The organism is Chitinophagales bacterium, assembly GCA_016787225.1.
Classification (GTDB): domain Bacteria; phylum Bacteroidota; class Bacteroidia; order Chitinophagales; family JADJOU01; genus CHPMRC01.
On the sequence record JAEUUY010000029.1, the window covers coordinates 57,672 to 115,342 of the forward strand.

49 protein-coding genes and 1 tRNA gene (2 of these 50 cut by a window edge) are annotated in these 57,671 nt (G+C 34.6%); 17 read left to right on the forward strand and 33 right to left on the reverse strand.

Going from position 1 to position 57,671, the window contains the following annotated elements; all coding sequences use genetic code 11:
- Window positions 1-154, forward strand: partial view of a hypothetical protein gene (locus JNL75_11125; GenBank protein MBL7790370.1) — the 3' portion only. The gene continues 716 nt to the left of window position 1, outside the view; 154 of the gene's 870 nt are visible here — the last part of the coding sequence; the start codon falls outside the window, past its left edge; its stop codon occupies window positions 152-154.
- Between the two features lie 14 nt (window positions 155-168).
- Entirely contained in the window at window positions 169-672 is a 504-nt protein-coding gene (locus tag JNL75_11130) for a GNAT family N-acetyltransferase (protein ID MBL7790371.1), read from the forward strand.
- A 36-nt stretch (window positions 673-708) separates the two neighbouring features.
- Here the strand turns inward: JNL75_11130 and JNL75_11135 are convergent, their stop codons facing one another.
- The 14 genes from JNL75_11135 to JNL75_11200 all read right to left on the reverse strand — a co-directional run bounded on the left by JNL75_11135 (window position 709) and on the right by JNL75_11200 (window position 8,573).
- Complete coding sequence (locus JNL75_11135) at window positions 709-1,131, reverse strand: hypothetical protein (protein MBL7790372.1); 423 nt, start codon at window positions 1,129-1,131, stop codon at window positions 709-711.
- A gap of 42 nt (window positions 1,132-1,173) precedes the next feature.
- Window positions 1,174-1,509 (reverse strand): hypothetical protein, encoded by a 336-nt coding sequence (locus JNL75_11140; protein MBL7790373.1) that lies wholly within the window; start codon window positions 1,507-1,509, stop codon window positions 1,174-1,176.
- Window positions 1,499-1,918: a hypothetical protein gene (locus tag JNL75_11145; protein ID MBL7790374.1), complete on the reverse strand. Its 420-nt coding sequence runs from the start codon at window positions 1,916-1,918 to the stop codon at window positions 1,499-1,501. Before JNL75_11145 ends, JNL75_11140 begins: the two co-directional genes overlap by 11 nt.
- A complete protein-coding gene (locus tag JNL75_11150; GenBank protein ID MBL7790375.1) occupies window positions 1,902-2,474 on the reverse strand; it encodes a hypothetical protein in 573 nt (190 codons plus the stop codon). Before JNL75_11150 ends, JNL75_11145 begins: the two co-directional genes overlap by 17 nt.
- 202 nt (window positions 2,475-2,676) lie before the next feature.
- Complete coding sequence (locus tag JNL75_11155) at window positions 2,677-2,862, reverse strand: hypothetical protein (GenBank protein ID MBL7790376.1); 186 nt, start codon at window positions 2,860-2,862, stop codon at window positions 2,677-2,679.
- A gap of 10 nt (window positions 2,863-2,872) precedes the next feature.
- Window positions 2,873-3,019, reverse strand: a complete 147-nt coding sequence (locus JNL75_11160; GenBank protein ID MBL7790377.1) for a hypothetical protein — start codon at window positions 3,017-3,019, stop codon at window positions 2,873-2,875.
- A gap of 11 nt (window positions 3,020-3,030) precedes the next feature.
- Complete coding sequence (locus JNL75_11165; GenBank protein ID MBL7790378.1) at window positions 3,031-3,267, reverse strand: hypothetical protein; 237 nt, start codon at window positions 3,265-3,267, stop codon at window positions 3,031-3,033.
- 202 nt (window positions 3,268-3,469) lie between these two features.
- The gene (locus JNL75_11170; protein MBL7790379.1) at window positions 3,470-3,907 is read right to left on the reverse strand and encodes a hypothetical protein; all 438 of its coding nucleotides are present in this window, start codon (window positions 3,905-3,907) and stop codon (window positions 3,470-3,472) included.
- A complete protein-coding gene (locus tag JNL75_11175) occupies window positions 3,907-4,617 on the reverse strand; it encodes a hypothetical protein (GenBank protein ID MBL7790380.1) in 711 nt (236 codons plus the stop codon). The genes JNL75_11170 and JNL75_11175 overlap by 1 nt, the downstream gene beginning before the upstream one ends.
- Before the next feature lie 21 nt (window positions 4,618-4,638).
- Window positions 4,639-5,454, reverse strand: a complete 816-nt coding sequence (locus JNL75_11180; GenBank protein MBL7790381.1) for a hypothetical protein — start codon at window positions 5,452-5,454, stop codon at window positions 4,639-4,641.
- Window positions 5,455-5,493: 39 nt separating this feature from the next.
- Window positions 5,494-6,942: a hypothetical protein gene (locus JNL75_11185; protein ID MBL7790382.1), complete on the reverse strand. Its 1,449-nt coding sequence runs from the start codon at window positions 6,940-6,942 to the stop codon at window positions 5,494-5,496.
- Between the two features lie 537 nt (window positions 6,943-7,479).
- Complete coding sequence (locus JNL75_11190; GenBank protein MBL7790383.1) at window positions 7,480-8,022, reverse strand: DNA cytosine methyltransferase; 543 nt, start codon at window positions 8,020-8,022, stop codon at window positions 7,480-7,482.
- On the reverse strand, window positions 8,019-8,318 hold the full coding sequence (locus tag JNL75_11195; GenBank protein MBL7790384.1) for a hypothetical protein: 300 nt from the start codon (window positions 8,316-8,318) through the stop codon (window positions 8,019-8,021). The genes JNL75_11190 and JNL75_11195 overlap by 4 nt, the downstream gene beginning before the upstream one ends.
- Window positions 8,319-8,330: 12 nt before the next feature.
- Window positions 8,331-8,573 carry a hypothetical protein gene (locus JNL75_11200; GenBank protein MBL7790385.1) on the reverse strand — a complete coding sequence of 81 codons (243 nt, stop codon included), beginning with the start codon at window positions 8,571-8,573 and terminating at the stop codon, window positions 8,331-8,333.
- 569 nt (window positions 8,574-9,142) lie between these two features.
- Here JNL75_11200 and JNL75_11205 point away from each other — a divergent pair.
- Window positions 9,143-10,135 carry a hypothetical protein gene (locus tag JNL75_11205; protein MBL7790386.1) on the forward strand — a complete coding sequence of 331 codons (993 nt, stop codon included), beginning with the start codon at window positions 9,143-9,145 and terminating at the stop codon, window positions 10,133-10,135.
- Window positions 10,136-10,141: 6 nt separating this feature from the next.
- Here JNL75_11205 and JNL75_11210 read toward each other — a convergent pair whose 3' ends face one another.
- From JNL75_11210 to JNL75_11235, 6 genes are all read right to left on the reverse strand, one after another.
- Complete coding sequence (locus JNL75_11210) at window positions 10,142-10,600, reverse strand: tryptophan-rich sensory protein (GenBank protein MBL7790387.1); 459 nt, start codon at window positions 10,598-10,600, stop codon at window positions 10,142-10,144.
- Window positions 10,601-10,623: 23 nt separating this feature from the next.
- A complete protein-coding gene (locus tag JNL75_11215) occupies window positions 10,624-11,925 on the reverse strand; it encodes a glycosyltransferase family 1 protein (GenBank protein MBL7790388.1) in 1,302 nt (433 codons plus the stop codon).
- Between the two features lie 256 nt (window positions 11,926-12,181).
- On the reverse strand, window positions 12,182-13,573 hold the full coding sequence (locus JNL75_11220; GenBank protein MBL7790389.1) for a hypothetical protein: 1,392 nt from the start codon (window positions 13,571-13,573) through the stop codon (window positions 12,182-12,184).
- On the reverse strand, window positions 13,566-14,735 hold the full coding sequence (locus JNL75_11225; protein MBL7790390.1) for a hypothetical protein: 1,170 nt from the start codon (window positions 14,733-14,735) through the stop codon (window positions 13,566-13,568). The genes JNL75_11220 and JNL75_11225 overlap by 8 nt, the downstream gene beginning before the upstream one ends.
- Window positions 14,711-16,018: a DNA (cytosine-5-)-methyltransferase gene (gene dcm / locus JNL75_11230; GenBank protein ID MBL7790391.1), complete on the reverse strand. Its 1,308-nt coding sequence runs from the start codon at window positions 16,016-16,018 to the stop codon at window positions 14,711-14,713. The genes JNL75_11225 and dcm overlap by 25 nt, the downstream gene beginning before the upstream one ends.
- Entirely contained in the window at window positions 16,008-16,334 is a 327-nt protein-coding gene (locus tag JNL75_11235) for a helix-turn-helix domain-containing protein (protein ID MBL7790392.1), read from the reverse strand. Before JNL75_11235 ends, dcm begins: the two co-directional genes overlap by 11 nt.
- Window positions 16,335-16,843: 509 nt before the next feature.
- Between JNL75_11235 and purS the strand changes: the two genes are divergently transcribed.
- The 4 genes from purS (at window position 16,844) to JNL75_11255 (ending at window position 19,293) form a co-directional block, all read left to right on the forward strand.
- Window positions 16,844-17,101, forward strand: a complete 258-nt coding sequence (gene purS / locus JNL75_11240) for a phosphoribosylformylglycinamidine synthase subunit PurS (protein MBL7790393.1) — start codon at window positions 16,844-16,846, stop codon at window positions 17,099-17,101.
- The gene (rsmI, locus tag JNL75_11245; GenBank protein ID MBL7790394.1) at window positions 17,091-17,762 is read left to right on the forward strand and encodes a 16S rRNA (cytidine(1402)-2'-O)-methyltransferase; all 672 of its coding nucleotides are present in this window, start codon (window positions 17,091-17,093) and stop codon (window positions 17,760-17,762) included. The genes purS and rsmI overlap by 11 nt, the downstream gene beginning before the upstream one ends.
- Window positions 17,763-17,948: 186 nt before the next feature.
- Window positions 17,949-18,668 carry an SDR family NAD(P)-dependent oxidoreductase gene (locus tag JNL75_11250; GenBank protein MBL7790395.1) on the forward strand — a complete coding sequence of 240 codons (720 nt, stop codon included), beginning with the start codon at window positions 17,949-17,951 and terminating at the stop codon, window positions 18,666-18,668.
- Between the two features lie 49 nt (window positions 18,669-18,717).
- Window positions 18,718-19,293 carry a YigZ family protein gene (locus JNL75_11255; GenBank protein ID MBL7790396.1) on the forward strand — a complete coding sequence of 192 codons (576 nt, stop codon included), beginning with the start codon at window positions 18,718-18,720 and terminating at the stop codon, window positions 19,291-19,293.
- On the opposite strand, the gene menD is transcribed toward JNL75_11255, so the two are convergent.
- From menD to JNL75_11270, 3 genes are all read right to left on the reverse strand, one after another.
- Window positions 19,284-20,933 (reverse strand): 2-succinyl-5-enolpyruvyl-6-hydroxy-3-cyclohexene-1-carboxylic-acid synthase, encoded by a 1,650-nt coding sequence (gene menD / locus JNL75_11260; protein MBL7790397.1) that lies wholly within the window; start codon window positions 20,931-20,933, stop codon window positions 19,284-19,286. The genes JNL75_11255 and menD overlap by 10 nt on opposite strands.
- Window positions 20,934-21,041: 108 nt before the next feature.
- Complete coding sequence (locus tag JNL75_11265; protein ID MBL7790398.1) at window positions 21,042-22,040, reverse strand: glycosyltransferase family 9 protein; 999 nt, start codon at window positions 22,038-22,040, stop codon at window positions 21,042-21,044.
- Window positions 22,037-22,642 carry a DUF4254 domain-containing protein gene (locus tag JNL75_11270; GenBank protein MBL7790399.1) on the reverse strand — a complete coding sequence of 202 codons (606 nt, stop codon included), beginning with the start codon at window positions 22,640-22,642 and terminating at the stop codon, window positions 22,037-22,039. The genes JNL75_11265 and JNL75_11270 overlap by 4 nt, the downstream gene beginning before the upstream one ends.
- 154 nt (window positions 22,643-22,796) lie before the next feature.
- Between JNL75_11270 and JNL75_11275 the strand changes: the two genes are divergently transcribed.
- A complete protein-coding gene (locus JNL75_11275; GenBank protein ID MBL7790400.1) occupies window positions 22,797-23,285 on the forward strand; it encodes a DUF1761 domain-containing protein in 489 nt (162 codons plus the stop codon).
- A 63-nt stretch (window positions 23,286-23,348) separates the two neighbouring features.
- Here the strand turns inward: JNL75_11275 and JNL75_11280 are convergent, their stop codons facing one another.
- The 5 genes from JNL75_11280 to JNL75_11300 form a co-directional block, all read right to left on the reverse strand.
- Complete coding sequence (locus JNL75_11280; GenBank protein ID MBL7790401.1) at window positions 23,349-25,673, reverse strand: hypothetical protein; 2,325 nt, start codon at window positions 25,671-25,673, stop codon at window positions 23,349-23,351.
- Between the two features lie 69 nt (window positions 25,674-25,742).
- Window positions 25,743-25,816 (reverse strand) — tRNA-Met (locus JNL75_11285).
- Window positions 25,817-26,130: 314 nt separating this feature from the next.
- Window positions 26,131-27,261 (reverse strand): hypothetical protein, encoded by a 1,131-nt coding sequence (locus JNL75_11290; GenBank protein MBL7790402.1) that lies wholly within the window; start codon window positions 27,259-27,261, stop codon window positions 26,131-26,133.
- 36 nt (window positions 27,262-27,297) lie between these two features.
- Window positions 27,298-27,498 (reverse strand): hypothetical protein, encoded by a 201-nt coding sequence (locus JNL75_11295; protein MBL7790403.1) that lies wholly within the window; start codon window positions 27,496-27,498, stop codon window positions 27,298-27,300.
- A gap of 123 nt (window positions 27,499-27,621) precedes the next feature.
- Window positions 27,622-31,551, reverse strand: coding sequence for a PKD domain-containing protein (locus JNL75_11300; protein MBL7790404.1), 3,930 nt, complete (start codon window positions 31,549-31,551; stop codon window positions 27,622-27,624).
- A gap of 183 nt (window positions 31,552-31,734) precedes the next feature.
- On the opposite strand from JNL75_11300, the gene JNL75_11305 reads away from it, so the two are divergent.
- The 4 genes from JNL75_11305 (at window position 31,735) to JNL75_11320 (ending at window position 36,074) form a co-directional block, all read left to right on the forward strand.
- The gene (locus JNL75_11305) at window positions 31,735-32,676 is read left to right on the forward strand and encodes a hypothetical protein (GenBank protein ID MBL7790405.1); all 942 of its coding nucleotides are present in this window, start codon (window positions 31,735-31,737) and stop codon (window positions 32,674-32,676) included.
- 22 nt (window positions 32,677-32,698) lie between these two features.
- The gene (locus JNL75_11310; GenBank protein ID MBL7790406.1) at window positions 32,699-33,610 is read left to right on the forward strand and encodes an ATP-binding cassette domain-containing protein; all 912 of its coding nucleotides are present in this window, start codon (window positions 32,699-32,701) and stop codon (window positions 33,608-33,610) included.
- A gap of 99 nt (window positions 33,611-33,709) precedes the next feature.
- Window positions 33,710-35,026 (forward strand): ABC transporter permease, encoded by a 1,317-nt coding sequence (locus JNL75_11315; protein ID MBL7790407.1) that lies wholly within the window; start codon window positions 33,710-33,712, stop codon window positions 35,024-35,026.
- Window positions 35,027-35,075: 49 nt separating this feature from the next.
- Window positions 35,076-36,074 carry a hypothetical protein gene (locus JNL75_11320; GenBank protein MBL7790408.1) on the forward strand — a complete coding sequence of 333 codons (999 nt, stop codon included), beginning with the start codon at window positions 35,076-35,078 and terminating at the stop codon, window positions 36,072-36,074.
- Here the strand turns inward: JNL75_11320 and JNL75_11325 are convergent.
- A complete protein-coding gene (locus tag JNL75_11325; GenBank protein MBL7790409.1) occupies window positions 36,051-36,350 on the reverse strand; it encodes a hypothetical protein in 300 nt (99 codons plus the stop codon). The genes JNL75_11320 and JNL75_11325 overlap by 24 nt on opposite strands.
- Before the next feature lie 572 nt (window positions 36,351-36,922).
- Between JNL75_11325 and JNL75_11330 the strand changes: the two genes are divergently transcribed.
- A complete protein-coding gene (locus tag JNL75_11330; GenBank protein MBL7790410.1) occupies window positions 36,923-39,328 on the forward strand; it encodes a TonB-dependent receptor in 2,406 nt (801 codons plus the stop codon).
- Between the two features lie 13 nt (window positions 39,329-39,341).
- On the opposite strand, the gene JNL75_11335 is transcribed toward JNL75_11330, so the two are convergent.
- Window positions 39,342-40,082, reverse strand: a complete 741-nt coding sequence (locus JNL75_11335; protein ID MBL7790411.1) for a response regulator transcription factor — start codon at window positions 40,080-40,082, stop codon at window positions 39,342-39,344.
- A gap of 2 nt (window positions 40,083-40,084) precedes the next feature.
- Entirely contained in the window at window positions 40,085-43,153 is a 3,069-nt protein-coding gene (locus tag JNL75_11340; protein ID MBL7790412.1) for a histidine kinase, read from the reverse strand.
- Between the two features lie 324 nt (window positions 43,154-43,477).
- Here JNL75_11340 and JNL75_11345 point away from each other — a divergent pair, with 324 nt between their 5' ends.
- Genes JNL75_11345 through JNL75_11360 form a run of 4 tightly spaced genes read left to right on the forward strand, consistent with a single transcriptional unit; the run spans window position 43,478 to window position 54,263 of the window.
- Window positions 43,478-45,226, forward strand: a complete 1,749-nt coding sequence (locus JNL75_11345; GenBank protein ID MBL7790413.1) for a hypothetical protein — start codon at window positions 43,478-43,480, stop codon at window positions 45,224-45,226.
- A gap of 6 nt (window positions 45,227-45,232) precedes the next feature.
- A complete protein-coding gene (locus JNL75_11350; GenBank protein MBL7790414.1) occupies window positions 45,233-46,162 on the forward strand; it encodes a hypothetical protein in 930 nt (309 codons plus the stop codon).
- A 9-nt stretch (window positions 46,163-46,171) separates the two neighbouring features.
- Complete coding sequence (locus JNL75_11355; protein MBL7790415.1) at window positions 46,172-52,195, forward strand: hypothetical protein; 6,024 nt, start codon at window positions 46,172-46,174, stop codon at window positions 52,193-52,195.
- 16 nt (window positions 52,196-52,211) lie between these two features.
- Window positions 52,212-54,263: a hypothetical protein gene (locus JNL75_11360; GenBank protein ID MBL7790416.1), complete on the forward strand. Its 2,052-nt coding sequence runs from the start codon at window positions 52,212-52,214 to the stop codon at window positions 54,261-54,263.
- A 105-nt stretch (window positions 54,264-54,368) separates the two neighbouring features.
- Here the strand turns inward: JNL75_11360 and JNL75_11365 are convergent, their stop codons facing one another.
- Both JNL75_11365 and JNL75_11370 read right to left on the reverse strand, forming a co-directional pair.
- The gene (locus tag JNL75_11365) at window positions 54,369-55,283 is read right to left on the reverse strand and encodes an AraC family transcriptional regulator (protein MBL7790417.1); all 915 of its coding nucleotides are present in this window, start codon (window positions 55,281-55,283) and stop codon (window positions 54,369-54,371) included.
- A 6-nt stretch (window positions 55,284-55,289) separates the two neighbouring features.
- Window positions 55,290-57,671, reverse strand: partial view of a TonB-dependent receptor family protein gene (locus JNL75_11370; GenBank protein MBL7790418.1) — the 3' portion only. It continues 12 nt past the right edge of the window; only the last 2,382 of its 2,394 coding nucleotides appear in the window; its start codon lies off the right edge, out of view; it ends in the stop codon at window positions 55,290-55,292.

A 57,671-nucleotide genomic window follows, 5' to 3' on the forward strand; every position in this document is an offset into this window, starting at 1 on the left:
TAGTTCGTCTCTTTTTATGATAAATAATTTAGCTATTGTGGTATTAAGTGTTGCTATTGGCTTGTTTCTTTTCAAGGAAAAACTGAACAAATACAAGATTTTCGGACTGATTTTAGCTTTATTAGCACTTTATTTAATTAATTTTAAAATTTAGATAACCAGATATTTATGATTAAGCTACGTCCAATTTTAGAATCGGACCTTGATAGAATCGTTCAACTTTGTCAGGATCCTGAAATAAGTCAAATGACTCTCAATGTGCCTTATCCATATAACATGGAGCATGCTCGTTTTTTTTATGATCGTATTGTACAAGGAGGCAAATCACATACCTTAGGTATTCATTTATCAGATAATTTTGATTTAATTGGTGTAATTGGTGCTAATTTCAACCCAACCAAGTCCTGGGCAGCAGAAATTGGATACTGGATGGGAAAAGAATATAGAAATAAAGGTTATATGACGGAAGCCTTAAAGCAAATAATTCAAATTTGTTTTCAAGAATTAAAACTTGTGCGCGTATGCGCCTGTCACGATCCCATAAACCCAGCTTCGGGAAAAGTGATGCTCAATGCCGGAATGGAACTAGAAGGAATATTTAAATCCTACGTTATGAAAGACTCCGTTTATAGAGATTCTATCTATTATTCCATTATAAATCCGAATATTTAGAATTGTCTTATAATTTACAGTATGTTATTTTGTGAATTAAAATTCACATTCACTAACGGTTAATTTAAATTTGTATAATGAAGGATAATCATATGCAATCATGTAATTTAAATCTATTGCAATATAACCATTTTCAATTGAATTTGAAAAAAACAATTTATTTGTGTCTGTTTTTACAATAGGTATGGCACTCACTGAATTTTCTCCTATTTGTTGAATTTTTGCTTTATTATTATTTACCCAAATAATGTAAGATGAAGTAGTATATTTTTGGGCTATAATAGATTCAACAAAGTGTCTATTTGAAGAAGCTAAAAAAGAAGAAGCCATATTTGATATAACTTTATTAGATTCTTTTTTTATTTCTTCATATTCGGAAGTAAGTATATATTTTTTGCAATTTTGAGCATTTAAATTAAATGCAGCTAATAAAAAAAAGCCTAAAATTTTTGCGTGCATGGTATTAAATTTTAGGCAAAGTTAATTAATTTAATTAACTTGTCAAGTATTTTTTTTGCAAACCACTAAATAATTTTGGTTTGCTTGATATCCTACTACAACAGAAGCAGTTTTTATAAAATCTTGATTATCGAATAAATCCCAATTCATAAAGAAAAAATCCTTATACCTTTCGTATTGCGGAAATATTTCCGTAGGGAAGCCAGGTTGATCCTTTATGTATTCGTTAACTAAATCTTTTGTTTGATCTACAGGAATAATTGAAGGAAGTGGGACCAATCCTTGAGGATTGATAAAACTAGAGGTAATTTTTAAATTACCTTGAGAATCAGTTGCAAATACTCTAAATTCGAAATTACTGCTCATATTAGTATCCAAAATATTTTTTTTGCAATGGTTTAAGCATATCTATTTCTCTGCTATCCTCAGGACGTGCAAGAGTTTTTCTTATATCTGTTTTGAGAACCCGATTTGTTTGGTCATAGTAGTACTCATTTAAAAGATTTAGTAATTTTTCGTTTGGTATTTCATTGAGGGCATTAACTATTATAATTTCGTCGCTATTGTGCCATGTATCGGTAATCTTTTGTGATTGAATCATATCAAAAACACGCTTGACAAGCTTAATTTCGCTTGAAGTTACTTTATATGCGCTCGCGTCAATATCGTCGCTTAGATTTTCAGCTGGTTTTTTTGCTATAGATAACAAAGAGAAAATTATATCCTTGAATATCAAGAATATAATTACTAAAAATATAAGTCCTTTGTATTTAGAAAGAAATTGCATTTTTTATAGTTTTATAATTTAATGCTGCTACTATTCCTAAAGGAATCAGCCAATTTGCAGAGATTATAGAATTGTCTTTAGTAGGCAATAAATGGTCAGCTTTTAAAAATTCTAATAGTGTAGATAGCTTTTTGGCTGGTTGTGGAGTTCCACCAAAAATGTGATACTCTTTACCATTATAATTGTAATATGAAGTATCATTTTGAAAAGGTAAAGAAGCCCATTCTCTAGAGCATTTTTTAATGGCTTCAATCCAATTTCCGTTTAATACGTCGTTTTCTGCACCTCGTAATTTTATAAGATATAATGCAGCAGAATCCTGAGAACTAGGTGAAAAATCTTTTAGTCCAAGTGCTTTAACGCACATTTCCCATGTGCCTTTAACAATTTGATAAGCACCTTGAGCGGTAATATCTTTACCATTAAATGGTACGGCTGGAGCTCTTTTAAGAAAGTTCGTTATATGCGGTTCGGTATAGTTAAAACGAACAGCATAGGGTAAAACTCCTTGTTTTACCCTTAAGTCCGTTCCTTCGGCGAACATTATTAATCTCAAAAACTTAGACTGGTTTTTAGTCACAACTTACTTTTTTTCTTTACGCAAAAAGTTTAAGAATTTTGGAAGTTTCTCGGTGTCCAACATGGTGTCTATGAAACCATTAGAACGAGCTTTTAAGGTAATAAAAACTCCTAAAACGCATAGAATTAGGATTATCCATGAAAATAATTTAGATTTGAACATATGATTTAATTTTTAGTTAATGATTTTTTGTGATTTCTTTATACTTTATAATTCTGTCGAATAGTAATACTACAGTTGATACAACAAAATAGCCGACCATGGCATAAAATTTAATATCTTCTTGTGCAGTAGAATTAGCTATTAATTGCGTTGTGGCAACACCACCAACAGTATAACCACCTGTAAATAGAGTATCTCGCATTGAATCAAGATTAAACATTTTCTTGGTTTATGGGTTGATCAAATGGAGTTTCTATTGGTGTTTCCATTTCTTGCAATTTCTGCAACAAATAGGTGAGAGCAGCTATAGTTATAGTGCGAACTAATTGATTTTTAAAATATTTTTCTAATCCGAACATAATAAATTATTTTAGTAACGTCTACGACGTGATGATTTACGCATTTCTTTTCCAATAGTTCTGCCTAAAGTTTTTGCCATGTTATATGCAGTCTTTTTGGCTGCTCTTCTTTTTGCTACAGCTTTATTATGATTAGATAAGTCTTTTTTTTCGGAATCCGAAAGTTTATCATAGACAGCCTTAGGCAATTTGACTATTCCTTTTCCAAAGTTAATTTTTTTAGAATCTCCTAGTAATTGTTCTAACATGATTATGAATTTAATTTGTTAATGAATTTTTTATATAAGTAATAAGCTAGCAAGTTACCAATAATTAATATTATTACGAGCTTCCAATTTTTCTTTAACAAGTCAGTGAATAAAGAAAAAATTCTAGATAAAAAGCTAGGTTTTTTTAATTCCGTAGCTTGTAGGTCTAAATATTCTATTTCATTGGTTATTACAGCTGCACTCACTTTATTATGAATTTTTTTAATGCAAAAACTAAACCAAGAATAAAGACAGGAAGCCAATATTTTTGGTTTTGGTTAACTGCTTCTGTTTTTACTGCGCTAAGAGCACCACGAATTGCAGAATCTAATACGGTGTTTCCAGAAGTACCACCGCCAGCAACAATCTTTACAATATCTAATCTATCTCGTAAGAATTTAGCAACTAAATCCTCAGTAGTTTTTTCAAGTTGGTCTAAAACAGGGTTTTCTCCCATTTTTAGATTAACAGATTCAACAGGCTTTGCCTTGATTAAATCATTTTGGACCATGTCAGATTTTTTTATTTCAACAGGTCCTGTAGGAACTTGTTTCAAAATGTCGATTTGTCGCTGAGACATTCCGCCCATTGGATCACCAAATGAAACAATATCTTTAAATAAAGAATTTAAAACGGCCATTATTTTTTAATTATGAAGAATGAAATGATTCCAACAATGACCCACATAAACATGTTGTTTGATTCTGTGGTTTGTTTGGTATTAGTCGTATTCGTTCCTGTATAACCAGAACTTGGTACGCCTGTTTGGTTACCTGTATAACCTACGGTAGTAGTTATAGGTTTGTTATTGACACTTATATCAATATCTTCTTTTGCAGGGTCGGTTGTTGGTTTAAAAGAGATATTTGAAGGATTTTTATAAGCTGGTGTTAAAGATACCTTAACGCTGCTTATTCTGTCGTTCCAATAGGGCCAATCTTGATACAAGTTTACAAAATTTAGTGTGCCTTTCCTAGTTCCATAACTGCCTTGCATTGTGCCTCCTGTAATAGAATCTTTTAAGCCTCCGAAATTGGGGTGTTCAAAAAATTCTACTTTAACGCCTGTATCAACTTCTATTGAGCTAATGGTGTCATGCCAATTTGTACCATGGATAAAAAAATCGCTTAGATTAGTTGGCTCGGTGAACACTATAGCACCTCCATTTTTTTCGGGGTGATTGTAAAGAATGGCTATAGGATATTTACCTTTGCCAATTATTACATTGTTTCTATCCTGTAGTACATGATCTCTCCTTGCTATGTCAGCAGCAGAATCACCACCGAAAAGGTCACCTATTAAACCTACTCCGACTTTAGCAAGACCTAGACCTACTCCTATAATACTCATATTGTATTTATTTAGATTTGTTTAAACAAATTGTTCTTCAATAATTGAGTAGTAGAATTGAGTGTCCTCGGCATGCTTCAATTTGATCATTGTTAGCATGGAACTTCTAGACCAGCCTGTCAAATCAATGGCAATAGAGCCTGAATAATTTGAACATAAGTGGTTTTTTGCAACAACTCCTATAGATTGAGTAGAATTATTTAGAAAATCTAGCTCTCTAGCTATTAAGGTGTTAGTGACTCCGTTTGAAAAATTCAGGTCAATTTCTCTTAAAGAGTCCAAAATAACATACTTCTGTCCAATATATTTAATTGGGGTAAATTGTCCGGCGTGAGCGGTATCTCTATAAAGACAATTCAAAGACAATGAGCGGTCGGCAGTTGTAGAAATTGCGTATAGTTGGCATTTAACATCTGCGTTGTTTGAAGTTATTGAAACATTCAACCAACCTTTATTGGAAAATGGAACTTGTCCTGTAGAAATGAGATAAGGTACAGTGATAATAACCTTATCATTTTCTGTAGCTTTGAGTAAAATAGGAAGATTTGCAGTTTGTGCAGCTAGGGCAATTTCATGCAAAGTAAGATTTGAAATAAGATTTTTTGACTTAATTAGTGGTGTATCCAAAGAAACCTCTACTTTTTTGAGAACGTTCTCTATAATAGGGGAAAATTCAGAATCTTCTTTGCGAAGTAAATTATTTACTTCGTCTAAGTCATTGCCTTGTCCATAGCTTAAATTAGATTCTACCTCAAAAAAAAGTAAATTGCAAGGCTCTGTAATTTTTTCGTTTCTTAATTGTAACACGTTGGTTACTTGGTGCGCTATAATTGACATGTGATTTAATTTTTTAATTACAACGCAAAAATATAAAGCCTAGGAATGAGTGAAATATCTTATTCGCTTTTTTTCGCTCATTAGCTTAGGGATAAGGCTTGTACCGTTTTGCTCGTTTAATTTATGCATTAATTCCATTAAAAAGTCGTGTATTTCTATGATTTTCTGCCTTTTAGTCTTTCTAATTTCATTGATTTTTAAGGTTATGTCTCTTTCGTCATGTTTTAAAGGCTTAATTTTTTTTGATTTGAAATAAAAAGAGGGTACAATTTCAACAAATTTTCGCTCAAGATAGTACCAATTATATGGATGCCATTGAACAACTGCATTTGCAAAGTATTGATAGTTGTAATTATCCAAAATTTCATTGTCCAGATATTGGTAAATATAGTAGGTGTAAATTTGTTTTTCAAATCTATAGTTTGCTTCCTTGGTCCATTTATGTTTTTCGATTTTAAAGTTTTGGTTAAATATAAATTCTATAGGTTTTTCATTGTCAGTTCGAGGTAAATAAAGGAATTTCAAATCTTCATTTATTATTTGAAAATATAGAAGTTTGCAATAGTTTAGAAAGTCTGGTGAAAGTAAATGGTTTGAAATTTCTATAATTTCACCTGTATCTTTTGAGTAGGTATTTCTTTCCGAGTTAAAAGGTTTTCTATGGTAAATAGTGTTGCCTTGCAAATCTGTTTCAGTGAATTGGACGTATTCAGTAGAATTATTTAGAAAATATTGCTTGAGTTTGTCTTTGGTTAGACGTATTTCAAAGCGATAGACTTTTTCAAACAATATTTTATTTATTTCAAAATATTCCAGGATATAGTCCTTGTTTTTTTTGATTTTCAGTTCCTGCATTTTTTCGTAGAAAGAAAACCTAAGTCCTGTAGATTCAGAGCCAATTGCATAACTTTCAAAACCTTCCGTTTCGTAATTGTAGACATAAGAATTAAACTTGCGACCGACGCCTTTATGATATTGAAATTGGAATCCATATTTATTAGTATAAATTCCTTCTAAGACTTGTTTTAGTTCTATAAAGTTATCACCGCATATATCAATCCTTGAAAGCTTGTAAGATTGAATATTCAAATGAGCTAAAATTAATCTGATATAGTTTCTTAAACCTTTGTTATAAAACCAAAAGTTATTCATTTTTACGCGGCAATGATTTTGAGAAAATGCCGCGTTTCCGTTGTGCTCCACTTCAATATCTGCAAGCTTGACAGAATCAAACTCAATTGAGTAGATACGGCGAAAATGTTTTGAGTTTCCTTTGGTTTCTACAAAAACCAACTTGGTTTGTTCGACTAGTTCGGTTCTTGGATTGAAAACAGTTCTAGTGGTTTCAAATGTACCTGTAGTATTATAAAATGGTGATTTTTCCCAATCATAAAGACAGGAAAATGAGAGCCAGTCAATATTGACGAGCAACCTTGAAGGGTAAACCTCAATTCTATCTTCGAACTCTTGATAATTTATAAATGTCATTTAGTTAATTTTAGCTGTTTTTTGGCATTCCGTTTGCCGAAAAAATGTCCCCCCTTTGGAATTAGGGGACTGCGGTATTACTTAACCGCAGTCTAAGCGATTAAATCGTGCAATTCCTTTTTTAAATTTCTGTAATACTCTAATTCTCTAGGAGTTATGTTAGAGATTCGAAGCAGACGTATATATTTGTCATTAACTAATTTTAAGAGTGTTTTTATCCTATGTTTTTTAGTAATATAACAAACTTTGTTAGAAGATTTTTTTAGTTGTTTTTCTTCTTTATCGGTGTCTAGAATGTAATTTAGTATAACGCTCATAATACAAGATTTTTGAGTTTTTGTAACTTATATTGATTGTATATGTGTTCTAGAGTAGTAGAAGTCATGAAGATTGATTTTATTTTTTTAGTTTAACATGTTGTATCACAATAATGTTAGTTTTATTTTCATAGTTAGAGGACTAGGCTAGTCAAAAAAAGGGTTCCCCGCTCGCCTAGTCCTCTTTATTCGGGTCTATCTGATTAATAGAATAAATTTTTTAAACATTGTCTACAAAATTTGAGTGATAAATAGAGTCAACTAAGCCAATAGGAGTTTTAGAACGGTTAGAAGTTGACATGTTTTGGAAAACAGTTTTTGAAACGTTAGGTAGGTCATAAGTACCTGGATTGATATTTTTGAAGTCACCCCATAAACCAGTAGGTTTAGGAGTAGGAAAACCGTACTCACCTAAATTAATAGACTGTTTAGGCGGACCTATATAATTTCTAATTCTTGAGTGAAAAGGATTCTCAATAATGAAAACCTTTGGATTGTAAAGGTACTTCATTCTAAAACATAGATCTAAAGTTGAAAGACCATAATCGAGGTCAAACTCACCCGGTCGAGTACGGGCTCTAGAGAAATAGGTACAAGGCGGATAACATATAAGACCGTCTAACTTTAAATCCGGTACATAAGGAAATGTAATTAAATTATCACCGCACAGCTTAGAATCATTTTGAATAACTAAATAACCCTTATCTCTAAAATAATTTGAGGTAACGCCAGAAGCGTCGAATAAAACCATTAGAATTTTCATTTGTTTATAGTAAAATATGATTGAGAATAAGTGGATTGAAATTCTAGTAGAGTAATTTTTTTAAGGTTTAAAATAGAAACTCCGTTTATTTTACGGTCAACTAAGCCTTGTTGGTAACTAAATGTCATTGAGGTGCCCAAAAGGGTGACTGTAAAACCTTGACTCAAATAGGAAGCAGCTTGAATTGCTGATAAAACTACTAAAGTTTGATTATTCTTTTTTTCTTTATTTTTAGATAAAAAAGCAAAGACAGAAGGAATAATTTGTGTAACAAAATCTAAAATGGTTTTTAACATGATTATTTATTTTTAGGGGTTAAAAGTTGGGTTTATTAATTGGTCTGAAATTGTAATGCAATACATATAGTCTAAAACCTCAATAGAGACATTATTTTTAGCTGGTATGGTTATTTGTTTACCATTTATTTTTAATTCCCATGAGGAAGGAATTTTAAATGAATTTTCGCTTATTTGGTTGTCTTTTGCGAAAAGTAAAATGGACTTAAGATAATTCCATTTTCTATAATACATTCTAGGAGATTCGTATGACATAGTTTAATTTGTGGGGATATCGAAATTTTCAGATAAAAACATGATAAAATTTTCGATCTTGGTAATGGTTGTTTCTAGATTTTCCCATTTTATTTGATAAATAAATAAATCACCTTTTTGAATAAAAATCAAAGTCAAATAATCAGTCTTATAAGTAAAAGTTAGAGAGCGAAAAGAAAACCACGTTTGAGTACGAGAACATGGAATCTTAAATCCTTGAGAACGGAAATATTTTCTAATTAATTTTAGTCTGGAATGCATAGAATAATCTTAATTTTTAAAATAAATTGTTCATTAATATTTATAAGTTCCTTAGGAACTTGACCTTCCTTTAATTGAAATTCAATAAGATTAACTAGATTTCTTTGATATTGTTCTTGTTCAGAGTATTCGTAAATATTTGGAAAATCGATTTCAAGCTGCTTACTTAACATATAAATGAAATTTGTCTTATAATTTACATTATGTTAAGTTGAACTGAACCGCTATAGTCTAGGCTCATTATATTTAATCGAATTTAATTCTTAACTTTGCGAATAATGATATTCTTCTACATTTAAAACATTAATATGAATATTAAATTGAACTTGTTAGGATTTATCCTACTCACTCTATTCGGTTGTGAAGTTAAAGCCTCAGATACTGCACCGGACACGGTGACTACGGGTATTTATGTTACCAGTATTCATAATATAGACTTTCGTCTTCAGGAGTATGATATTCATTTTTGGGTTTGGTTTAGGTATAAGAACAGAGAATTAAATTTTCCCGCCAATATTGAAATACCTACAGCAAAAAATGCTAATAGATTGTATCTGTATATAGATACATCTAATAAAGATCAAACCTATGTTCTAATGAAATATGAATGCAAAATGAATGATATATGGAAAGTGGATAACTATCCATTTGATAACCAGACTTTAAGATTTAGAATCGAAAATTCACAATTTGACAATAAGGCTATGATTTATAAGATAGATCAAACAGGTTCAAAATTTGATTTAGAGGGCTATAAACGCGGTAGATTAATCAGCGAGTGGAAAATTGATAGCTTTGATGTCAATGTATTCAATAAGTCTTATTTTACCAGTTTTGGCGCAGATACGATACAGTCTCCAGAACAAATTTTCCATGCTTATAGAGTCATGATTAATATCTCAAGACCAGTATTTGGTCTTTTTTTAAAGACCTTTCTCGGCATGTATATTGCTTTTCTTATGGCTTTTGTATGTTTTTTCATTCATTCGAATGGTATTGATACTCGTTTTGGTATCAGTGTAGGTTCACTATTCGCAGTAATTGGAAATAAATATATAATTGACTCTCACCTACCAGATTCCAATGTATTTTCCTTAGTCGATAGCTTACACGGATTGACTTTAGCTGTCATTTTTATTGTTGTAGCCTCTACAGCCTATTGTCTTATGTTGATAAATAAAGAAAAGTATGCAACAGTTAAGCGTTTCGATATGATAATGGCCTGGTTAGTAGGTTTAACCTATTTAATAGCAAACATTATTTTAATTTATAAGGCTAACATAATAGTTCCAGTTAAATGATCATATTTAATTGTAACAAAATAGATAGATATTCAAAGAACTCGCAATCAGAAGCCAAATAAAATAAGGCATTATCCATACCGACCAGAGTTTGGTAGAAGGCAAAAATCGAAACAAAAAATAACCTACAAGAATAGTTAATGCTATGATGACAAGCAAACCTATACCTATTTTTTGAAAATAGAAAAATATGGGATTCCAACTGACATTTAAAATCCATTGAAAGCTATACAACAATATGAGTTCTCGTTTAATTTGGTCATGAGACCATAATCTCGTCATGTAAATACTAAAACATAGCATAATACTGGTCCAAGCGAATCCAAATACCCAGCCTGGAGGTGTCCAAGGAGCTTTGTTTAAGCTATAATACCAATCTGAGTTTACGCCACTCCCTGTGAAATAACTTCCAAGTGCTAAAGCACCGAAATTGAGAATAAGAAAAATGAAAAAACGAAGTATCATACAACAAATCTAAGTCTAAATTTTTAAACCTTATTATGAGTTTTCAGCAGCTTTTGCATATAATCTTCAATAATCACGATACTCTCCTCTACCCCATTTTCATGTTTCATTTTCTCACCTATTTTTCGTGCATTCGATTGAAAGGGTTCTTTTTCTAGTGTTTCAATGCCTCGAAGGACTTTCTCAAAACTTAATTTATTAAATGGAATATGTAGACCCAGACCTGTCTTTTCAATCAAATCTCCATTATTAGGCTGATCAGCGAGTATGGATGCAATTATCATAGGTATCTGACCATGCAATACTGCGCCAATAGTGCCAATACCTCCATGTATGATAGCTAGTTTGCATTTGGGCATGAGCCACTCATGATTTATGCGATCTAGTTCGAACAAATTTTTGTGCTGGATATTCAGAAACGGCTTGGTCCAGCCACGACAGTAAATAATGCGGTATTGGGTTTCTTCAAGCAATCGCACAATTACAGCTTTCAATAAATCCGGATAAGGCACAGGAATACTTCCAAAACCTATATAGATGGGCTTCTTCCCTTCTTCGAGCCAATCTTGCAGCGCTTGGGGTATTTCTTCATTTTTCATAGAGCTCCGCAATGTCGAAGGAAGATTTAAAAATCCCGTGACCACAGAGTTAGAAGGCCAGTCTGGAGGCTGATGGAGTAATTGACTACTCATAGGATGAATAATCAATCGATTGTGAAGTAGAAATTCATGTCGAACTTGAGACAGAGACCATTTAGGCAAATGAAGTAAGCGCGCAGATTGATTCACCTCCCGCAGAAGAAACACTAGACAAGCAGCATAGGAAAATATGGTATAAGAAAGTTTATTGATCCAACCTATATTCTGAAAGCCAAAACCTACCACCGGAAATTCTTTTGTAATCGAATATGGCATGCTAAAATTGAGAATGGCATAGGGTATGTTTCTTTCTTCAGCTATCGGTAAAATATTGGGTAAGACAAGCCCACTCACTATCATAAAGTCAAATTTATCGGCGGCATCTGCTATGACAGAAATTGTTTTTGCTAGATACTTATCTGAATGTTTGCGGAGTAGTAGCGCAAAGGTCAATAAATTACCTTTACGAGTGACATTCATGACTTCGTCATCATAGACTTCTTTTTCCATATCGAGATCAAGAGGAATAAAGTCGATTCCATAATCTTTGATGAGTGGTTCAAAGTTTTTAAAGGTCACTATACTTACCAGATGTCCACGATTCTTAAGCCTTATTGCTAATGCTATAAAGGGTTGAATATCTCCTCTGGAGCCTTTTGTGATTAAACCAAATCTTTTGGGGTTCAATTAATAGTTAAAATTGGATTTATTGTTTGCAAAAGTATAGGATAGCTAAGTATTTTAATAGTTAATTAATAATTCTCGAACTAATTCTGTTTGGAATTCTTCGCCCTTCAATATCTTACGACCTTGCATCGAATCATTCTCGCTCATTGTTTATCTGGCATCAAGGTGCAAGCAATTTGATAGTTAGGGATTTCATAACAGTGCTTCATGAGCACGAGTTATAAACTAGCGCTAGCAAAGGAAACCTTAATTGCAGCTATTTTAAATAAATTTCGTCTCTAACATAAGTGTTGTTAAGCCAAAAACAATGCTTTGTATATTCTTTTGCATTTGTCAATTTGTCTTTTGTCGGCAAAGAATAGGTGTCTGCTGCGTTTATTGCGTGTGGTCTAACGTGTGAAACCGAATTAAATGTCTTGTTTGGAAAATTTGTATATCGAGTTTTACCTTTAACTTCCCTAACAATATTTCCTTTGGAAACAAGGTCTTTCGTTTTAGCCCAAACTTTCTCTGCTTCCAAAATGGCCGCATAAGGCATATTCCAAAACTTCACTTTTCTCAAAACTAATTGCTCATTTTCAAATTGGAAAAATACAAACAAAAATTTATGCTCTAAAATGTCTTTAAAATTTGAATCGTCCCACTCTTCATTTACTATTTCTTCGTATTTGAAATTTGGAAACGAAATATCTTCTTTTGGTAAATTGTTTTCTTTTAGTCTTACGGTTTTTACAATAATTTCAGCTTTTTCAAACTCCTCAATTTCTTTGTCAAGTTCAATTCCTAAAATTGCTTTTGTAAGATTCGCATAGAAGCTCTTTGCGGTTGTATTTAATTCAATTCCAATTGATTTAAGTATTTGCTCAATTGTCTTACCGTAATAAGGTTTGAATTTAGAAATTACGATCTCTTCAATGGTCTGCTTTTTTGCAACTGCTACTGATGGAATTAATTTGCCATAAACACCAGTTGCGTCATTTGCAATAGATGCAATGATATGATTTACATAACCTTGTTTTAGTGAGTAAGCTCTTTGTTTGGCTGGAATTTCGCTAAAAGGTTGTTTTCTAACTGATGCAGCGTTTGCACCTTTTGTACAAGCACCTAAATAAAAAGTATCTCCTTCTGAAAGTTCGTGTGCTTTTCCGTCAGCAATTTTTTGTTTAATGAGTTCCCAATCCTTTTTTATTATTTCTAAGTCTGTGCTTGGGAAATTCCATTCATCAACAAGTTTTATTAAATAGTCAAGTATGTCATAACCCGCTTGATGTAAATAGAAAATCAAAAGAATATTTGCGTTCTTTTTCCAAAAATCACTGTCTTCAAATTGTTGGTTTACAACTTCAAGGTAATTGATAATGTTTAAGACCAATCTTTCTTTTGAACGATACTCATTGTTCTTCAACTGCATTAAAGGAGAAGATTTGAGTTCCATACCAATTTCAAAGAAATCTGCTTCTGATTTGGAATTTGGATCATAACCAAAATAAAACTTCTCAAGTATCTGTCCGAAGTTTCCCTTACCCGTATAGTTGTGCAATAATACTTCGGGGTCGCAAATCTCTCTTAAAGTTTTTCCTTTAAGCAGTTTAGCGTAATCAATTACTGATTTTTTATCTTTCGGATTATATTGTCTTTTCTTATCCATTTACTTCAGCTATAATTTCAAAATCCAACAAGTTAGTTTGTGCGTTAAATGTATAACTAACTAGTTTAACATCATTCCATGTTGCAGAAACAGAAGGACGAACTCCATAAATAAATTTCCTCTCAACAATATTTTCAAATTCTGTTAAAGCATCATCTGTAAATTCAAATCCTACAAGGAATGCCTTTATCATTCCATAGTCGCCAAACGCATATTCATTTTTTACCCAATCTACGTATTTCATTAATTGCAATACATCTTGTGCGTTAACTGTGTTTCTTTTGATTTCAACTACCAAGTAATTACTTAATGTTGGTTTTTGATTCTCAATGTAGCGATAACCAAAAATATCCATTTTATCAATGTAATCAATTGGCTTGAATGGTGATGCAATAACCTGATGAGTCAAGTAATCCCAATTACCGAAAATATTAGTAGTTTGTGGATGATTTATTGTGAGTTGGAAAATTATTGCAGCTTCAAGTGCCATTTCGTGTTTTAAACTTCCGTTTTCATTTACGATTGTGTTTAAAAATGGTGCAATTGACAATGAATATAGGTTGTTAGTCCCTGTTCTTTCATTGATTAAATTGTGAAACTCTTGAAAATTTGTGTCGAAAGTGTTTTCGTTGCTTGGATTATCAATAGCTTCAATATTTCTTCTAAGCAGTATATTTTTGAAAGCTTGATTTTCTTCATCTGAAAACTTAATAAAACTTAATTTCCAAAATGCTCTTAGTATTTTAAAGCTATTTGGTGAAGAAGAAAGTATTTCATCCATATCAATTCCATTTCTAAAAAAAACGGGATATGGAGTAAATGTGCAAATGAAACGCATATTAATACTTTCAAAACCAATGTCTAATAACAATTGATTTTGAATTTCATCATAGTTTTGAACTGTAGGCAAATTTGCATTTGGATAATTTAAAAACTTACAATCTCCATTTATATTTGTCAATGTGCCAATGCCATAAATTTTCCTATCAATGAAAAAATATACATTATCGCCTTCTCTCATAGAACAATAATCGGCAAAAGTTCCCTCGTGATGAATACGCCAAACATTATTCGGAGCCGATAATTTAGTTGAATAAATTCCCATATTGATTGAATCAATCAGGGATGCTTCACTATCTAAACTGAAAAGGAATCCTGCCATTCTTTAGTTGCTTGTTTAATTTTGTCTGTTAATGATGTACCAATTTTTTCGATTACCCCAACTACTAATGCATTGCCCATAAAAAAAGCTCTTTTGGTATCTGATATTCCTTCAAGTTTAGTATGGTCGTCTGGAAACATATTTAAACGTTCAAGTTCAACAGGAGAAAGTCTTCTGTAACCTTTAGGAGTTTGTATGACGTGTTTAAATCTTGATGGAGATTTTCCTCCTTCACCGGTTATTATTGTTCTTGATGGTTTGTCTAAAGAATCTGGAAAAATCATTCCACCTTCACTATAATGATAGTCAAAGCCTTGTGCGTTTTTTCGCATTTCCTTTTTTGGACCTTTTAAATAAATCCATTTATCAAGTTCGTTTTTGTCAATAAAAAACTCAGATGTGACTTCTCCGTTTTGGATAAGGTCTTTCAAAATCGTGAAATTTCCATCATAGTTTGGATATGTTTTTAGAGTTGTAACAAATCCATTTATCATTAAACCTGTGTTTTCAAAAAGTCCTGTTGTTCCATTTTTATTGAAGTTTTCAGAAATTGAAACAATATCGTCTTTCAATTCAAATTCAGTTGGACACAAAGAGTTTTCAGAACTTACTGGAAATGCTTCGGCTAAAGTTCCTTCCTCTAAAATCCATTCAGTAGGATTAACTTCTTTTATACTTTCATAAATATTAGTTCCTTGTAAATATGCTAAGATGAAAACTCTTCTTCGTCTTTGGGGCATACCAAAGTCTGCTGCATTTATAATTCTCCATTCGACAGCATAGCCAAGTTCATTTAAACTTTGTAAGATAATAGCAAAGTCTCGTCCTCGTTGTCCAGATGGCGAAATGAGAAGTCTATCAACGTTTTCAAGAAATAAATATTTTGGTTTATTCTTTTTCTCTGAAATTATTTTGTGAATGCTCCACCACAAAACACCTTTCTTTCCGATAAGTCCTTTTGAGTTTTTTAAGGTTGTTGCAACTGAATAGTCTTGACAAGGAAAGCCACCAACCAATAAATCGTGGTCAGGAATTCTTGAAACATCAACTTGAGCAATGTCTTCATTAGAATGTCCGTTTTTTCCAAAACGATTTTCATAAACCAAAGAAGCGTGTTGCGTTTTTGTCGATGGTTCCCATTGGTTGCTCCAAACCACTTTGTAAGGTGACTTTAGAGGTTTTTTATATCCTGTTGATGCTGATTTCCCATTCCATCCTTCAAGTCCAAGACGAAAGCCCCCTACGCCTGCAAATAATTCTATGACTTTAATTTCATTTTCCATTGTGAACAGTTTTTAGGTATTTCACTTTTTCCTCAGCAACCTTTAAGATACCTAAATCTGCTTCCTCGTCAAGAATTTTGTAAGCGATAACATCACTTAAAAAATCATTCTGCAATTCTTTTTCGTCAACTTTAAAAAAGTCAGCAACTTGCTTGATAATTTGCTTTGTTGGCAGTCTCTCGTTACGTTCAATCTTAGCAAGAAGTGAAGTATCAATAGTAATTTGCTCTGAAACAAATTTCAAAGTCAAGCTCGCTTCCTCTCTCAAATGTCTAAGATGTTCTCCAAATGATTTTGTCTTCTTAATTGTTGCCATATTGGTCAAATAATGTCCAAAAATATTTATTTAAAAATTAATGGACAAAAAAAGTCCAAAAAAGTTTTCAACAATATATGGGTGAGGGGATAATCCTGGGTGTATCAGACAAAATTAAATGCGCTGCTGTGGGTCGGATTGAGTCATTGGTATTTTTCTAATCATTTGTTATAAGTTGCGTCGGTCTTTTAAGGCGAGTGCTAACATATAAAAAAAGGAAACTATTATTGAACATATAAATAATGCTTTGACTATAATCATGCACTAAGTCCTTACTATACTCTACTTTTTCATATTTAATCCCATATAAGATTACCATTCTCTTGGTTAATATATAAAATAACTTTCTTCCCTATAAGTCTCCTGTTAGGGACTCAGAGGAGTACAGCGGATGTAGTGGGTGTGTCCTCTACGAGAGACTCAGCTAGGAGTAAAACTAAATATGATTTATATGTGGTATAACTTGTATAATTTAGATTAAATTTGCTACCATAAAATTAGATGAATCGATGAAATTCCTAGCAGAAATCAAGGTAATGCCGCACAAAGAATTATTGGATCCACAAGGCAAGGCTGTGAATAATGGCCTGCACAAAATGAATCTGAATGCTATACAGAATGTGCGTATCGGTAAAAATATAGAGCTCCATATCGAGGCGGCTTCCAAGGATGATGCCGAAAAGCAGACCAAGGAGGCTTGTGAAAAATTGCTGGTGAATAAAATCATGGAGCAGTACAGCTTTACCCTGTCTCAGCTTGAGTCCTAAGCTCTCTATCATACCCACTCCCATAGGGAATTTGGGAGATATCACCCTCCGCGCCCTGGAAACCCTCCGCAGCGTGGATACGATCCTATGCGAAGACACAAGGCAGAGCAGCAAGCTCCTGCAGCATTATGAGATTTCCAAGACCCTGCAGCCTCTGCACAAGATGAATGAGTATAAAGAGGTGGAGCGTATCGTACAGCAGATACTCGCCGGCAAGCAATATGCCCTTATCTCAGATGCGGGCACGCCCCTGATTTCCGATCCTGGTAATTTATTGATAGCCAAATGCTTGGAGCATGGCATAGCCTTGGATTGTCTGCCCGGCGCTACGGCTTTCGTACCCGCCTTGGTCAATTCGGGAGCGGATTTATCGACTTTTGTCTTTATGGGCTTTCCCCCACACAAAAAAGGGCGTCAGACCTTTATCAAAGCTATTTTGGCCGAGCCTCGTACCGTGGTTATTTATGAATCCCCCTATCGTATTGTCAAGTTTCTACAAGAGTTTCAGGAACTAGGAGGTGGTGAGCGCACGATTTCGATATCGAGAGAACTGAGTAAGAAGTTTGAAGAAACGCTGAGAGGAACAGCCGCAGAACTGCTGGAACATTTTACCAAGAAAGAACCCATTGGTGAGTTTGTGGTAGTAGTGAGGAATGTGTAATTCTTAATTCTAAATTCTTAATTTTTAATTCTTAATTTTTAATATCAAGCGTATAAATCAGAATAATATGATATTTTATCAATAACTTTGAATTTACTGTGACTGCAATTCTTTAACTGTGACTCTTTAACTGCGACTCTTTACTGTGACTCATTTATTTAAAATTAAAAATTCAAAATTAACAAAGTGAAATCACTCTATATCATAACAGGAAGCAGCAGTGGCATAGGATTAGCGCTGTGTAAAAAGCTCATTTCCAATGCCAATAACTGTGTGCTGGGAATAGCTCGAAACAATAGTATAGAAGCCGAGAATTTCATATTTCAGGCCTTGGATTTATCCGATATTAGTGCTGTCAAGTCTACGAAATTCCCTGCCCTAGAGGAAGTTTATGAGTCCGTGCACCTCGTGAATAATGCCGGTATGCTGGGGGAAATCAATACCCTCGATAAGATTAGTCAAGAGGCTTTGGAAGATATCATGGCTGTCAATTATACTGCAGCTATGCTGCTCTGTACCAAATTTATCCAGCAGTACCAGCATCTGCCTAGAAAGAAAACCATTATCAATATATCTAGTGGCGCTGCCACGGGAGCCTATGCCTCCTGGGCCAACTACTGTGCCTCCAAAGCAGCCCTCGAAATGCTTAGCAAATGTATAGTCTTGGAGCAGCAGGAGCAGCCATTTCCTATTCACTGCTATAGTATAGCCCCTGGCGTAGTAGATACGAATATGCAGGTCCATATCCGAAAAACACCCATCGAAAACTTTCCACTTTTACCCAAATTTGAGGAACTCTATCGTGAAAACAAACTCTATAGACCTGACATAGTGGCAGAAAAACTAATAGAGGTTATGGATCATCCAGAGCGATTTGAAGAGAAGGTTTTTAGGATACAAATATAGTATAGCCACCAAAACGTTTAGGTAAGTAAGTTATATTCAGAGAAGTTTCATGACGATAAGAACTATTGATAAAACCTATAAGGGAGAGTACAAAAGTTCTCAGTCAAGATTTTTGAGCTATCTCATGCCAACTAAAACAATATCAGGTTTTAAAGAGCAGTTATTGCAACTAAAGAAAGAGTACCCCAAGGCGAGTCATATCTGCTATGCGTATCGCATAGGGTTTGAAAATGAGGAGATAAGGGCCCATGATGATGGTGAACCTTCGGGCAGTGCAGGTAAGCCTATACTCAATCAGCTCTATTCATCACAGCTACAGAATGTTAGCCTATTCGTGGTGCGCTATTATGGTGGAACGAAATTGGGAATACCTGGGCTTATAGAAGCCTATAAAGAGGCCGCTATTCAGTGCTTGCAGCAAGCCGAAATAATCGAGGATGAAGAGGAATATTTTCTCACGTTACAATTGGAGACTTTCAAATATTACGAAGTGATTAAAGCATTGAAAAACAATAATATAAATATACTAAATTCCGATTTTACTACAGGTAAATATATGGTAAAAATTTCCTTGCCTCGTAGTAAAAAACAATGGTTGGAGATGATATTGAGTTCCTATTCTTGATTTTTGGGAGCTCGAAAATAGTCTTCCCAGAGGTCAGTTTCATTTTCACCGATGTTAATTTCAAAAATCAACTTGGCTGGAGAGGCTTTGACCTGCTCCCATTGACTTGAAAATGAGTTGAGGTCTCTAGATATATAGTATTCTAAATCAAACTGTTTTGCCAAGGATTCAAAATTTTGTTTATGGGGGGTAACGAGTGCATGGGTATGGCCTAGATGCTGGCTTTGGTGAATCTGTTCGAAAATTTTTCCTCCATGATTATTGATTACAATAATTTTGATTCGGTCTATGAAGGACAAAGCAGACAGACTATTAGACTCATAGAGCATGCTGATATCCCCAAGTATACAGTAGAAATCGCCATCTATAGAGACGGATCGATACCCAAGTGCACTTGCCAGAACCCCATCGATACCAGATACCCCTCTATTGGCTAGATGGACTAGTTGGGGTTTGAACTTCCAAGAAGTCCAGTTTCCATAGCGAACTCCAGAAGAATTTCCCCAATAAATAGCAGATTCCCTGTCTATTGTATTGACTATCTTCTCTATAAGCTTAAACTCGGTATAATCCCTATTTTCGACAAAAAGCACATGATGGTCTAGGGCTATTTTTTCAGCCTCCAGCCAGGCGGCTTGAAAAAAGGAAGTATTTTCGAAGTCCAAAATATCATTTAAATGCTTATAATCCAAATGAATAGCTTGATATTTGCTCGTCAGATTGTTCCAATTTCGAGGATACGATGAGAGATCGTAATGTAGTATATTTTGGAAGGACTTTATATAGTTTCTGAACTTTTTGGACAGCATAGTCTCCCCTATAGTTATCAATATATCAGGCTTTTGTATGCCCTTATCTCTAGTGAGTATCGCATCGATTCGGGTGATGCCTTTTGGGTGATACCAACCAGAATGGTGTTCCGAAATGACCACCCAGTTTTTATTTTCTACCCCCAGGTCGAGAAGTTTATTGAGGGTTTCATTTGCACAGCTCGAGGAGAGGTATATCATGACATTTTGTCCTTTAGCAAAATGCATCTTGGAAGCATTTGTTTTTTTCGATTTTAGACCCTCCGCTTTCCATTTAAATTGATAATCTCCTAAAATATTTTCAATCTTGTCCAAAGGTTCTGAAAATGGTAAATTGATGTGCACATTATTTACTTGGCTAGGATTTCCTAAAAAACTATGCAGCACTTGGATTTTCATTTCAAAGGCTTCAAACTCTAGCTTCTCCTCTATTTCTAATTCTAGACCTACAAAATTGGAGAAGATCCCTCTTTGCAGCATAGTTTGATTTTCTCCCTTATTTATAAAACTCGCGGGTCTATCTGCCGTAATAGCTATCAAAGGTAGTCTTTGGTAGTATGCTTCTACCATGGCTGGTGCTAAATTTACGGCCGCCGATCCAGAGGTCGTGATAACGAGGGCTGGTTTTCGCAGTGCTTTTACGATACCTAGTGCGAAAAAACCCGCTATTCGCTCATCGATAATACTGTAAACCTTAAAATGAGGGTCATTCGAAAAATTGACGATGAGAGGCAAGTTTCTGCTCCCAGGACAAAGGACGATATGCTCAATACCTGCCTGTTTGCAATAGGATTTTATAAAAAGAGCTGATTTTTTATTGGAAACTAACACCTATATAATTCAGTAAAAGCACAAAGTTATCATCTATCGATTAAATCTTTGGCTAAGGATTTAAACACTCAGCTATGAAATGTATACTAAAGTGATATACTAAATAGCCTAATGCAGTATTTGCAATATTTTAGCGTAGATGTCTTCTACGTTAATACTATCGATGGCTCGCTCATAATCTTGGGGGATATTTTGGCCAAAGACAGAAACGGGAAGCTGAGGATAGATTCTTTCATCAGGAAAAAGAGAATTTGTAAGTGGCTGAGAATAGGTCCCAAAGCCTAGCTTGGGGTGAGTAGTCCCCCAAATGGTAAGAACAGGGATTCCATAATTCGCAGCCAGATGTCCATTGCCGCTATCCATAGAAACCATAAGGTCGAGACTGGATATCAGTTTGAGCTCTTCAGTCAAGTTCATGGTATCAATGTTTATCTTCACATTAGGACTACTTGCTGCTAGATCCTTAGCTATATTTGCTTCCCGGTCTCCCTTGCCGAAAATCGTAATTTCAAAATCGAGATGATTGGCTAATTTTTCAATAACTAGCTTCGTATTGATAAAGGAATATTCCTTACTCGCATGTTTGGCAAATGGAGAAATTCCGATTCTTTTTTTATGGTCTTTTATCTCTGTTTTATTTAAAAAAATTGATTGGAGTTCGAAGGGAAAACCTGCATTTTGGAATACATCGACATAGCGCTGAAAGGTGGTTTTTAGCACCTTGGATTTATCCCCATTCATAGCGATAAGTGCTTTTTTTTCTGCTCTTCCTTTGTCTATAATCGATACTTTACTACCAAATAGTCGACAAAAATTGCGTAAAACCTTAGTTCGAAGGACATCGTGAAGGTCTAGCAAGAATTTAGGTTTTGAAAAGGATAGTTGTATAGCAAAATGAATTAATTTTCCCAAACTCAACTTTGATTGGCCGCTATCTATAGCATGAATACTGACAAAATAGAGGTCGGCAAAGATAGGGGCAAATCGCTCTCGTGTGATAAGGCGAATTTTGAGATCTGGATATGCCTGGTGAAAAGAAAGAAAAACAGGAACGAGCATGGCGACATCTCCTAATGAAGACAATCTGATGACGACGATTTCCTTCATAATTTAGAGGCTCTAAGAATAGGATTGAGGTCGCTATCATTATACATTTTGACCTGACGATAAACCTTGAATTGTGTTCTACCCTGCTCTATCTCTTCTAATAAAACAGAAATGGCTTGTATGAGATCTAGTTTTTGAGTTTGAAGAAGCTCTAGTTTTTGCTGATAAGCATGAAACTGCTCTGTAGTCAAATCAGTTCGCTCTACCTCCAGCTGCATATGATATATCTTCAATGCAAGAATAGATAATCGATCGATAGCCCAGGCAGGACTCTCTGTATTCAATCTGGCCTGGTCTAAAACCTGAACATCTTTATATATATTTAGGAAATAATCATCGAGGCGTTCGACAAGATTGGTTCTTGTCTGATTGAGTTCATCTATTTTATTTTTAAAAAAGCGCACCTTCTCTGCTTCTATAGCTGGGTTTCTCACCTCATCTTCACAATGCCACTGGACAGTATCTATCCAGCATTTAAAATACAGAAGGTGTTCTATACTTGAATCTTGAAAAGGATTAGGACAAGGCGTATCTAGTTTATCTTTTATATGATAATCTGCAATGGCTTTTTGAAAAATTTCGAATATGTGAATCAAATTCATGCTGCAAAGATATAGAGTTTCTTTTGAGATAATCTTTAATAGAAGTTATTGTAAATAAATAATATTATGTTAATAATAAGCGAGCAATTTATATAAATGTTTATTAAAATAGAATTAAGTATTAAATTTGTATTTCACCAAAAAAATAATAAATATGAATTATGCAATCTTATTCGGCGCTGCCCTCGTTCCACTCATAGTAGGTTCTATTTGGTACAATCCTAAAGTATTCGGGAATGCTTGGATGCAAGCAAATGGGTTTACCGAAGAATCTATTCAAAACAATCCAAGGCCCATGTGGCAAGTATTTTTATTTACCTATATTTTTTCCTTACTAGCTACAGGAATTTATTGGCAACTATGTGTACATCAAATGGGTGCATTGGGTATGATAGGTGGTCCAGATCAAATTTCAAATGCCCTACCAAGTTATCAAGCCTTTATGAATGACTATGGTACAGCATTTAGAAGCTTCGGACATGGAGCGTTGCATGGCGGCATGGCAGCATTTATTATGGGTTTATTTATGGTTGGCGTTGGAGCAATGTTTGAAATGCGCAGTTGGAAGTATATCTTTATTCATGTAGGCTACCTAACCGTTTGTGGTGTTCTGATGGGTGGCTTGATTTGTCAGTTTATATAAATTGAAATCAATTGTTAAAAAATAGATGCTGAGTTTCCTAGGAGACTCAGTTTTTTTTATTTTTTACAGTGAAATTAATAATCTTGAAGCGAAGTTATCCCCAAAATTGCCCGTGTTATATGCACCGAAGCGATAATAAAAACCTAAACCTATTGGTAGCTTACCTATAATATTATTCCATTCAAGACCTGTTTCCTGGTATAGTTTATTCGGAGCTAATAGGCTTATGGAATGATCTCCTGGCATAGAGAGCTCCCCAATTAGGGCTTTATATATAAGTGAGAAATTTAGACTTCGACTAGAATTAATCATCAACTTGGGCAGATTATGCTTAATAAACAAGCTGACACTGCGGTCGGAATAGAAGGTAGCAGGCTCCATAGTTTCAAAATAGCGATACGAACCCAAATCAAAAGTCGAAGCAAGATTTGTATTGCGAGCTGCACTCCCTCTACCTTCAAAAAGGGATATAATAGGACTATTTCCTTGAATATAGTTGAGATGTCCCAATATGTTGGTCTTACCTAAAGGTGAATGGATAGCGGTTATACCTTCTAGTTGAAAGACATGATATGGTTCTATCAAAGACTGAATGGGTTGGCGATAAGTATAATCCATTGTAAGTTGTGTCGGCTTCTCCTCGGTTTTAAATTTACCTTCCGGTGTGACAATAAATTTCGTTTTCGGATAGTATTTTAATGCTAATCTGGTATTGATAAAGTTGGTACTAGGCATATTCACTCCCTGAAAGGCATAAGGAAACAGAACCGACACATTTTCGTATTGTACGGAAACTCTTTGCTCTAGATACTTATGTAAATCGGATTGATAGGTTATTTTGGCATTGTGCGATTGATAAAAATTTTCAAAGAACCATAAGTTCATATGATAATCTGCATAATCCAGCTTAGTCCCAAGACTCTGAAAATCCCTGCCGGCAGCAAACACATCGTTTTCATAGATGAGAGAAAATTTTGACTGATTTTGATAATTGAGTAGGTAATGGCTACCTATTCGATATTTGAATCGCTGATCTCCGAAGCCATAACCCAGTCTGGTACTAAAGGATAGCCGAGGGTGAAAACTATGATTGGTCTCCTCTGCTATGTTTAGACGAAGACCTTCATATCTATTATATCGTACGATATCTAGCACATCCAGATTGAATTTTCCTAGTTTGAGGTCGCCATTTCTCAATGCTAAGAGCAATCGTAACTTTCCTTCGAGATTGTTTTTCCTGACAATAGTATCCAAAGCGATAAAAGTATTTTTCTCTCTAGCATCTAGACTATCGCCACCTCTTAGTTGGACCAACATTTCTGACGATTTTTTATCATTTAGACTGGGAGATATCTCCACATCATAGCCTTTGAAATCAGCCTTGGTAAATGATTTTGGAACCTCCAACTGCTGAACAGTCAGCTTGTATATCAAATTAGTGCTGAAATTATCTACCTGAATCATTGAATTGGTCGTATTGACGAACATATCTTTCGAAAAGATTTTGCCTTCAACCATTTGATTATTTAGTTCAAAAAAACCTTGTTTGGTAGTGCCTTTATAGGCCATGCACCCATAGGTTTCGGCATCAATTCTTACATAGCCATGTCTGCTCCTTTTGTTTCTGGTGCGCCGGTATGGATAGAAAGCCACTTGATAAGTCTTTCTTCCATCGATAAGCATGCTATCTTCCAGTCTGAAATAATAGTCTTTATAAGCATCTGTGCGAAACATTCTGGGAAGAAAGTTGACCTCATCCAGTGATATAGCCAATAACTCATAGATAGGCATTTTGAAACCGCTCATATTGGAGTTTAGCAAGATTTTTTTTGTCCCGTAGTTTTTATCATGCTTGAAAACAGTGATGCGTTCCCAAACGAACAATTTGTTTTGCTTCATATAATCCGAAGCTTCTTTTAATTCCAACGTATCCCCTTTCTCAGATTTTGACTTCGCCGTATCTTCTTTAGCATCGGCTATAAACTTGCTATAAGTATAAAATTGGTAAGATGGTAGTCTATCGGGATGGTTTTCTTTTGCTTTATCTATCATGTTTCGTATCAAACTATTGGCAAACTCGTCGACCCATGGTTTTACAACTACTTCCCTTAATTTATTATCTTTCTTGTATAGGTAAACAATTTGATTGGTGCCTCCCAGCACTACTTCGGTGGAGTCATAACCCATGGCATAAACGAGTACAACTCTATATTCCAAATCGATTAAAACCTTGCCTTCTGTATTGGATTTGGCTATCGGTTTTTTCTTATGTGCAATAGTAGCAGCTATGATGGATTGTTTAGTATCGAAATCCTTTATATGCAATTCTACTTTTTGGGCATAGTTCAAAATGGGGAGCAGCGCTACTAATAAAAGTAAAAATCGCATAAGAGGAGTTAGATTTGAAAGTTCAAAACTTAAAAATAGTACTTAATTGATAAAATAAATTGGAAATAGTAGCGAGTGGGGGACTTGAACCCCCGACCTCCGGGTTATGAATCCGACGCTCTAACCAGCTGAGCTAACTCGCCTTTTATTTTTTAAGTGTTTTTTCACTCTTTTTTTTTCACTCTATTTTTTCTCACTCGAACCACCGTCCGCCTCTGGCGGATATGAATCCGACGCTCTAACCAGCTGAGCTAACTCGCCATTTATTTTTTAAGTGTTTTTTCACTCTATTTTTTTTCACTCGAACCACCGTCAGCCTATGGCGGATATGAATCCGACGCTCTAATCAGCTGAGCTAACTCGCCAAAAGGAGTGCAAAACTAAGATTTTTTTATAATTTGGAAGATATTTTTTCCAATAAAAATAAGAAGGGAAAACAATGGTTTTCTCAGTTTCATCAATTACCATTTAATTTGACTATGCTATTTAAATCCAGTATATGGTCAAGTCGCAATAGGCTCTCATTCTCTTTGATATCATTAGATGTAAGGAATCGAGTTTGAAGAATAATGGTAGTTGTCTTATCTTTTAATGCCTCTTTAACTTTCTGACAAAGTAGCATTTCTTTTGGGAATACTAATTTTAAAGGATTAGATTTAGACCAAACGAGATCTTCTTTAAAGGTTGAATCTGGACTGTGAACCCATACTTTTCTAGCATATGAGTCATTAAGCAACAAATCTTCTTGTTTCGAAAGCTTCATTTCTTCGCGCACTTCTTTTCCATCAATAGTTCGTGAAGCGACTAACACACTTCGAATTTCCAGATTTCTAAATCCCAAATTTTTAATAATTCCCTGAATATTTAGAGTCAATGTACTATCTTTATTGATAACTGGATAAGATGTGACTTCAGTGACTTCAATTTTCCGTACATTTTTCACTATTGGGATATTCAATCCCGTTGTATCTATTAGTTTAACATAATAAGCTGTCGCAAAACCAGTGACAAGTTCAAAATATTTGCTAAGCTCAGAAAAAGATATGGTGCCAATGCCGCCATTACCCCATCCTTTGCCCCAGCTATTTCTGATGTAAAACAACGATTTTTCCTCATTATACCCGCAAATTATGGCGAAGTGTAAATCCGTTCTATCGTAAAAGGCATCTAATTTTTTCTTATTTTTACTCGCCAATTTAAACTCGTCTATATACGTTGAGGTTAATTCTAGCTTGGCTGAATCATATTTTGCATAATAGCCAGATAAGGGAAATGAAAAGATAAATGGGTAATTATGGTCAAGTAATTTTTTAACTTTCGCAATATTTGTAGGATGTTGCACTCTAATTGATAAATTAGGCATTAAGAGTCTTGTCTGAACTTCAATAGATGGTCCTTTGTGAGAATAACATACTGTAGGAGAAGAGCTATCCCCAATATTATATTTATCACATGGATAGCCTTTTCTAAAATAACTGGGCTGATAAGGCCAATCTTGCTCAAGTAAAACGCCAACATCCTTTACTTTTTCAAGACATTCGTGTAAATCAGTACACTCTGTTTTTTTATCAGAATATCTTAAACTCAAATAATTCAGGTACTGTTCGGATAAATTGAGTTCTATTCAATATTTCTTCTTAATAGCATACTCTACCAATCCAATTGTGGCAAAAGAAGCACATGTTGCACGGTCACCCTGATTTTTCACTTCAGTCATTTCGTGACCCCAGTTAACAATTTTAGGTAAATCCTTTTTCTGTTGACTATACGAAGCAAGATTAAAACTTAAAATAATAAGGTAACTAAGGTGAAATCTAATAGACATAATTTGCATAAGTTTAATAAATTTTATAAACAAAATGTAATAATAGGATATTATTTGTAATTCCTAACTAAAAACGGCTACCCGATTGGATAGCCGTCTAAATAGCAAATCAATAATTTTTTTCTACTCCTTTACCACCTTCAGTGAAGTTTCCTTGCCATTAATAGAGATATTGAGAATATAGATACCGGAGGTCAAGCCTTCGAGGTTGATTTCTTCTTTTACCTGACCTGTCTTTTTATTCAAGTCTTTTTGTTGAATCAATCTTCCTTGAATATTGAATAAGGTGTACGATAGTGAACTAGCTTTATCTAAGTTAACTTCAAAGGTAGCGGTATTTTGCGTTGGATTTGGATAAATGGAAACATTCAATCCATTGACCTGCGTTTGGACTCCGCTACTTGACTTCAATACAATAGTATTCACCGTTGTATTCGTGATAATAGGTTCATTGAAGTCGAAATAAATCTCAGCGGTGTTCTTTAATTTCGTACCTAGCGGAAGATTGTCTTTTAACTTGATAGAATAGGATACATAGCCTTGACTTGCCTCATAATCAGTTCCACTATCAGGGAGCATGATATTCGGGAATTCAAAATAAATCTTACCATTATCATCAAAATAATGATTCATTTTATGAGAGAAATCATTTATCTGCAAGGAAGCTTTTTCAAAATTATCATCAATTTTATCTTCGATTCTCACGTTGTGAGCTGGAGCTGTTCCTGTATTTTGGAAGCGTATCAAATAATCTAAGGACTTCACACTCGGTGCCATATCGCCAGCTGGTGAAGCGGCCTTATCATTCGGGTCATAACTTCCAACACAAGTATCGTTGAAAGTAGCAGAATTATTAGTTTGGTCACAATCTCCTCCTGCTGGCTCGATCCATACACTATCTACCACAGTTGTACCTAGTGGAAGTGAAGTAGGAGTTTGGAAATTGACATATTTAGTGCCATTAGAATACGGCGCCAATGTGCCTAGATTCCATGTGACGACATTACCACTCACAGTATAAGTAGGAGTCGTAGTGCTCAATACTGTCAAAGAGGATAAAAATCTATATTTCAAGACCACACCTGTAATCGGTACAGCACCTCTATTGGCATAGCGAACAGCTTTTTTAGATATAAAGCCTGGTGTAATGGTAGCTATGCGGAAAATACCTGTGGCTAAATCTGGACAAAGACTCGTCGTATCATAGAAATTATTATTACAATAGGTAGCGCCACCTGTAGTAGCTGCTACCGTAATTGGTGCATTCGAAGCAGGGCATAATTGATTGACTGGTGGATTTCTGAAGGTTAAGACCTGCGATATCTGATAAGTGCCTTTTGGTAAATAAATTTGATAATAACCAGCAGCATTGGTATAAGCATAGGTCACTGGAGTCGTATTAAACTTCAAAGTAATTTGATTCAAAGGATGATCGAAGGTATCAAATGCACAATTTTTATTGATATCTCGATATACATAGCCACAAATCTTTACATAGCTCGTATCATTCGGACAAGGTCCAAATGTCCACTGCTTCACACCTGCTCTAGAAGCAAAACATGAATTCTTATAAGTAACCGTATCACAGCCGCAGACAGGCAAAATAAACTGTGAGCAAGGTTGTGAGACATTATTGACGTATCCACTATCTTTACAAGGATTTGCAGTCGTTATTTGTACAATTCTTACGAAGGAATCTTTGCAAGTAACCCCATTGATTGTTCTTGTAATATACATAACCGTTCTATACAATCCTGGTAATGGATAGTAATAGTTAGGGCTTGCCTGGCTAGACGTATCGCCATTACCAAATTTGTATAGATATTTCGTATTGGAATCGACACATTGTGACAAGTTTGTGAAATGAGCTAAATTGGCCGTTCTGGTAAAGCTATTATAAGCCTTGAAGCAACCACAAACACTTGTATTGACAAAGAAGGTCTTCGAAACAGTTTTCGTACAACTCAATCCTGTTGTCACATCAAAGGCCACTATCGTCATAGTCACGGTATAAGTGCCATTGGTGGTAAAGGTATGCGTAGGATTAGCTGTTGTATAGGTGGTATTTGAATTATGAATGACGTAGCTGATGCCTACTAAGGTAAACCCTGTCATGTTTGTCGTATTGGTAAAGGTATAGACTCCACCTGTGCTAGTCCAAGCAAAATTTGGCTCTAATCTATTGCATGGACTTGCATTCGTAATAGTTTCCGTTTTACAAATCGAATCCATACAATACATATTATTTGTGTTCATCCACTTCTTGACATAAAGGCAAACGGTCTTAGAACCATTGGTAGCGAAAGTCTTTAAAGGATTTTTCTGTGTAGAAGTTGTGCCATCTCCAAATACCCAATAATAGGTATACATATTGCCAGTATCAGGTTTGGTAGAATCTGTAAACTGGACTTGACCGTTTGCGAGTTTTGTCCACTTGAAATTAGCAGTAATATTGCATGGTAATGGCGTAACGGCAATAACCGCTTTATCAGCACTATCGCAGCAGATAATATTATTCATACTATCTCTTAGACAAAATTTAACTTTGACGACATAAGTACCATTATTTGGATAAGTATACGTCGGTTTGGCTTGAGAACTCGAAGCTCCATTGCCAAACTTCCAATCAAATGTAGCATTGGCACCATTCGGAACTCCTGTGCTAAAATTGAAGGTTTTACCAGATGAAGAAAAGTTAATAAAGCGATAAGATAAACAAGGATTACTCGAGTTACCTACTGTAAAGAAGCATGTTGATTTACAACCTTGAGCATCTGTAACAGTCACAGAGTAAACTCCAGTTGTGGTAGCTTTGATACGCTCTTTCGTAGAGCCGGTATTCCATAGATAGGTTCTAGGTGCAGTGCCACCTGTTACGTTGACTTGCAAGCTATCTGTAGTTCCTACCTTAGTTATATTACAATACATATTACTTGTACAATTCATAATGCTATCTTTCATAGCACTATCACAGCATATCGTAGTTGTACCACTATCAATACATACTTTCAGCTTTGCCCATGCAGGGAAAGAGGTAAAAGTAGTGGATGGATTGCGCTGTGTGCTCGTCTGACCATTGCTAAAAGTCCAGTTATACCGAACCGTATATGGAGCTGGAACAGTAGCAGGACCTGATGGAGAGAAAAACCAAGACGTACCTGAAGTGGTCATATTAATTTTGGTAAACTCGGAGCATTTAGGAGCTCCCCCTCCCATTTTCAAGCAGGTATTAGGGGAATAGACCTCGCAGCCATTTGTAAATGTTACTAATAACTTGTAACAACCTGTATCATTCGGTGTTATAGAATTTAGAATTAAATTAGCAGTAGTTCTGCCAATTATCGGAGAACCGTTTTTAAACCACTGAAAACTAGCGGCTGTTCCAGGGGTATATGAGCCAGTCATAGTAAGTGCTTGTCCTACAGAAACATTAACATTCCCGCCTGGGTTTACGGAAACAGTATTATTTTTACAGTCCACAATTTCTACTTTGTAGTCTTCCGTTTCACCTTCATATAGGTTAGAGTCGCATGGCTGTAAAAGTGAAAGTGAGGTAACATTTCTATATACTAACCTCATACGAGTCATACCAGTTGTACTACTTGTAGGCACATTGATTGCTTTATATTTTACACTGTCGATACTGTAAGAAGAATCAATTATGTATTTTTCATTTGCATCCGTAAAATCCCCATCGTTGTTCCAGTCAAAATAGGCTACTCGGATACCTCCTGACAATTTATTTGTACAATTTGCTGTAGAACTTATAGTTAAGTTATGTATATTGCCTTTTCTTAACTTTGGAATAGTCAGTGACGTAGACGTAAAATCACAATACGACCCTAATACACTACCTGCACCCGCTGTAATAGTCATATTAGATACCAAGGAATTACAAGGTGTACTACTCAGCAATGACCCAGTAGAAGAATATATGGCAACAAAGGTAATTTCGTGGTTGGAATTGTGAATAGCTTTGCTTGCACAATATTGAGCGCTAGACTGCAACCATGCTACAAAACTAAGGAGGGCGATAAGTATAACTCTTTTCATAACGAAATTATTTAAATTTATGCAAATATACTAGGTATTGCAATAAATGACCTAAAAGAAATTTTTGAATTTGTTAGATTTACAAATAAAATAAACTCTGTACTTAATATAGTTCATAATCAATAACATAAATTGAAATTATGAATCTGGACGAGGTATAAGAAATTCGGCTATATTTGTACTATGAGTATAGCATTTCATAAACCGAGTATTGAAGAAGTGAAGGCACTGATTCAAAAGGAAATTAAAGATATTCCGCTTGAAAACCTACACGTAAAGCTAAGTGAACAGCACCAACTTGCTCCTATTTACCTGAATGATAACAGAACTTTAAAAATTCCATATTTGTTAGATTATAGGGTTGTATTTCAACTGTTTTCTCTAAGTCACTCAGAAGCAGAATCAAAAAATCAAAACCTGCTGCAAGCCTTGAATAATGGACAAAATGGTCTGATTTTAGATTTTCAAAATCAAAAATGGTCGCTAGAAGACATTGAGAATTTATTTGTTAACATTCGCTTGGACTATGTGCATTCGGAGTTCTTAAATCTAGAAGCAGATACTGAGAAGCATTTAGAAACCTATATACAAAATTATCCGCATACTTTAGATTGGTCGCATGTCGCCTTTTCAAAGGAAGTATATTGCATAGCGGATGAATCCTTCTTTCACAATGCTGCAAATTTTATCAAATCATTTAAAGGAGATAAAGGTTTTATTCATATCGAACTATCGGGGGATTATTTTAGAGACATAGCCAAACTTAGAGCATTCAAGACCATGCTCTATCATTATCGCAAACTGGAAGGACTTTCCACTCATTTCTTAGTAATAGGTGAAACAAATCTGAATAATAAGGCGCTGGAAAATCAAGAAAACAATTTGCTGAAATTGACCACAGAGGCTATGGCAGGCATGATAGGAGGTAGCGAAGGAATTTGGATACGCCCTCATGATAACCAAACTGATTCAGAATTCAGCACGCGAATAGCACGCAACATTTTTCATCTAATGCAAGAAGAAGCCTATATGCACTTGGTCGATGACGTGAGCAGTGGTAGCTATTTTATTGAAGAATATTCAGAAATGGTAGCTAGGGAGATTTATGCAGTTTTAAATTCTTAATTTTTAATATTGAAAAACCAAGATGGGAAATAAAGCGCTAGAGGTAAAAGGTGTTTCTAAGAAATATAAAGACAGTTTTGCTGTTAACGACCTTAGTTTCGATATAGAGCGAGGAAGGATTTTTGGATTATTAGGACCAAATGGTGCTGGTAAAACTACTTTATTACGTATGATTACCGGAATTTCTGTACCTGATAGTGGAGAAATTTATGTCCAAGGTCAAAAAACGGACTTGGTTTCCAATGCAAAGTTTATAGGCTATATGCCTGAGGAACGTGGGCTTTATAAGAAAATGCGTGCAGAAGAACAGGCGATATATCTCGCTCAACTCAAAGGTTTATCGAAAACAGAAGCTCGAGAGAAAGTGAATTACTGGTTTGACAAACTAGATATGACTAGCTGGAAAAATAAGACCGTAGAAGAAGTGAGCAAAGGCATGGGACAAAAACTACAATTTGTCTGCACCGTGATCCATCAGCCTTCACTCATTATTCTCGACGAGCCGTTCTCTGGTCTAGATCCATTGAATGCAGATATCATTAAAAATGAAATCTATGAACTAGCTCATCAAGGGGCTACTATTATTTTTAGCACGCATAGAATGGAGCAGGTGGAAGAAATTTGCCAGCAAATCGTCTTGATGAACAAAGGCAAATTACTTCTAAACAATAGTGTTCAAAATGCTAAAAAACTATTTCAGAAAGGAGAATATATCCTGACTGGAGAGGGTTTATCTGGTATGGAACTTAGTACTGACAATTATACTGCTACCTGCATCAACGAAAACGAATACAAACTAGAACTAAAACCAGACAAGCGCATACAAGATATTTTCCCTTATCTCCAGCAAGAAAACATGTCTATTCATAAGTTAGAATTGGCAAGTCCTTCCCTGCATGAGATATTTATAGAATTGGTTAAAGGAGACAAATAAAAATTAAGGTTTGCCACAAAGACACAAAGACAACAAGTAAAATTAAGAACAAATCTAATCTATGCAACTTAGCGCCTTTGTGGCTAAAATAAAAAACAAATGAAAAAAATCTTCCTAATAGCTATTCGCGACTTTTTGGTTCGCATACGAAATAAGACCTTTCTTATCTCTACACTTCTATTGCCCATAGGTATTATCTTATTTTATGGAGCTATTTTCTTATTTAGTTCTACCGATACCGATACCCACCGCATAGGGGTCATAGATACCCAAAAGACCATTTTTCCGCTTCTGAAAAATGAAGATAATTTTGAATTCCGTTCTCTGGATAAACTCATTAATGCCGATGAGAAACTAGAGGACAAAGATAAATTGGATGCCATACTTGTAGTTCCTGACAATACGGATAGTTTATTGCTAGGTAAGTTTGAAGTTATGACCTATACCAAAGTAGGCTTACTGACTAAAAACAAACTAGAATCCATTTTGCAAAATATCATTGAGACCAAGCGATTTGAAGGCAAATCGATTGATATGAAAACGATAGAAGAGGTGAAGAAAGAAATTCAACCGGTGTATAAATCGGTGACGGGTGGCGAGGAAAATGAAGTCAAGGAAGGTATAGCTTATGGTTTAAGTTTCGGTCTGGGTATAATGATGTACGTTATACTCACTATCTATGGGGCTCAGGTCATGCGTGGAGTTATGGAAGAAAAAACGAATCGCATAGTAGAAATCATTATCAGTAGCGTGAAACCCTTTGAATTACTTTTGGGTAAAATACTTGGTATAGCTATGGTTAGTTTTTTACAACTCACTGTTTGGGGGATTTTTATGCTAATCATCAACTTGGTTATGGGTATAGTATTAGGTGTCAAGCAGCTACAAACTATGCCAGAAGGACTTCCTAGCGGCATGTCAGCAGCTACAATCTCACAAAATCCGGAATTGATTTCGGCATTTCAAAATATTCAATCTATAGATTTCCTTCCTATATTTTTGATCTTCTTGTTTTATTTCATTTTTGGTTTTCTGCTCTACGCTTCTATGTTTGCTGCGGTAGGAGCTTCCGTAGGTGATGATCCACAGGATGTGCAGTCCCTCATGATGCCTATCATGATGCCAATATTTTTATCATTTATATTTCTCAGCAAATCTATTAATAATCCTAACTGCACAGAAGCCGTGGCAGCTAGCATGGTGCCCTTCACTGCACCCGTAGTTATGATAAGCAGGGTGGTATTCGGCATACCCGATGGCGTGCCACATTGGCAGCTTTTGCTCTCTATGGCTATCATGGTTTTAACAACTATTTTCTTCATATTTTTAGCTTCAAGAATCTACAAAACAGGTATTTTGCTTTATGGTAAAAAAGTGGGTTGGAAAGAAATGTTGAAGTGGATATTTGTGAAGTAAGTTCATATCATTAATTTTTCTCAAACATTTAAACTAAGTATAAAATAGTATGTACACTCGTCGTCGATACGGATTTTGGATGACCTTCAATTGGAGTAAAACTCCATTTATTGTAGGTTTTATTTATGCTCTGATTCTTACAATATTTTTTGAAATTAGTTATCATAGATTAAATTTTGATTTTTCAATAGATTGGCAGCCTGTCAGTGTGATAGGGATAGCAGTAGCCTTTTATCTTGGTTTTAAGAACAATGCGAGCTATGATAGAACCTGGGAAGCTCGTAAAATATGGGGCGGAATAGTGAATAGCTCCAGAAGTTTCGGTGCAGCAGTATGTAGTTTTATTCATGGTAAGGATCAAGAAAATATTCGAAAAGAACTTATCTATCGCCATATCGCATGGCTTACAGCACTTCGTTATCAGCTAAGACTGGAGCGAGAATGGGAACATACGGAGTATCGTATCAATGGCAAATATATTCCTAATATAGGTGAACAGTATTACGAGAATCTGGAAAATGAGGTCAAAGCGTTTATTAGTCACGATGAGTATGAACTTTATGAAGGCAAGGCCAATATGGCGACACAGATACTTCTCAAACAATCTACGAGACTTCAAGAGCTAAAAAATCAAGACTATTTTGAGGATTTCAGACACATGGAATTTCATAAACTGGTCTCTGAATTTTATAATGGACAAGGAGCGAATGAGCGTATAAAAAACTTCCCTTTCCCTCGCCAATATTCCTCAGTAGCTTTTTGGATGACTATCATTTTCTCTATACTCACTCCTTTTGGTTTGCTTAATATTTTTCATGCTCTAGAAAGTCACACCGTTTGGCTTACCGTTCCATTTACCGCTTTAATTGTATGGATATTTTTCCTTATGGAAATGATTGGTGATTTCTCGGAGAATCCTTTTGAAGGAACCTATAACGATGTGCCTATTACTTCTATCTCTAGAAATATTGAAATTGACCTTAGAGAAATGTTAGGAGAAAAGGATATCCCTAAACCTTTGAGTTCAGAAAATGGGTTTTTGATGTAAAATAATAACCTTATTAAACAGTAACTGTATTATAAAATACTTGTTCTTTCTTTCATATTGACAGCAACCATGGAGTTTACTATAAACTTTGTCATCCGCTGTCTCTAGTTCAGTATCATAACCAGCAGTGGCAATTTTCTTTTGAATAATAGGTAAGTCAATTACTTTGCTATAAAATACTACCGTTATCATTTTTGTTTCTATATTCCACTTAGCACTATTAATCTGAAATTCCGCATTAGAAAATGCAGAATCGATTAAGAATTTGTATTTCAATATTTTTCAATCCCGTACGCACGGGATTGAAACAAATTCTAAATCGTCCCGAAGGTTCTTCGGGACAACTAAATCATATAGTTCGCCACGCAGTGGCTTCTAATGATTAATTTGGGTTAATACCCTTGATTTTAAAGACTTTTCTATCGTCTTCTTACACATTCCACAATTACCCCAAGCCTTAAAAGTTGCAGTTTGCATTACACGATTTTGTGCATTGACTTTTAGGATGGCAAATATTGTTAAGAACAGTATTAAAGCTATTAGTAATTTTGATTTGTTCATTATTTAGAGTTTATAAAATAAAGATAAGAAACTTTCCCTAGAAAATATAAGTGCAAATAAATGATGTATTATTACTCTTTTTATCAAAAATCAGGCTTCTCTAATTGGGATCAACCATCATTTGTTTATTGCATTGAAATATCTGGAAAATATACCGAAGAAAGATAATTGGTGCTATCTTTGCCATATTTTATGAATAACAAAAACAGACCGAATATTATATTGAAAGTTTTAAACAACACCTTGTAACCTTTTTCTATTTTATTTACTAATACGTAAACCATTTTATGCTCTCTAGATTATTGCCACTTATTTCTATATTATGTATTTCAATAACAGTCAAAGCTCAGTTTCAGATCCAAGGCAAGATAATTAGTGATAAAGGCAGCCCCCTATCCAATGTTACTATCGCTCTTTTGAGAGCCTCCGATTCTCAGCTGGTCAAGACGGATTTATCTAATGACAAAGGTGCTTATCTTTTTCCTGCTATCGAAAAGGGCGAATATTTTATCCAAATTTCTAAGTTAGGATATGATCGTAAACGAATAGAAAAATTTATCTTAGATAAAAACACTACACTCAACCTGACTCTTCAAGAATCTGCTAAAAAACTAAAAGAAGTAAGTGTAGTTGCTACCAAGCCCCTTCTTGAACAACGAGCTGATAAGCTCATAGTCAATGTAGCGAATAGCCCCATAGCGGCAGGAGGAACAGCTCAAGAGATTTTGAAAAAGGTGCCTGGGGTCATTGTAGTTCAGGATAAGGTAACGCTCGCTGGTAGCGGCGATGTACAAATATGGATCGATGGCAAGCCTTCGGTCTATCAAGATATTAATGCTGTGCTGCGCAATATGCCTGGAGACCAAATAGAAAAAATAGAACTCATCAGACAACCCGGAGCGAAATACGATGCAGCAGGTGGACCTATTATCAATATTGTATTGAAGAAAAATGCTCGACTGGGTCTCAATGGTACGGCACAGCTTTCACTCATGGGATTTCAGGTTAATCACGCAGATGTCAATCAAGGTATCAAAGAGTACGGTAGAGCCAATCCTTCCCTATCCTTGAATTATCGCAGCGGTTCGTGGAATTTATTTGGTGGTGCTTCTTATTCTCGTGGAAGTGGATTTCAAGCCATTCAAATTGCAAGATTTATTGAGAATACTACTTTTCGTTCGCCTAGTTTAATAGAATCAAATAATGAGGCTCTTAATTTGCGAATAGGAGCGGACTATTTCCTCAATAAGAAAACGACTCTTGGAGTGCTTTTCAAAGGATTTAAAACCAATAACCAACGTTTTAATAACAACCTGACCAATGTATTTGATGCGCCTAGTCAAGCAATGACCAACTCATTTTTCACCAACACAAATTCCAATTCAGATAATCAAAATCTGTCAGCAAATTTCAATTTAAAACATTTGTTCGATACTACGAAAGATCACAGCTTGAACTTCGATTTTGACTATGCTCGCTACGAACTCACTATGCGTGATGACATAGAAATATTTCAAAACAATGCACCTCTTGTTAAGTCAAACTCTACACAACAAATCAATCAGCCAGTGCAGCTTGTTGTAGCTAAATTAGACTACACCTTGCCTCTGGACTCTACTATGCGATTGGAAATGGGAGCTAAAACGAGCTTTGCTCAAATCGATAATGACTTGCGATTTTATCGCGGTTCGACCCTATCTGCTAATGAATCCAATCAATTTCTCTATAAAGAAAACATTAGCGCTGCTTATACCAATTTTCATAAGTCATGGAAAAAACTTGAATTCAATGTAGGTTTGAGAACAGAAAATACGATCGCTACAGGCACTACTGGGACAGCGGAACTCTTAAATCGAAATTATCTACAATGGTTTCCCAATGCTAGTTTACTCTATAAACTAAATAAACAAATGGGCGTACAACTAGCCTATACTAAGCGAGTCAACCGTCCAAGCTTTAATCAGCAAAATCCGTTTCGTCGATTTATTGACTCATTAACTTATCAGAGCGGTAATCCTAATCTATTCCCCGAAGTAGCTCATAATGGTCAATTAGCAATAGTATATGAAGGGCAACCCTTTATCAGTGTGGAATATAATGTTACGGACGATGTCATTATCGACAACGCTCCCAAATTAGAAGGTAATACGACCTTTACTACTGCGGATAATCTCGCAAAAAAATACAATTGGACTTTGCAAGCCAATTTCCCAATAAAATTCGGAAAAATTATAGACGGCTATGGCGGAAATCAACTCATTTACAACCACTACAAAGCACAATACCTTGGTAGCACTTATGATGCTTCTAGATGGCACTGGTTGGCTTATGTAGGAATTACTGCGAAACTACCTAAAGACTATGCTTTAGAATTTAATGGTTTTTATATTACAAAATTTCTCGAAGAATTTATTACTATCAATGCTATGAGTGGCTTCGATCTTGCAGTATCAAAAACCTTTTGGGAAAAGCGTGGACGACTGACTCTGAATTTTAGCGATATTTTCTATGGACAAAAAGTCAATGGTCTTATCGAATTCAATAATATTCGAGCAGAATTTATACAACGAGAATTTTCACAAAACCTTCGATTGACCTTTAGCTATAATTTTGGCAATAATAAACTCCTCAAGCAGCGCAATAGAAAAACGGGGGCGGAAGATGAAAACTCGAGAGTGAAGACAGAGAAGTAATTCTGTTTTAAGCCTATAGCCCCATCTTTTTAAGAAATTCGTCTTTCTTTCTGCGACTAATCTCTACAATTGATCCGTCAATAAGTTCTACAGCGCCACCATCTTGCTTGAGATATTTAATAATACACTTCGTATTAACTATATGTGATTGATGTATTCTGCAGAAAATCGCATAAGGTTCAAGCATAATTTCTACATCACCCAATGTTTTGGAAATCATAATCCTCTGATGATTTTTAGTGTAGATCATAGTGTAGTTATTATCGCTTTCACATCGAATGATATCTTCGATATCTAAGAAAGTAATACCCTCTGCAGTGGGAATATAGATTTTATTATGTGCCGCAGAATGTCTACTTTTAGATTGAAAAACTTGTTGTTTTCGTTCCATCTTATTTTTTACTTTTTCTATAGACTTGTGAAGTTTATTAATATCTACTGGCTTAAGCAAATAGTCCAGAGCATTATGTTCAATCGCTTGTATAGCATATTGATTATAGGCTGTGGTAAAAATTATATGCGATTTGAGATTTCCATTCAACCTATCGAGTAGATCAAATCCGTTCATTTTAGGCATTTCAATATCAAGGAATATGATATCTGGAGAGTGTTCTTGTAAATAGTCTAAGGCATCTTTAGCCGTATGACAAACCTTAATAACATCTACAGAGTTTTCAAACTCTTCAATTGACAGCTTCAATGCGTTGGCGCTGTTTTTTTCATCATCTATAATAATGGCAGTTAATCTATTCATCTCTAATTCTTAATTTTTCCAAAATAAATCGTCACTCTTGTTCCCTGTTCAAGGTCTTCTATCTCATAATAACAATCTTTTATTTCACCTTTATTTAAAGCGTCTAGCCGATCTTTAGTAATTTTCATACCACGACTTTCATAGGTATTTCTATTATTTTCTTTTATCTGTTTGGACGCTTTACGTCCTATTCCATCATCAGTTACCAGACAACAATATTTATTATCTTTGATTGCAAAGTTGAGTTCAAGAGTCCCTTTTCCTTCTCTATGCAGAAGTCCGTGCCATATTGCATTTTCTACAAATGGCTGTATAATCATACCAGGAATTTTCACTTCCATTGGGTTAATAGACTTTTCTACATTAATTTGATATGTAAACTGATTATCGAAACGAAGTTGTTCCAGCCGGATATAATGATGAAGCAATTCAATTTCGTCATGTATAGAAACTTTTGATTGGACAGAATTATCCAAAATATTTCGCATAAGGCTGGCAAATTGATTTAGATAATATGCAGCTTGTTTACTATCTTTTTGAAGGACAAAATTTAAAATTGAATTTAGGCTGTTAAAAATAAAATGAGGATTCATCTGTGATCTAAGAGCGCTAAGGTGCATTTCTGTCATTTCATTCTTAAGGCTTTCTTCTTTTCGAATAGCTTGAATACGATATCGATATACTTTATATATAATTAAAGAAGTTACAATAAAACATAAACTCAAAAACCACCAGGAAAAGTACCATGGAGGATAAATACGGAAACTATAATTTAGAATTTCTGACACCTCATTACCATCTGCATCTTTTGCCTTAATTTCTAAAGTATATTTACCAGAAGGTAAATTAGATAATGTCAATTTATTTTGATTGCCTAATTCAATCCACTTGGGCGAAGATCCTAGCAATCGATAAGAATAGGTGTTAGCTTTGGCTCCATAATAACTTAATAAACTGTATTGAAATTGAAGAGAGTTGTTCTTATATTGAAATTGATTAGGCATAGCTGATTTATGGCGAGAGAAATAGAAAACTGTATCCGCTAGCTTCAAATTTTCAAATACGAACTTTCCTTTCGTTAGATTCTTATGATTTAGGTCATTAGTATTGATGATTTGAACAAATTCACTTCCTCCTGTAAATATATATTGCTGGTATAACTTAGGTTTGCATAAGGAATAAATTGACCTCCAACCGGTTTCTAGTCCATACCTAACAATTGTACCATTATTTAACAAGGTGATCAAACTGCTTCTAGCTGGTAGATAAAGGTTTTCATGGCTATCATAAATACAAGCAGTTATCTCTTCATTGAATAAGCCTGTATTTTTATTAAGTTCTTTGTGGATAGAAAAATCAGAGTTAAATATTAATGCTATTTCTTGAAATCTATCACTCATTGCAATTTTACCGGAATTGGAAATCGTAAATTGAGAAGGATACTGAATTTTCAAACGACCAATATTAGGAATGATATCAATTTTCTTAGTTATAATATTTATCTTATACAAGTCATTATCAAAACCTCCAAATAGAACTTCTTGATTATTGATTCTTAATAGACCGTCAATTCGACCATAAGTATAATCAACAATGCGACTTATTGTACCTTCACGAGTATTTATTTCATAAATACCATTCTTCATTTCGCCTGTCCACGCTAAATGATCATTTATTGGTAACATATCACTTGTAAATTCAAATGAGTTAAAGTTAGGATATGATCGGGAAAAAGAAAGTTTTTTACTACTATTAGAATGGGGATCATAGATTCCAACGTAATTCACTGAATTATTTTTACAAGTAAAGACTAGCTTTCCATTTCTCACTTGACATAGCTGACTATACAATGTGTTAGGCGGAAATCCAATATTTATTTTGGTCCACTGATAAGTTTGTGTATTGAGTCGAAATAGTCCACCTCCGTAAATCAAGCACCAAACTGTATGATTCAAGTCAAATTGATAGTCTGGAACAGCAGCTATTACAACATTTCCTTCAACTCCAGTGAATTTTTCTGAAGTATAGTAACGCTTAAATTTTTGATTTGATTTATAAATAATATCTAGACCCTTAAAGATAGTCCCTACCCATATATTTCCATCTCTATCTCGAAAAATAGTTCGACAGAAATTATCACTTAGACCTTCGGGTTTATTCAGTTGATTAATCGTTTGGTACTTGCGAGTCTTCAAATTATACTGAATAATACCCTCGTTGCTGGTAGAGAGCCATAGCTGAAGGTTTCCGCTTTTATCCTTCTCTTCAGCGACACCTCGAATGCCTAAATTATAAAGTGCATACGCTCTTGTCTTTTGAAAATATTCATGATAGTGCTTTCCAGAAACTGGATCTATCAGTATCATCCCATAGGCATATCCACCCAGTAAGACTGTACCATCGGAAAGAGTCCTAGCCATTCTCAAGGGTACATTTTTCTTTTTGTCAAGCACAAAATTATACGAAGTTAATTTCTTCGTTTGTGGATTAAAACTAAAGTATCCATTGCCCTCCGTAACTAGCCATATTATTCCATTCTTATCTTCGGTGAGGTCTCTAATTTCAATATCAGGAATTATGACACTATCTATTTTTGTAATTTGACTAATACTATCAAGTTTCAATTTAAGTAATGATCCAATGGATGGTATCCAGATTGTATTAGATTTAGAGATTAAAATACTATTGAAAAAAAACCTATCCTTTATAGCTTTAGGAGCAAAGAATCTATTCGTAGTTCGATCAAACTTTAATAATTTGTTTTCTGTTACAACCCAGAGTTCCCGATTCTTGTCTTCCTTGATATCCATGATACCAGATAGTGGAATTTCTTTGCTATGGTCGACGAGAAACACTTCTATATCTTTTCCATTATACTTATTGATTCCCCGCTCTGTCCCTATCCACATAAATCCTAAATGATCTTGGAATATACATTTGATATATGGGTCAGACAATCCATCCTCGATACCTAAATGCGAAAAATTATATGTATTTAGATCCTGCGAGAACACCCAATGAGGGAATAAAAGGAAACAGAATAAATGAATAATATAAAATCGCCTTAACATAAAACTTTAAGAAGTCATAAAAGTAAGGTGATTTAAGTAATAAATTAATACTTGAATTAGAATTCGGTTATTCTTATTGAGAATATGGACATTGACCAATTACTCATTCATTTATACCGAATACTCATTTGAAGTTGTTTTAGCGATTACTAACCATAATTTTGTCATGAATCTTGAAAGGTTGTAATTGATTCAGTTTACATAAACTTAATCGAAATGAAATGTGATTATTTAGAATTAAACACCAATTTAAGTTAGAATTTATAGACGAACAATTAAATTATAAAAACGAATAGGGATTTTAATAGTATAGAACTAATCATTATGAATAGACTAGTACACCAAACAATATTTTATATTACTTTTTTCTTAGGGAAAAGTCTTATAAGTCAAGAATTATCAACAATAACCAAGCAACAACCCTTTGACATTAAAGGTTCTATTTCATTAACAGGCAATGGTTATATAGCTGATGGGATTCCCAACCGGTTTAGTCCTTTAGGTTGGATGATATCAGGGACACCTACAATAAGCTTGTATGGTGTTCAAATTCCTTTTTCAATAATGATATCCGAACAAAACAAGGACTTTTCTCAACCATTTGCTAGGTTTGGATTAAGTCCTACCTATAAATCACTTAAGCTTCACCTCGGTCATAGATATATGACATTCAATCCATATACTCTCAGTGGGAGAAATTTTTTAGGAGCAGGAATAGAGTGGAATCCAAAGATCTTTCGTTTCGCTGCTATGTATGGATCGTTTAGTTCTGAAAACTTAGACGACACAGCGGCATTATATAATTCTAGTTCAATTAATAAACCTAACACTATTAAACCCACATACAGACAAATGGGGTATGGTCTTAAACTAGGTGCAGGCTCTAAATCTCAGCATGCAGAAATTATGATGTTTAGAGGATATGACGTATATGAAGGAAGAAATATAGATTTCAATAGAGCTATTATTAAACCTAGAGATAATATTGCAATAGGTGCGAATACCCATTTTACTTTTGCAAAAATGATTACATGGGATATTAAGGTGGGGGCATCGGTTTTTACTCGAGATGTGACTCGTGATTCACTGGTACTAAAATCTTCAGATAGTAGTCTATTAAGATCAATTAATTCCTTTTTTCCCATAAGGACATCTACCCAATTATCATGGGCTGGAGAGACTTCCATTAATTTTAATTATAAAAACATTGGTTGCGGACTGACATATAAGAGAATTATGCCAGAATACAAATCACTGGGAATCTTTTATATTCAGGGTGACTTAGAACAATATTTTATAGCTCCTTCTGCAGTCGTATGGAAGAATAAATTATCCTTATCTGGAAATCTAGGAATCCAACGAGATAATTTAGCGGGTATCAAAGAATCTACAAACAATTCTATCATGGGGGCAATTAATGTAGGATTTCAGGCGAATGACAAATTTGGCATAGACGCTAGTTATTCTAATTTTGGAATAACGCAAAGACCTACCATTTTCGGTGGCATACCTGATACTACTTTAATTGATCAGATAAATCACAATGCCACACTTACTCCACGTTATACCTGGATTGATGACAAAAAAGTAATAAATCTTATATTAAGTCTTAACTATCAACAATTGGTGGACTTAAATCGAACGACAGAAGTATTTACAAATTCAAGAAACTTTACTGGTGTAGCAACCCATACATTAAATCTATTGCAGAAAAAAATGGACTTTACTACATCGTTTACTTATAATAATACGCACTCAGTAATTGATATCGTGAATTTAGGTTTATCCTATTCTATGAACAAATTACTAGCGAAAGACAAGCTAAGAATTGGAGGAGGGATTTCTTATTTTACAAATATCTATGAAGGTCAAAAAGCAGGAGATACATATTCTGGCAATATATCTACAAATTATACCATTGATGCCATGCATAGTTTACAAGCTGGATATTCAATTTTGATTAATAATGGACAATTTAGTGGAGTTATTAACTCATTTAGCGAACATAGATTTAATGTAGGATACGTATTTAATTTTTCAGGAATCAAATTAAACAGTCAAAAGAGTAAATAAAAAATTATGAAGAAGAGTATAGTCTTGATTATTGTATTATTTCATTGGTTGCTATCGAGTTCTCAGAATGAGGTTTCTATTGTATTAAATGCACCTCCGCCCTATAGTCCATATATTGATGAGTTGGTCAATTTTCAAGGAGCTAGTTTGATTTGCATTAACACAAGAAATGTAGTCAAGCAAATTTATTTTCGACTTGAACTGACAGGTCCTAATGGATTCTCAGCAACTACTAAATCAAGCTTTAGACCTAGTGGTGATCAAATTATAAATTTAGGACCGAATGAAACCAAAGTTCGATTGAGCAATTATGTTAGAGATCAATTTTCCGCTCGCATTCTGGATATAAGCAATCCAGATAATGATGCTATTGCCTTAGGATTAATTCCAGAGGGTTTGTATAAACTTTGTTTTCAAGCTTTCGATGTCAATACAGAGCAACCAGTCTCGCTAAAGACTTGTAGGGATTTTAGAATTACCTATACCAATACTCCAACTTTAATATATCCACCTTGTTTCAGTAATGCAGAAGTTCGCTCTTTTCATTTGACATTTACTTGGACACCTGTAGCGGTGAACCAAGCTGGGGTGAGTCTAGCCTATGATCTATATATTTCTGAAGTTCGTGATGAAATGACACAAGAAGATATGATGCAACAGATATTAGATAAAAATTTGGGAAACCCTTATATCCTCATAGAGAATATTCCGACTAACTCCTATCTCTACATGAATAATATTCCGAGTATTATACTTCAAAAAGATAAAAAATATGCATGGATGGTAGTGGCCAAGGATCGAAACAATAAAGTGGCATTTACTAATAATGGAAGATCCAATCTTTGCTCATTTACCTACAAGTATAATCAAAATCCAGTTGAGATAAAACTAAATGTAGCATCAGATAGCACTGCTATAAAATTAAACACTAAATAATCCCTTGATATGAGACAAGCATTGTTCTTAATTTTATTATCCACATTAGCAGTAAAACTCTATTCTCAGAATGATGTCACCCTTATACTTAACCTTGCTCCACCTTATAAGCCATACATAGATGAAATGGTGAATTTTGATGGTGCGACACTAACTTGTATCAATAAGAAAAATTCAACCCAAGAGATTTATTTCAAAATAGAGGTTACTAGTTCAAATGGATTTTCAGCAACAACGAAATCAGGCTATAAACCTTCGAGTAATCAGGTTGTCACACTCAATTCTCTGGAGACGAAAGTGCTCATGAAAAGTTTTTTGAAAGACAATTTTTCTACAAAAATTCTTGATATCAGCAATGCAGATGCAGACGCTATTGCCCTTGGATTGATACCAGAGGGAATGTATAAAATTTGCATACAAGCTTTTAATTTCAATACTGATGAGCCTGTCTCCACGAAAGTGTGCAAAGACATCAAAATAAACTATAATAACACTCCTACACTTACTAGTCCTTCCTGTTTAGGCAATACAGAGGTTAAATCTATCCTCATCAATTTCAATTGGTCACCTATCCCCGCTACTGTAGCAGGTGCTAACATTGTATATGACTTGTATATCATAGAGGTTCAAGAAGGGATGAATGCTCAAGATGCTATGAATGAAGCTATTGAAAACAATGTAGGTAATCTAATCAAAAAAGAGAATTTAACAGCTCCGTCGCACACCTATATTAATATGACCAATCCAGATAATCCAAATTTGATGTTAATGAAGAATGGAAAGACATATGCCTGGATGGTGGTCGTGCGAGAATTGAATAAAAAAATGGTCTTTACAAATCAAGGGAAGTCTAACATCTGTAGCTTTGTTTATACGAACACTTCTAATGGACCAGTGCCAACATCCCAATCACTTCCTCCAGTGAATAACTCTAATGGAATCAATTGTTCTTGTCTTTCTCCAAAAGCAACTGGACCAGTGATGAAAAACTATACATTGAATAGTGGAGATAAATTCTTTATGGGTGATTTCGAGTTTACTATTATTGAAATGATAAAACAAGCAGGGTCAGAAGGAGTCATTGAGGGACGTGCTAAGGTCAATTTGCCTGTCATCAATTCGGGATATATACCTGTAAGATTGAATTTTAAAGATGTGACCCTTAATGATGATTTTAAAGCACTTTCGGGAACAGCTAGAGCACTTGTCAATAGCTCAGCATCTTTTATTCCTAAGTCTGATGACCCTAAAGTTCCGAGTCTACCTTTGACTCCGCAAATGGCTAAGGATATGGGTGGATTCTTTTCTAATGCAAAAGATCAAATCGTACAAGCAGGTAAAGATTGGAAGAATTCTATAGGGCTGGAGATGCCAATAGGAATTGAAAATAATATAGGTGGCAAATCAATCATCATAGCAATTACGGACCTTAGTTTCGAGGTAGATAGAGCCTACTTCAATGCCATGACAGGCATTGATATGCCGGACGGAAATCCTGATGTCGTAGCACTAGGAGCTAAGAACATGTGCATAAGTCCGAGCAAACCCTGTGGAGAAGGAGTATTATATTTAGCAGAGGACCTCAATGTAAAACTAGGTAGTCAAACAATTCGATTAAAGTCTCTGAAAAGTTCTCCAAGTGATACGGGTACCTATGTAATATTCAATCAAGATGGATTTCAGTGGTTTAGAGTTCACGCAGAGTATGAACCTGGTTCTGATAAAATAGTGCAACGAGATGGAAGTCCTCTCAAGATAGGAATGGCATTTACTACTAAGGAATGGAGCAATTGGATAGCAGAAATAAGTTTATCAAATTTTAAAATTAAAGGAATCGATGATTATGTATTTCTTGATGCCAAAGGCTATTATGATCATTCAGAAGTTCAGAATCCTAATTCGCCTTTTCCTTCGTTTTATATTAATAATGAACCAATAGCAGCAAGTCCTCTATGGAAGGGATTTTTCTTAAATCAACTCAAACTAGAGATGCCTCCAATTTTCAAGAAAAAAGGCAATAAAGAACCATTTGTTGTTGGAATTCAAAATTTTATCTATGATGATCAGGGTGTAACTGGAGAAGCTATCGCTCAAAATATATTCAAGCTTGGCGATGCAGAGTTGAAAGACTGGGCATATAGTTTAGATGAAATTAAAATTTCCTTTTTGAAGAATGCATTTCATTCAGGTAATCTTAGCGGTCGAGTGGCACTTCCCATTACAGATGATGCTGAGAAAAATCAACTTGTCTATAACTGTCTAGTCAATTATAACAACAGTAAATTTTTATATAATTTCGCTGTTACACCTAAAAATGATATTGACATCCCAGTATTCATAGCAAAACTTGATATTGACAAATCTTCTAATATCACCATCTCAAACAATAATCCTGAAAATGCTTTTGAAGCATCTGCTGAACTTAATGCAAAGCTAGGTATAGTAGCTAATTTGGGACCGATAAAGAATGTAAAGTTAGCGGGCATACAAGTGCAAGGTTTGAAGGTAAGTAGTACCGCACCCTATTTTACACCAGGGCAAATTATTATGGCAACAGCGAGTCCTGATAAATCTATTTCCGGATTTCCGCTATCACTCTCAAAATTGTCTTTGATTGAAGGACCTGGACTTCGTGTCGGTGGAAAAATGAGTTTAGGAGATAATACAGACAAAGGAATCTCTGGAGAATTAGTGATGGATATTCTGGGAAAAATAAACGGTAAAAAACTAGCCTTTGATAAAACTAAGATAAATGAGATAGCCATTAAGGGTGAATTGTCAGTACTGAAGGTAGATGGCAAGATCAAATGGTATGACAGCGACCCAATCTATGGAAGTGGTTTTGTAGGAGGTATTAAATGTTTTTTCCCATCCATTAGTTCTGGTATTGACTCGAGAATTCAGTTTGGTAGTGTCAATGATTATAAGTATTGGTATGTTGATGCATTAGCAAAAATATCGCCACCTATACCTGCTTTCCCAGGTACAGCAATACATGGATTTGGAGGAGGCGCTTACCACCATATGTCTCAATCTACTTTCCAGCCCACAAGTATAGCTGGTTTTAGCACAAAGAATGACAATACTTCTATAGGCACTTCTAATTCAGGTGTGGTTTATAAGCCAGATATAAACGTAGGATTGGGTTTAAAGGGCACGATGATAGTAGGACTTACAGCTAAACAAATTTTCAATGCAGATGTGACTTTAGAAGCTAATTTTGAAAAAGATGGAGGCTTGAATCAAATAAGTCTCAATGGAAATGGACGCTTTCTATCCAATAATGAAATGACAGAAGGAGTAGCCACAGCTAGTATTAATGTGATTTACTCAGTACCTAATAAGGTATTTGATTTAAAAGCAAATTTGGAATTGAAAAAAGATCCTTTTTTAGTAACAGGTGATTTTGGAATTTATACTCAAATGCAGGGTGAAGAGACAAAATGGAATGTAATTTTCGGTAGACCAAAACAATTTGGTTCACCATTGACAGCTGAGATAGCAGGATTTGAAGCGCTCAAGGCTTACTTCCAGGCTGGAAATTTTAAAGTAGACCCTATGCCTCCTATTCCAGATTGGATTTCCAAGGCTCTAAACGGATTTGAATCAAATAGACAAGGCTATAATTCAAATAATAAAACAAATCCATCTATAATATTTGGTGCTTCCACAGGCTTTAGTTATGGTGGGAAATTTTTAATTTTCAAAGGTAGTTTAAAGGCAGAGGCTGGCTTTGATTTTATGTTGAAAAAATATGATAAAGATTGTAATAATAAACCACTAGGTCCTAGCACAACATTCGGCCTAAATGGCTGGTATGCCAATGGTCAAGTTTGGGCCGGCATACACGGTGATCTTAGTGTCTATGTAGATCTATGGGTGGTATCTGGAGAATATAAAATACTAGATATCACGGCAGCTGCGGCTCTGAAAGCAGGTGCTCCTAATCCAGTATGGTTGAAAGGTGCTGTGGGAGGTTCATATAGTATTTTGGATGGTTTGATAGAAGGAAATGCTAATTATCAGTTTTCTTTAGGTTCTGAGTGCACACCATCATTGCCTATAGAAGATCCTCTAGACGGTATCACTTTACTCTCAGACATTTCTCCACAGCCAAATGAGAATGTAGATAAACCAGATGCCTATACTAAAGAAATCCAAGAAATCACAACAGTTCCATCGTTCTCTACGAATTTAAAAATGAAAAACTCAGAATTTCAAATTCGAGATAACCAAAATAAACTCTATGTTTTTCGATTTAATTCTAATTGTATCAATCCAAGTATAACTGGAAATAATTTACCACAAGACTTTAAACTGATTCAAGATAAGAACAACTATGGGGGAGCATACTATTCGAATGAACTTCTGCCTTCACATACAGATATCAAGTTTACGCTCAAAGCATATCTAGAGTCCTGTAGTGATATCATAACTACCGTTGATGTAAATGGCAAACAGATTTATACAGGTTGCAAAAAGTGGGAAAAAGCTAAAAGACAGAAAGATGGCTCTATCTTCGAAGAGACCAAATCTGTAAGCTTTAAGACAGGTGCAGGTTTGGATTCGATCAAGGAAGAAAATATAGCCTTTAATATGCCATATGCTGGCCTTAAATACGCGACCATCGACAATTATGAAGCTAGTAAAATGGCTGTCGGTGGCAAACTAAAATTATCCAATTTCGAGGCACCAGAAGGTTATGAAAATCAAGCGCCTGCTCGACTCAAAATGAGATATATTCCTATGATGAGTGCAAAAAATACTTCCAATAAATCTGTGGAAGAATTCATGACGAATTTAGAGTATGATGATAAGCGAAATATCACAATATGTGGTTCTGCACATCCTAGTTTTAGTAAAAATTTAGGACAGGATATCACTTGCCAACTCATAGCAGAGTGGGGTGCAGAAAATGATAACTCTGATTTTATGAAGGGAGCAAGTTCATTTACGAAGTTCAAAACGACTAATGTACTAAATAGTAGATTCAATACAGCCAATGTCAATACAACAGAAGTGAATGAATCTAAACTGAAGGTAGCGAAAAATCAGCGAATTCTATATTCATGGTCATATAGAACTAGTCAGTATTATAAGAGTATACAGGATAAAATGAATATGATGAAGCAGCAAGAAGGCGCTTATGCGAGAATACCAGCATTGCCAAAATATGAAGACAAGGTGGAAATTTGTTGTCAAGTATCGAGTGCTGATTTAGCCGGACCAGATCAAAATCTTCTTCAAAAAGTGAAAACAAAGTGCGAAAAGGATAAAAACTGGTATACCTATCTTGCCTATCTGCAGTATAATGGTATCGAGGCTTTTAATCCTACCGATGTCGAAGGATATTTTAAAAAGTATTCACTTATTAAAACTCAATCCAGTAATAGTTCGAGCACAACCTATGATCCATTGGTGAGTCTCAATGACCAAGCCATCCAGAATTCCTATGCAGGGTGGAACAATGAGATCGAAGATATAGCTAAGAAATATGGTGTAGAATTAAATCAAGCAGTCTATGGCATAAAAATTCCTGGAGCGAGATACTGGGTGAGCACAAAGTATTTAGGTTTAGGCTCTGGAAATTTTAACTCAAACAATTTCAGTAGCAATATAAATTACTCATTATCGCCTAATCAAAATTATCATAATCAGAATTATAATTTCAATAATTCTAGTCTGGAAATCTATAACATCTCTAAAGGCCAAAGTCAAAGAAATGTACTTTTCTACATAAGAGAATTTATACAAGCGAAGGAGAAATCAGAAGGGGTTCAGACCATTGGAAATCAGAAACTAGGTCAAATATGGATAAAAACAAAATGGTTAGGAAGACCTGGACCTGATCAGTTTGAAAATGCTATAGGATTCTTAAGCGAAATTCAAAACAGAACAAAAAAGGGAATAGATCAAGGAACTACGCCATCTGCAAAAGACCTTACAATAAAATATGAAGATGTATCGGTACAAAATTTTCAAGTAGAGTTAGGTGGATCAAAGAATAAAATGAATAAGACTTTTGGATTTTAAGCAAAAAATAAAAGACATGAAGAGAATAATAACACTCATATGCATTGCTCATTTTATAAATACAGCAATTAGTCAGGAGCTCAAAACCCATGTTCGAATGATAGGCCTATCCACTTCTGAAGGGATAATGCTAAGATGGGGATTCGATAATTATACAATGTGGGAACTCGCCATGACAAGAGGATTCATACTTGAGAGAATACAAGTGGATCGCGTAACACATAAACCGATAAATCCTACTTTTACAAAAGTAACCTCAAACCCTATCATACATTGGTCAGAAGATAAATGGAGAAATTCTGTCACAGCCAAAGATACCTATGACATGATCGCAGCGCAAATGGTATTTGGTAAAACGGTTAAATTTGGAGAGAATAACTTTGGTAGAGGTACTGTAGCTCAGCTCAATAATGCTGATGACGAGATTAAAAACCGACATGGATTCGCACACTATGCTGCGGAAATGAATTTCAAGACAGCTTTAAAACTTGGGCTAGGTTATTTAGATACAGATATCAAACCTGAATCGAGATATATTTATCGGATTTACCTCAACGGTGAGCAAGGTCTATATTCCAGCGATACGACTATACTTGTAGTAGATGAAGATATTAAATATCAAGCATTTAGCGGACCTATACCTTCTGTAGAACAAGGAGATCGAAAAGTAAGACTTCATTGGAAAAGTGAAGGATATACAGCCTTTTATATAGAGCGCAGTCAAGATGGATCTAATTTCACTCGACTTAATTCCCGACCACATATATCCTTGTATGAACCAAGTATTGAAGACAAAACCATTATTACCTATATAGATTCTCTTCATGAAAATGAAAAGGTATTCTATTATCGAATTATAGGCATTAACTCTTTTGGACTTTTATCTAGACCAGGCCAGGCTATCAAGGCAATGGGGATAGACAGAACCGCACCCGAAGCAGCAGATATAATTTCTGGAGAGAATAGTGGTGCCAGCTCTAATATTCTTAAATGGAAAATAAATGCAAGCAAAGACCTTAAAGGATTTCAGGTTTTAAGATCTCATTATGTTGATAAAGATTATGAAGCCATTTCGGATATACTTCCTTCTAGTTCTAGAGAATATACAGATAGTAAAGCAGAAGCAAGTCAGGCAAATTTCTATAAAGTAATGGCTATAGATCAGAACGATAATATCTCTATGAGCACACCTAGGTATATTTTAATGAAAGATGTGAAAGCACCAGATAAAGTGGTGGGTCTTAAGGCTAGTATATCGAAAGAGGGTGTAGTTAGTTTGTCATGGAATCTAGGAACTGAGATGGACATCAAAGGGTATAACATTTTCAGATCGAACAGTAGGGAGCATCAAATGATTCCGATAAATGATAATATATTAGAAGATACAAGCTTTATCGATACTATTCAGATTTCAGACTTAAATGAAAAAGTATTTTACACAGTTCAAGCCATAGATAAGACTTATAAGGTAGGTGAAATGAGTGAAATATTAGAACTTAAAAAACCTGATGTCATCAAACCTGTTGCACCACATTTCTCATTCTACCAAGTCAATAAAGATAATATAATACTTTCATGGGATGAATCTCCCTCTAAAGATAGAAAGCAGTATACACTCTGGAGAAAATCAGAAGATAAAGCTAGTTATATAAAAATCAAGGATTTCGAACTAGATAGTACACAATACATAGATCGGGATGTAGAAGCATTAAAGTATTATACCTACGTCATGACCTGTACCGATGACGATGGATTGATTTCAGAGTATTCACCAGAATTAGTTTTGAGAGTATTTAATTCTGGAACGGAAAAATCAATTACTAATTTAAATGTGAGGAGAGACGAAAAAGCAAATGCAATTTTAAGTTGGAGCTATGATTTAAAACCAGAATATTATATTGTTTACAGGAAATCAGGTAATAATCCATTGACAATGTATAAACAATCAATGGAAACTATATTTGTAGATGACTATGCTGCATCAAAAGAAGTTTACTTCTATTCTGTTCAGGCAATTTTTTCCAATGGAAATAAATCAGCCTTATCAGATCCCATTGAGTTAAGGTAAAAATTTAAAAAACCTTTCTATTTTAATTAAGAACTCAACGCTTATCTACAAAAAGTTTTATAAAGAATTGTCACAAAAACCAGTCATATATGGAAATAGTATAATTTACTTTAATATTCTCTGTAGATGTCTTTCGCTAGACAATCCAACCAAATTAGCTATTTGTTTAAGGCTCAAGTCTGGATCTTTAGAAAATTGTAGAGCTTTTTCTCTTCTGACCATATTGATATAGTCAATTGGGCTTAATTCGGTTTCATTTTTAAAGATTCTAAAGAAGTTTCGATAACTCATATTGGCATGTTCTGCCAGCTCAGCCACACTTAGCTTCTTGTGAATGTTTTGAATGATAAAATCCTGAACTTTATGAATACCTGAATGCACATGATTTCTCTTCTCTGTATATATACTCTGCTGTGACTCTCCACCATTTCTGCGCTGGTGCATGACGAGTTCTCGAGCTATTTTATGGGAGAAATACTCATCCTTAATTTTAGAGAGCATATAGAGGGTCACATCAATACCTGATACACCCCCAGCACTTGTTACAATATTTTCATCTTCAATGAATATAATGTTTTCTACTACTTTAGCAAGTGGGAACATCATTTGCAATTCTTGTGTTCTTTTCCAGTGCGTGGTGCAATTCTTCCCATCTAATAAACCCACTTTACCTAATAGAAATGCACCATTGCAGATTGCACAAATCTTACAATCGCTAGTATATGCCTTATTGAGCCAGATGGATAGATCATCTGAAATTTTATACCTACTCGATAGTATAAAGGAAATATCCGTACTAACTATGAAAATGATATCGCCAGATTTTGGTTTCACACTTGCAAAATTTAATAATTTGCCGAAAGGAAGTCCCACGGAAGAAGTAATTTCAGAACCGTAAGTGCAGAACACCAATTCTGCCTCTAATCCCATATCTATAGCTTCTAGACAGCTCTGGGTAGCACTTCCTAAATCAAGTAAATTCGTGTGAGGTTGGATTAAAAAAATGATTTGTTGTTTCATCTCTGATTATTTTTTGATTCTATCAAATTCGGTTTGATTAATTTTTTGACTTTTATAACAAAATGCAGTCTTATTCGTATAAGTATAATTTAGCGTAAGGCGAATATAACTCGTGGTAGATCTTTGATTATATTCATTCGAAAATGTATTGACATTGAATTTACCTGCCCATAAAGCAGTTTGGGCAAAGTCATTCCAAAGCAAACTGACAGATAAAGCATCTTCCTTGAAAAAAGTTTTAGATAAACCTAAACTGAAATAATAATATGGTTTCCGTTCCGTAAAGCCATCGAAGCTTCTGCCATAAAATTCACCAGTAAATTCAACCGTAAACCAATTAGGAATTTTATAGGAGTGATAAGTATATGCATAAAATTGAGGACTATTCGATAGGGCGGTATATATAGGTCTCGAATCATTAAATTGATTGAAATTGAGCGCCAATGTATGATAGCTCGAATATTTATTCAAATCAAAGGGAATCTCCAAGGCTAGACTATGTCGATGTCGTTTTTCAATATTATCTTTGGTAAAAATAACTGCATTGTCTCCACTACTGCCTTGTTTCATTACCGGTGTTATTACACTCCTAGCTAGAGAATAGCTATATCGCAAGACAAATCTATCATGTATACAACGAAGTTCTGACTGATGTATATATTCTGGTCTCAAATTAGAATTACCTTGAATGCTGGTCAAGCTATCTAAATACCATAAAAATGGATCAAGATCTTGATAAATCGGTCGGTTGATTTTATAAGCATAACTCGCTGCGAGTTTGAAATTTCTGTTCAACTTAAAATTAAACTTAAGGCTGGGGAAAAAATTATGATAACTCGTATCAATAATTTTCTGATTAAATTTATTCGAGAATCCTTGGGCATAGGTATATTCCCAGCGCAGCCCAAAACTGTATTGCACGCCATTCCATGTACTCTTATAGTTAGCATAGAGTGCAGCTACATCCTCCCGATAGGTCGTAGAATTTGCTAACAATGTATTTTCGATATAATCTCTCTCAGATTCAGACTTTGTAAAAAATTGAATTCGCCCATCATTTCTACTGCGCATCATCTTACCCCCGAAATCTAAATTGTATTTTGATTTTTTTAGGCTAAAATCCAACTGTCCAGTATGGAGGTAGATTTGATTGAAACCATCATTTATTCTATTATAGCTGAAAGCATTTATTGGATTGGATATGTTTTCTGTTATATTGTCCAATAGTCCATTTTGAAAACTACTATATTGAATCCCTGCAAACATATTGCTTCCAAGGCTATCAAGTTTATGAAAGAAATTTAAATTGCCAGAATGATTTTGCAGTCTAGTGCTAGCACTATTCACCATATTTATTTTTACTAGATTATTAAATGGGTCTATGTAGTCTCCGTTTTGTTTTACATCGAGATAGAACAAATGGGATAAGCCATCATATTCGGCTGTTAATTGAGATTGTGAATTTAGTTTATAACTAACTCCTGCTCGATAATTGTGAATACTATTATTTTTATTGTCTTCAGTATAATAACCATACTTCTTATAGTATCCTAGTGGTGTATTGGTGGAAGTTATAAACTTATTTTCTGACCAATTTTGACCATACTCATTGCCATAATATGATTCAAATTCCCATTTGTTTTTTCTCAACTTAAAACCTATATTGGGAGCATTTATGATATACTTACCTAGGTATGCTTCAGGAACTATCCCTAAGGTTGTATTATTCGTGATATTCAAGTTATAGCCCTGAAAAAGATAATTTTTTAACTGAATTAAGATGACAGCTTTACCCTTGGCATCATATCGTACATCTGGATTCGTTATAATTTCTATACTTTTAATATCATTTACTGGTAGAGACTTTATGCTTTCAATACTAATAACTTGGCTATTCATTATGACTAGAGCCTCTCCCCTACCAAATACATTTAGTTTACCAGAAACTACTGATACTGATGGAATTTTTGTCAGTAATTCCATTGCGCTGGTGCTTCTGCTCAATATACTATTATCGACATTTACTTTTGTACCATCAGTAGTTTTTTCAAACAAAGGTTTTCGTGACTTGATTTGAACTTCTTTTAATCGTTTATTCAATGCATTTAAGAATATCACTTTCTTATCCTTATTTAACTCTAAACTATCCAAAAGAATTATTCTTGATTCAAAACCTTGAGCTGTGAGCGTTAATTTTAAAGGCAATGAAGCAGTTAAATTAAGACGAATATTGCCATCTTCAAAAATTCCACCTTCAATATAATTCTCACTGGTATCCATCAAAATATAATTACCACTTAAGGTTATTCCATCATAATTAACTACTTTAGCCAAATAATTACTATTCTGTGATTGTAAACTAAATACTATAATTACAAAAATAAATGC

Excerpts from the sequence above, each read along its gene's own strand:
- JNL75_11350 (MBL7790414.1), top strand. The coding sequence starts at position 45,233 with ATGAAGAAGAGTATAGTCTTGATTATTGTATTATTTCATTGGTTGCTA.
- JNL75_11275 (MBL7790400.1), top strand. The coding sequence starts at position 22,797 with ATGAATTATGCAATCTTATTCGGCGCTGCCCTCGTTCCACTCATAGTA.
- JNL75_11280 (MBL7790401.1), bottom strand. The coding sequence starts at position 25,673 with ATGCGATTTTTACTTTTATTAGTAGCGCTGCTCCCCATTTTGAACTAT.
- JNL75_11185 (MBL7790382.1), bottom strand. The coding sequence starts at position 6,942 with ATGACATTTATAAATTATCAAGAGTTCGAAGATAGAATTGAGGTTTAC.
- JNL75_11330 (MBL7790410.1), top strand. The coding sequence starts at position 36,923 with ATGCTCTCTAGATTATTGCCACTTATTTCTATATTATGTATTTCAATA.
- JNL75_11135 (MBL7790372.1), bottom strand. The coding sequence starts at position 1,131 with ATGCACGCAAAAATTTTAGGCTTTTTTTTATTAGCTGCATTTAATTTA.
- dcm (MBL7790391.1), bottom strand. The coding sequence starts at position 16,018 with ATGGAAAATGAAATTAAAGTCATAGAATTATTTGCAGGCGTAGGGGGC.
- JNL75_11345 (MBL7790413.1), top strand. The coding sequence starts at position 43,478 with ATGAATAGACTAGTACACCAAACAATATTTTATATTACTTTTTTCTTA.
- JNL75_11340 (MBL7790412.1), bottom strand. The coding sequence starts at position 43,153 with ATGTTAAGGCGATTTTATATTATTCATTTATTCTGTTTCCTTTTATTC.
- JNL75_11355 (MBL7790415.1), top strand. The coding sequence starts at position 46,172 with ATGAGACAAGCATTGTTCTTAATTTTATTATCCACATTAGCAGTAAAA.
- JNL75_11270 (MBL7790399.1), bottom strand. The coding sequence starts at position 22,642 with ATGAATTTGATTCACATATTCGAAATTTTTCAAAAAGCCATTGCAGAT.
- JNL75_11335 (MBL7790411.1), bottom strand. The coding sequence starts at position 40,082 with ATGAATAGATTAACTGCCATTATTATAGATGATGAAAAAAACAGCGCC.
- JNL75_11155 (MBL7790376.1), bottom strand. The coding sequence starts at position 2,862 with ATGCGAGATACTCTATTTACAGGTGGTTATACTGTTGGTGGTGTTGCC.
- JNL75_11320 (MBL7790408.1), top strand. The coding sequence starts at position 35,076 with ATGTACACTCGTCGTCGATACGGATTTTGGATGACCTTCAATTGGAGT.
- JNL75_11365 (MBL7790417.1), bottom strand. The coding sequence starts at position 55,283 with ATGAAACAACAAATCATTTTTTTAATCCAACCTCACACGAATTTACTT.
- purS (MBL7790393.1), top strand. The coding sequence starts at position 16,844 with ATGAAATTCCTAGCAGAAATCAAGGTAATGCCGCACAAAGAATTATTG.
- JNL75_11265 (MBL7790398.1), bottom strand. The coding sequence starts at position 22,040 with ATGAAGGAAATCGTCGTCATCAGATTGTCTTCATTAGGAGATGTCGCC.
- JNL75_11195 (MBL7790384.1), bottom strand. The coding sequence starts at position 8,318 with ATGTTAAAAACCATTTTAGATTTTGTTACACAAATTATTCCTTCTGTC.
- JNL75_11235 (MBL7790392.1), bottom strand. The coding sequence starts at position 16,334 with ATGGCAACAATTAAGAAGACAAAATCATTTGGAGAACATCTTAGACAT.
- JNL75_11175 (MBL7790380.1), bottom strand. The coding sequence starts at position 4,617 with ATGAGTATTATAGGAGTAGGTCTAGGTCTTGCTAAAGTCGGAGTAGGT.
- JNL75_11295 (MBL7790403.1), bottom strand. The coding sequence starts at position 27,498 with ATGTCTATTAGATTTCACCTTAGTTACCTTATTATTTTAAGTTTTAAT.
- JNL75_11220 (MBL7790389.1), bottom strand. The coding sequence starts at position 13,573 with ATGGATAAGAAAAGACAATATAATCCGAAAGATAAAAAATCAGTAATT.
- JNL75_11205 (MBL7790386.1), top strand. The coding sequence starts at position 9,143 with ATGAATATTAAATTGAACTTGTTAGGATTTATCCTACTCACTCTATTC.
- JNL75_11160 (MBL7790377.1), bottom strand. The coding sequence starts at position 3,019 with ATGTTCGGATTAGAAAAATATTTTAAAAATCAATTAGTTCGCACTATA.
- JNL75_11165 (MBL7790378.1), bottom strand. The coding sequence starts at position 3,267 with ATGTTAGAACAATTACTAGGAGATTCTAAAAAAATTAACTTTGGAAAA.
- JNL75_11315 (MBL7790407.1), top strand. The coding sequence starts at position 33,710 with ATGAAAAAAATCTTCCTAATAGCTATTCGCGACTTTTTGGTTCGCATA.
- JNL75_11180 (MBL7790381.1), bottom strand. The coding sequence starts at position 5,454 with ATGTCAATTATAGCGCACCAAGTAACCAACGTGTTACAATTAAGAAAC.
- JNL75_11310 (MBL7790406.1), top strand. The coding sequence starts at position 32,699 with ATGGGAAATAAAGCGCTAGAGGTAAAAGGTGTTTCTAAGAAATATAAA.
- JNL75_11200 (MBL7790385.1), bottom strand. The coding sequence starts at position 8,573 with ATGTCATACGAATCTCCTAGAATGTATTATAGAAAATGGAATTATCTT.
- JNL75_11210 (MBL7790387.1), bottom strand. The coding sequence starts at position 10,600 with ATGATACTTCGTTTTTTCATTTTTCTTATTCTCAATTTCGGTGCTTTA.
- JNL75_11360 (MBL7790416.1), top strand. The coding sequence starts at position 52,212 with ATGAAGAGAATAATAACACTCATATGCATTGCTCATTTTATAAATACA.
- JNL75_11190 (MBL7790383.1), bottom strand. The coding sequence starts at position 8,022 with ATGAAAATTCTAATGGTTTTATTCGACGCTTCTGGCGTTACCTCAAAT.
- JNL75_11225 (MBL7790390.1), bottom strand. The coding sequence starts at position 14,735 with ATGGCAGGATTCCTTTTCAGTTTAGATAGTGAAGCATCCCTGATTGAT.
- JNL75_11145 (MBL7790374.1), bottom strand. The coding sequence starts at position 1,918 with ATGCAATTTCTTTCTAAATACAAAGGACTTATATTTTTAGTAATTATA.
- JNL75_11255 (MBL7790396.1), top strand. The coding sequence starts at position 18,718 with ATGACGATAAGAACTATTGATAAAACCTATAAGGGAGAGTACAAAAGT.
- JNL75_11170 (MBL7790379.1), bottom strand. The coding sequence starts at position 3,907 with ATGGCCGTTTTAAATTCTTTATTTAAAGATATTGTTTCATTTGGTGAT.
- JNL75_11300 (MBL7790404.1), bottom strand. The coding sequence starts at position 31,551 with ATGAAAAGAGTTATACTTATCGCCCTCCTTAGTTTTGTAGCATGGTTG.
- JNL75_11305 (MBL7790405.1), top strand. The coding sequence starts at position 31,735 with ATGAGTATAGCATTTCATAAACCGAGTATTGAAGAAGTGAAGGCACTG.
- JNL75_11130 (MBL7790371.1), top strand. The coding sequence starts at position 169 with ATGATTAAGCTACGTCCAATTTTAGAATCGGACCTTGATAGAATCGTT.